The 57,671-nt window shown below is 38.3% G+C and carries 59 protein-coding genes (1 of these 59 running past the window's edge); 24 read left to right on the top strand and 35 right to left on the bottom strand.

Annotation, left to right across the window (positions count from 1 at the left end; translation table 11 throughout):
- Window positions 1-1,002: the 3' portion of a xanthine dehydrogenase family protein molybdopterin-binding subunit gene (locus OQ268_RS11125; RefSeq protein WP_265856206.1), read on the top strand. Its footprint begins 1,236 nt before the window's first position; only the last 1,002 of its 2,238 coding nucleotides appear in the window; the start codon falls outside the window, past its left edge; it ends in the stop codon at window positions 1,000-1,002.
- Window positions 1,003-1,198: 196 nt separating this feature from the next.
- Here OQ268_RS11125 and OQ268_RS11120 read toward each other — a convergent pair whose 3' ends face one another.
- The 3 genes from OQ268_RS11120 to OQ268_RS11110 form a co-directional block, all read right to left on the bottom strand.
- The gene (locus tag OQ268_RS11120; RefSeq protein ID WP_265856205.1) at window positions 1,199-1,687 is read right to left on the bottom strand and encodes a DUF4385 domain-containing protein; all 489 of its coding nucleotides are present in this window, start codon (window positions 1,685-1,687) and stop codon (window positions 1,199-1,201) included.
- A gap of 144 nt (window positions 1,688-1,831) precedes the next feature.
- The gene (locus OQ268_RS11115) at window positions 1,832-2,086 is read right to left on the bottom strand and encodes a hypothetical protein (protein WP_265856204.1); all 255 of its coding nucleotides are present in this window, start codon (window positions 2,084-2,086) and stop codon (window positions 1,832-1,834) included.
- Window positions 2,087-2,134: 48 nt separating this feature from the next.
- Window positions 2,135-2,770: an alpha-ketoglutarate-dependent dioxygenase AlkB gene (locus OQ268_RS11110; protein ID WP_265856203.1), complete on the bottom strand. Its 636-nt coding sequence runs from the start codon at window positions 2,768-2,770 to the stop codon at window positions 2,135-2,137.
- 335 nt (window positions 2,771-3,105) lie between these two features.
- Between OQ268_RS11110 and OQ268_RS11105 the strand changes: the two genes are divergently transcribed.
- Window positions 3,106-4,662, top strand: coding sequence for a DUF4070 domain-containing protein (locus OQ268_RS11105; protein WP_265856202.1), 1,557 nt, complete (start codon window positions 3,106-3,108; stop codon window positions 4,660-4,662).
- 448 nt (window positions 4,663-5,110) lie between these two features.
- On the opposite strand, the gene OQ268_RS11100 is transcribed toward OQ268_RS11105, so the two are convergent.
- From OQ268_RS11100 to OQ268_RS11090, 3 genes are read right to left on the bottom strand one after another with little or no spacing between them, the layout of a single operon-like run.
- A complete protein-coding gene (locus OQ268_RS11100; protein WP_265856201.1) occupies window positions 5,111-6,037 on the bottom strand; it encodes a HipA domain-containing protein in 927 nt (308 codons plus the stop codon).
- The gene (locus OQ268_RS11095) at window positions 6,030-6,365 is read right to left on the bottom strand and encodes a HipA N-terminal domain-containing protein (RefSeq protein WP_265856200.1); all 336 of its coding nucleotides are present in this window, start codon (window positions 6,363-6,365) and stop codon (window positions 6,030-6,032) included. The genes OQ268_RS11100 and OQ268_RS11095 overlap by 8 nt, the downstream gene beginning before the upstream one ends.
- Complete coding sequence (locus tag OQ268_RS11090) at window positions 6,365-6,568, bottom strand: helix-turn-helix transcriptional regulator (protein ID WP_265856199.1); 204 nt, start codon at window positions 6,566-6,568, stop codon at window positions 6,365-6,367. Before OQ268_RS11090 ends, OQ268_RS11095 begins: the two co-directional genes overlap by 1 nt.
- A gap of 229 nt (window positions 6,569-6,797) precedes the next feature.
- On the opposite strand from OQ268_RS11090, the gene OQ268_RS11085 reads away from it, so the two are divergent.
- Window positions 6,798-7,025, top strand: coding sequence for a hypothetical protein (locus OQ268_RS11085; RefSeq protein ID WP_265856198.1), 228 nt, complete (start codon window positions 6,798-6,800; stop codon window positions 7,023-7,025).
- Between the two features lie 188 nt (window positions 7,026-7,213).
- On the opposite strand, the gene OQ268_RS11080 is transcribed toward OQ268_RS11085, so the two are convergent.
- Window positions 7,214-8,314: a Fic family protein gene (locus tag OQ268_RS11080; protein WP_265856197.1), complete on the bottom strand. Its 1,101-nt coding sequence runs from the start codon at window positions 8,312-8,314 to the stop codon at window positions 7,214-7,216.
- A gap of 151 nt (window positions 8,315-8,465) precedes the next feature.
- On the opposite strand from OQ268_RS11080, the gene OQ268_RS11075 reads away from it, so the two are divergent.
- Entirely contained in the window at window positions 8,466-8,693 is a 228-nt protein-coding gene (locus OQ268_RS11075) for a hypothetical protein (protein WP_265856196.1), read from the top strand.
- Between the two features lie 271 nt (window positions 8,694-8,964).
- Here the strand turns inward: OQ268_RS11075 and OQ268_RS11070 are convergent, their stop codons facing one another.
- The 10 genes from OQ268_RS11070 to OQ268_RS11025 all read right to left on the bottom strand — a co-directional run bounded on the left by OQ268_RS11070 (window position 8,965) and on the right by OQ268_RS11025 (window position 17,461).
- On the bottom strand, window positions 8,965-9,258 hold the full coding sequence (locus OQ268_RS11070; protein WP_265856195.1) for a putative quinol monooxygenase: 294 nt from the start codon (window positions 9,256-9,258) through the stop codon (window positions 8,965-8,967).
- A gap of 540 nt (window positions 9,259-9,798) precedes the next feature.
- Complete coding sequence (locus OQ268_RS11065; protein ID WP_265856194.1) at window positions 9,799-10,749, bottom strand: hypothetical protein; 951 nt, start codon at window positions 10,747-10,749, stop codon at window positions 9,799-9,801.
- A 68-nt stretch (window positions 10,750-10,817) separates the two neighbouring features.
- Window positions 10,818-11,579, bottom strand: coding sequence for an NARF domain-containing protein (locus OQ268_RS11060; protein WP_265856193.1), 762 nt, complete (start codon window positions 11,577-11,579; stop codon window positions 10,818-10,820).
- Window positions 11,569-12,033 (bottom strand): Mov34/MPN/PAD-1 family protein, encoded by a 465-nt coding sequence (locus OQ268_RS11055; protein ID WP_265856192.1) that lies wholly within the window; start codon window positions 12,031-12,033, stop codon window positions 11,569-11,571. Before OQ268_RS11055 ends, OQ268_RS11060 begins: the two co-directional genes overlap by 11 nt.
- Window positions 12,030-13,700 carry a ThiF family adenylyltransferase gene (locus tag OQ268_RS11050; RefSeq protein ID WP_265856191.1) on the bottom strand — a complete coding sequence of 557 codons (1,671 nt, stop codon included), beginning with the start codon at window positions 13,698-13,700 and terminating at the stop codon, window positions 12,030-12,032. Before OQ268_RS11050 ends, OQ268_RS11055 begins: the two co-directional genes overlap by 4 nt.
- Window positions 13,701-13,703: 3 nt before the next feature.
- Window positions 13,704-14,678, bottom strand: coding sequence for a nucleotidyltransferase family protein (locus tag OQ268_RS11045; RefSeq protein WP_265856189.1), 975 nt, complete (start codon window positions 14,676-14,678; stop codon window positions 13,704-13,706).
- A gap of 4 nt (window positions 14,679-14,682) precedes the next feature.
- Window positions 14,683-15,000 carry a DUF3892 domain-containing protein gene (locus OQ268_RS11040; RefSeq protein ID WP_265856188.1) on the bottom strand — a complete coding sequence of 106 codons (318 nt, stop codon included), beginning with the start codon at window positions 14,998-15,000 and terminating at the stop codon, window positions 14,683-14,685.
- 303 nt (window positions 15,001-15,303) lie between these two features.
- On the bottom strand, window positions 15,304-15,699 hold the full coding sequence (locus OQ268_RS11035; RefSeq protein ID WP_265856187.1) for a hypothetical protein: 396 nt from the start codon (window positions 15,697-15,699) through the stop codon (window positions 15,304-15,306).
- Between the two features lie 438 nt (window positions 15,700-16,137).
- A complete protein-coding gene (locus OQ268_RS11030) occupies window positions 16,138-17,148 on the bottom strand; it encodes an FRG domain-containing protein (protein ID WP_265856186.1) in 1,011 nt (336 codons plus the stop codon).
- 70 nt (window positions 17,149-17,218) lie between these two features.
- Window positions 17,219-17,461: a hypothetical protein gene (locus OQ268_RS11025; protein ID WP_265856185.1), complete on the bottom strand. Its 243-nt coding sequence runs from the start codon at window positions 17,459-17,461 to the stop codon at window positions 17,219-17,221.
- Window positions 17,462-17,700: 239 nt separating this feature from the next.
- On the opposite strand from OQ268_RS11025, the gene OQ268_RS11020 reads away from it, so the two are divergent.
- Both OQ268_RS11020 and OQ268_RS11015 read left to right on the top strand, forming a co-directional pair.
- Complete coding sequence (locus OQ268_RS11020) at window positions 17,701-18,447, top strand: hypothetical protein (RefSeq protein WP_265856183.1); 747 nt, start codon at window positions 17,701-17,703, stop codon at window positions 18,445-18,447.
- A 688-nt stretch (window positions 18,448-19,135) separates the two neighbouring features.
- A complete protein-coding gene (locus OQ268_RS11015; RefSeq protein ID WP_265856182.1) occupies window positions 19,136-19,726 on the top strand; it encodes an SH3 domain-containing protein in 591 nt (196 codons plus the stop codon).
- A 577-nt stretch (window positions 19,727-20,303) separates the two neighbouring features.
- Here OQ268_RS11015 and mnmE read toward each other — a convergent pair.
- Window positions 20,304-21,662 (bottom strand): tRNA uridine-5-carboxymethylaminomethyl(34) synthesis GTPase MnmE, encoded by a 1,359-nt coding sequence (gene mnmE / locus OQ268_RS11010; RefSeq protein WP_265856181.1) that lies wholly within the window; start codon window positions 21,660-21,662, stop codon window positions 20,304-20,306.
- Window positions 21,663-21,851: 189 nt separating this feature from the next.
- Between mnmE and OQ268_RS11005 the strand changes: the two genes are divergently transcribed.
- A complete protein-coding gene (locus tag OQ268_RS11005; RefSeq protein WP_265856180.1) occupies window positions 21,852-22,976 on the top strand; it encodes an AI-2E family transporter in 1,125 nt (374 codons plus the stop codon).
- 160 nt (window positions 22,977-23,136) lie between these two features.
- Here the strand turns inward: OQ268_RS11005 and OQ268_RS11000 are convergent, their stop codons facing one another.
- Window positions 23,137-23,907, bottom strand: a complete 771-nt coding sequence (locus OQ268_RS11000) for a sulfite exporter TauE/SafE family protein (protein ID WP_265856179.1) — start codon at window positions 23,905-23,907, stop codon at window positions 23,137-23,139.
- Window positions 23,908-23,957: 50 nt separating this feature from the next.
- Complete coding sequence (argS, locus tag OQ268_RS10995) at window positions 23,958-25,730, bottom strand: arginine--tRNA ligase (RefSeq protein ID WP_265856178.1); 1,773 nt, start codon at window positions 25,728-25,730, stop codon at window positions 23,958-23,960.
- Window positions 25,731-26,055: 325 nt separating this feature from the next.
- Here argS and OQ268_RS10990 point away from each other — a divergent pair, with 325 nt between their 5' ends.
- The 3 genes from OQ268_RS10990 (at window position 26,056) to OQ268_RS10980 (ending at window position 29,153) form a co-directional block, all read left to right on the top strand.
- Window positions 26,056-27,504 carry an arginine deiminase family protein gene (locus OQ268_RS10990; RefSeq protein ID WP_265856177.1) on the top strand — a complete coding sequence of 483 codons (1,449 nt, stop codon included), beginning with the start codon at window positions 26,056-26,058 and terminating at the stop codon, window positions 27,502-27,504.
- A gap of 63 nt (window positions 27,505-27,567) precedes the next feature.
- Window positions 27,568-28,479, top strand: coding sequence for a citrulline utilization hydrolase CtlX (gene ctlX, locus OQ268_RS10985; RefSeq protein WP_265856176.1), 912 nt, complete (start codon window positions 27,568-27,570; stop codon window positions 28,477-28,479).
- A 95-nt stretch (window positions 28,480-28,574) separates the two neighbouring features.
- A complete protein-coding gene (locus tag OQ268_RS10980) occupies window positions 28,575-29,153 on the top strand; it encodes a PhnA domain-containing protein (protein WP_265856175.1) in 579 nt (192 codons plus the stop codon).
- Window positions 29,154-29,232: 79 nt separating this feature from the next.
- Here OQ268_RS10980 and OQ268_RS10975 read toward each other — a convergent pair whose 3' ends face one another.
- Window positions 29,233-29,466 (bottom strand): hypothetical protein, encoded by a 234-nt coding sequence (locus tag OQ268_RS10975; RefSeq protein ID WP_265856174.1) that lies wholly within the window; start codon window positions 29,464-29,466, stop codon window positions 29,233-29,235.
- A 481-nt stretch (window positions 29,467-29,947) separates the two neighbouring features.
- On the opposite strand from OQ268_RS10975, the gene OQ268_RS10970 reads away from it, so the two are divergent.
- From OQ268_RS10970 to OQ268_RS10955, 4 genes are all read left to right on the top strand, one after another.
- Window positions 29,948-31,336: an arginine decarboxylase gene (locus OQ268_RS10970; protein ID WP_265856173.1), complete on the top strand. Its 1,389-nt coding sequence runs from the start codon at window positions 29,948-29,950 to the stop codon at window positions 31,334-31,336.
- Window positions 31,337-31,444: 108 nt separating this feature from the next.
- On the top strand, window positions 31,445-31,681 hold the full coding sequence (locus tag OQ268_RS10965; protein WP_265856171.1) for a DUF433 domain-containing protein: 237 nt from the start codon (window positions 31,445-31,447) through the stop codon (window positions 31,679-31,681).
- A complete protein-coding gene (locus OQ268_RS10960; RefSeq protein ID WP_265856170.1) occupies window positions 31,674-32,027 on the top strand; it encodes a DUF5615 family PIN-like protein in 354 nt (117 codons plus the stop codon). The genes OQ268_RS10965 and OQ268_RS10960 overlap by 8 nt, the downstream gene beginning before the upstream one ends.
- Before the next feature lie 9 nt (window positions 32,028-32,036).
- Window positions 32,037-32,936 (top strand): DUF72 domain-containing protein, encoded by a 900-nt coding sequence (locus OQ268_RS10955; protein WP_265856169.1) that lies wholly within the window; start codon window positions 32,037-32,039, stop codon window positions 32,934-32,936.
- Window positions 32,937-32,953: 17 nt separating this feature from the next.
- Here OQ268_RS10955 and OQ268_RS10950 read toward each other — a convergent pair whose 3' ends face one another.
- Complete coding sequence (locus OQ268_RS10950; protein ID WP_265856168.1) at window positions 32,954-33,451, bottom strand: DUF1579 domain-containing protein; 498 nt, start codon at window positions 33,449-33,451, stop codon at window positions 32,954-32,956.
- A 74-nt stretch (window positions 33,452-33,525) separates the two neighbouring features.
- Between OQ268_RS10950 and OQ268_RS10945 the strand changes: the two genes are divergently transcribed.
- From OQ268_RS10945 to OQ268_RS10930, 4 genes are all read left to right on the top strand, one after another.
- Window positions 33,526-34,239, top strand: coding sequence for a 3'-5' exonuclease (locus OQ268_RS10945; RefSeq protein ID WP_265856167.1), 714 nt, complete (start codon window positions 33,526-33,528; stop codon window positions 34,237-34,239).
- The gene (locus OQ268_RS10940) at window positions 34,239-35,945 is read left to right on the top strand and encodes an ABC transporter ATP-binding protein (protein ID WP_265856166.1); all 1,707 of its coding nucleotides are present in this window, start codon (window positions 34,239-34,241) and stop codon (window positions 35,943-35,945) included. Before OQ268_RS10945 ends, OQ268_RS10940 begins: the two co-directional genes overlap by 1 nt.
- A gap of 163 nt (window positions 35,946-36,108) precedes the next feature.
- Window positions 36,109-38,241 carry a ribonuclease R gene (gene rnr, locus OQ268_RS10935; RefSeq protein WP_265856165.1) on the top strand — a complete coding sequence of 711 codons (2,133 nt, stop codon included), beginning with the start codon at window positions 36,109-36,111 and terminating at the stop codon, window positions 38,239-38,241.
- Between the two features lie 43 nt (window positions 38,242-38,284).
- Window positions 38,285-39,259, top strand: a complete 975-nt coding sequence (locus OQ268_RS10930) for a polyprenyl synthetase family protein (protein WP_265856164.1) — start codon at window positions 38,285-38,287, stop codon at window positions 39,257-39,259.
- Between the two features lie 139 nt (window positions 39,260-39,398).
- Here the strand turns inward: OQ268_RS10930 and rpmA are convergent, their stop codons facing one another.
- From rpmA to OQ268_RS10910, 4 genes are all read right to left on the bottom strand, one after another.
- Window positions 39,399-39,791, bottom strand: a complete 393-nt coding sequence (gene rpmA, locus OQ268_RS10925; RefSeq protein ID WP_265856163.1) for a 50S ribosomal protein L27 — start codon at window positions 39,789-39,791, stop codon at window positions 39,399-39,401.
- A gap of 51 nt (window positions 39,792-39,842) precedes the next feature.
- Window positions 39,843-40,154: a 50S ribosomal protein L21 gene (rplU, locus tag OQ268_RS10920; protein ID WP_265856162.1), complete on the bottom strand. Its 312-nt coding sequence runs from the start codon at window positions 40,152-40,154 to the stop codon at window positions 39,843-39,845.
- Window positions 40,155-40,708: 554 nt separating this feature from the next.
- Window positions 40,709-41,209 (bottom strand): hypothetical protein, encoded by a 501-nt coding sequence (locus OQ268_RS10915; RefSeq protein WP_265856161.1) that lies wholly within the window; start codon window positions 41,207-41,209, stop codon window positions 40,709-40,711.
- A gap of 115 nt (window positions 41,210-41,324) precedes the next feature.
- On the bottom strand, window positions 41,325-42,701 hold the full coding sequence (locus tag OQ268_RS10910) for a dicarboxylate/amino acid:cation symporter (RefSeq protein ID WP_265856160.1): 1,377 nt from the start codon (window positions 42,699-42,701) through the stop codon (window positions 41,325-41,327).
- A gap of 160 nt (window positions 42,702-42,861) precedes the next feature.
- On the opposite strand from OQ268_RS10910, the gene OQ268_RS10905 reads away from it, so the two are divergent.
- From OQ268_RS10905 to OQ268_RS10895, 3 genes are read left to right on the top strand one after another with little or no spacing between them, the layout of a single operon-like run.
- Entirely contained in the window at window positions 42,862-43,359 is a 498-nt protein-coding gene (locus tag OQ268_RS10905; RefSeq protein WP_265856159.1) for an RNA polymerase sigma factor, read from the top strand.
- Window positions 43,346-43,945: a hypothetical protein gene (locus tag OQ268_RS10900; protein ID WP_265856158.1), complete on the top strand. Its 600-nt coding sequence runs from the start codon at window positions 43,346-43,348 to the stop codon at window positions 43,943-43,945. Before OQ268_RS10905 ends, OQ268_RS10900 begins: the two co-directional genes overlap by 14 nt.
- Window positions 43,946-43,980: 35 nt before the next feature.
- The gene (locus tag OQ268_RS10895) at window positions 43,981-44,550 is read left to right on the top strand and encodes a DUF922 domain-containing protein (protein ID WP_265856157.1); all 570 of its coding nucleotides are present in this window, start codon (window positions 43,981-43,983) and stop codon (window positions 44,548-44,550) included.
- Here the strand turns inward: OQ268_RS10895 and OQ268_RS10890 are convergent.
- The 5 genes from OQ268_RS10890 to OQ268_RS10870 form a co-directional block, all read right to left on the bottom strand.
- Window positions 44,530-44,913, bottom strand: coding sequence for a diacylglycerol kinase family protein (locus tag OQ268_RS10890; protein WP_265856156.1), 384 nt, complete (start codon window positions 44,911-44,913; stop codon window positions 44,530-44,532). The two genes, OQ268_RS10895 and OQ268_RS10890, sit on opposite strands and share 21 nt — an antisense overlap.
- A 64-nt stretch (window positions 44,914-44,977) precedes the next feature.
- Window positions 44,978-45,574, bottom strand: coding sequence for a hypothetical protein (locus OQ268_RS10885; protein WP_265856155.1), 597 nt, complete (start codon window positions 45,572-45,574; stop codon window positions 44,978-44,980).
- Window positions 45,575-45,638: 64 nt separating this feature from the next.
- Complete coding sequence (locus tag OQ268_RS10880) at window positions 45,639-47,549, bottom strand: beta-N-acetylhexosaminidase (protein WP_265856154.1); 1,911 nt, start codon at window positions 47,547-47,549, stop codon at window positions 45,639-45,641.
- A 214-nt stretch (window positions 47,550-47,763) separates the two neighbouring features.
- Window positions 47,764-48,720, bottom strand: coding sequence for a thioredoxin-disulfide reductase (gene trxB, locus OQ268_RS10875; protein WP_265856153.1), 957 nt, complete (start codon window positions 48,718-48,720; stop codon window positions 47,764-47,766).
- 175 nt (window positions 48,721-48,895) lie between these two features.
- Window positions 48,896-50,524: an acyl-CoA carboxylase subunit beta gene (locus OQ268_RS10870; protein ID WP_265856152.1), complete on the bottom strand. Its 1,629-nt coding sequence runs from the start codon at window positions 50,522-50,524 to the stop codon at window positions 48,896-48,898.
- A gap of 296 nt (window positions 50,525-50,820) precedes the next feature.
- Between OQ268_RS10870 and OQ268_RS10865 the strand changes: the two genes are divergently transcribed.
- Window positions 50,821-51,264, top strand: coding sequence for a DUF2721 domain-containing protein (locus OQ268_RS10865; RefSeq protein WP_265856151.1), 444 nt, complete (start codon window positions 50,821-50,823; stop codon window positions 51,262-51,264).
- 18 nt (window positions 51,265-51,282) lie between these two features.
- Here the strand turns inward: OQ268_RS10865 and OQ268_RS10860 are convergent, their stop codons facing one another.
- Window positions 51,283-51,747, bottom strand: coding sequence for a MaoC family dehydratase (locus OQ268_RS10860; protein WP_265856150.1), 465 nt, complete (start codon window positions 51,745-51,747; stop codon window positions 51,283-51,285).
- Window positions 51,748-51,813: 66 nt separating this feature from the next.
- On the bottom strand, window positions 51,814-52,407 hold the full coding sequence (locus tag OQ268_RS10855; RefSeq protein WP_265856149.1) for an LOG family protein: 594 nt from the start codon (window positions 52,405-52,407) through the stop codon (window positions 51,814-51,816).
- Window positions 52,408-52,648: 241 nt separating this feature from the next.
- On the opposite strand from OQ268_RS10855, the gene OQ268_RS10850 reads away from it, so the two are divergent.
- Window positions 52,649-52,789, top strand: coding sequence for a hypothetical protein (locus tag OQ268_RS10850; protein ID WP_265856148.1), 141 nt, complete (start codon window positions 52,649-52,651; stop codon window positions 52,787-52,789).
- Window positions 52,790-52,813: 24 nt separating this feature from the next.
- Here the strand turns inward: OQ268_RS10850 and OQ268_RS10845 are convergent, their stop codons facing one another.
- Complete coding sequence (locus OQ268_RS10845) at window positions 52,814-55,393, bottom strand: TonB-dependent receptor (RefSeq protein ID WP_265856147.1); 2,580 nt, start codon at window positions 55,391-55,393, stop codon at window positions 52,814-52,816.
- A gap of 274 nt (window positions 55,394-55,667) precedes the next feature.
- Here OQ268_RS10845 and OQ268_RS10840 point away from each other — a divergent pair, with 274 nt between their 5' ends.
- Entirely contained in the window at window positions 55,668-55,994 is a 327-nt protein-coding gene (locus OQ268_RS10840; protein ID WP_265856146.1) for a hypothetical protein, read from the top strand.
- 59 nt (window positions 55,995-56,053) lie between these two features.
- On the opposite strand, the gene guaB is transcribed toward OQ268_RS10840, so the two are convergent.
- Window positions 56,054-57,523, bottom strand: coding sequence for an IMP dehydrogenase (guaB, locus tag OQ268_RS10835; RefSeq protein ID WP_265856145.1), 1,470 nt, complete (start codon window positions 57,521-57,523; stop codon window positions 56,054-56,056).
- Window positions 57,524-57,671: the final 148 nt, after the last annotated feature.

Raw genomic sequence — 57,671 nt, 5'->3', positions numbered from 1 at the left:
GCTGAGAAATTCGGCTGGTACGAGCGCTCCCCGGAACCGAGAAGCATGAAACGCGGCAATAAACTTATTGGTTATGGCATGGCCACCGGCATATGGGATGCTTTCCAGTTTCCAGCAAGGGCGAAGGTATTGATCGACGCAACAGGAAAAATGGTGGTAGAAAATGCCACAACAGATATCGGCACAGGAACCCTGACGGTGATGACGCAGATTGCAGCAGACGAACTTGGTTTATCCATAGATGATGTGGACTTTCGATACGGCGATAGCAAAAAGCCATTTTCAATGTTCCAGGGAGGCTCGGCCATCACTTCATCAACTGGTGTAGCCATCGTAGTTGCCGCAAAAGCGCTTCGTAAAAAACTTCTTAAAAAAGCGGGTCAGATGGAAGGTTCTCCGTTTAAAAAAGCCGAGGAACAAGATGTGCTTTTTATGCAAGGCAAACTCATCCTTAAAGAAGACCCGAGCAAAATGGTATCGCTAAAAGACATCATTGCATTTAATAAGGGTGTTGCCATCCAAACCACGCAGATGGGGAAACCACACATGCTGAAACTTAGAAAGTACAGCCTGGCAACCCACAGTGCATCTTTCGTAGAAGTTGAGGTAGATCGTGACCTTGGCACCGTAAAGGTTACGAGGGCGGTAACGGCAGTTGCAGCAGGGAAGATCATTAATCCAAAAACCGCAAAAAGCCAAATTCTGGGATCGATGGTTTGGGGAATCAGCAAGGCACTTCACGAGGAAACACTGATGGATACGGCGCTTGGCAAATACATGAATGCAAACCTCGGAGAATACCACATACCAGCACATGCAGATATCGGAGAACTTGATGTAATCTTTGCCGATGAAAAAGATACACTCATCAATGAACTTGGTACCAAAGGTGTAGGCGAGATTGGTCTCGTGGGTATGCCCGCAGCAATTTCAAATGCAATCTTTCATGCCACTGGCAAACGGATCTATAAACTACCCATCCATTTTGATGAGCTGATATAAACAAATTTACCTTGAAAATTCATGGTGAATAAAGTACAAAATAGTGGCGACATCTTCCTTTCAAAAATCGGAACGGATGTCGCCTCAAGCATTAACCTTTGGGCAGAACTGCTGTGCACCTACTCATAGGTTGATAGTAAATTCCTGGCTTGGGAAATATTTTCCTTACTAGCCGAAATAAATTTCAGATCAGAAATTAACCGAAATGGCTTTTCCATTCCTTCTTCTGTTGGGCATACGCAGTAATGCCTTCCGCCTTTTTCCAGTAACCATAAAAAATTTCTGCTGATTTTGCCTTTTCCTCCTCTCCCGTTCCCCGCTCCAGCAATGCATAATCTTGTGCTTTGTCGAATTTTTTCCCGCCTTTATAATTAGCATATCGCCGTGAACGGGTATAACCCATTTGCAGGTATTTACGGGCGAGGTCGGCGCCTACAAACTCGCCGTTTTGCAGGTACATCAAAAATAATTGATAGATCTTTTCCGCACTTTTTGCTGCAATAGCTGGTGTTTTAAATCGCCAGTAGGGACCAATCTCAGCTTTATATGGCTGACAAATGAGCACTCCCTGTTCACCTTTACCAACACGGTAAAATTCAGGATGCTTCCGGTAATCTACTCCGGGTTTCCAGGCGTAGGCCTTACTGTCGAAGTCAAGGTAAGATGGCTTGGCGGTAGCTTTCATAATGCAGAAGGGGAATAATCCTTTTTTTCTCTTTTGTATTCCTATTTCAATAGTCGATTTAAATCAAATCTTTCAGACACATGCCAACACCCTCAACCGGAGACTTTAGCCCCAATCAGGTTAATTCACCATTGATACTTTGGTTCAATCACGGTCTGCATCAGATTCCGGGGTTTGGTCCTGATGGTGCTGATCCATAAAAGCGCCCAATGCTGCAATCGTATCTTGATCAACATTGTTATTGTCGATTTGAATCCACGAATCATTTCTTTTTTCCGCCCAATGATCCAGGTCGCCATTCTTCATGAAATCAAATTGTTGCGGATTAGCATATTCAACAATGGTATAGGTTTCTTTTGTGTTTTCGGCTGTAGTGTGGATGTAAGCTAGCTCTTGCATGGCTATTTAATTTATGTTAAAATATTTAATTCTTGTCGAGACTTTCGATTATCCTTCTGTTAGGTTGAGCTGGAATTTTTCCCTGAGGATGCTTGCCACCCGCCCATCGGGATTCATTTGATGAACCTTATCTGGCTTTACTTTTCGGTAAGTAATGGATACCCGGCGGTCGCGATGATGAATCTCGCCTGAAATCACATCTTTCTTTCTTGGTGGAATGCCATGATCCCATTTTTTTCGGGCATCATCCTGCATAACATAAAGCGAACGTCTAGGGATTTCAATGTCGATAATTTCCAGTTTCTTACCTCTGATGAAGCGCATGATACAGCCGCTTCCTAAATTTACACCGCAAATTTGATTCTCGTAATAATTCCGATCCTTGTGCGGACGGATGCCTTCCCCGGGAAGGTATTCATTGATGATCACCTGATCAGGCTGAATAGCTAATAATTGGCCCTCCACAATTTCTGTTGAAAGTGCTAAAATTTGTTTCGGAATTTGGAGGGGTATGCCGATAAGCTGGTAAGGTTCTTCCAGTTCATTACGAAAACCGTAATACTGAAGGCGCCTGGCATAGTCAACCATCCAAACCTGCCTATCGATTTCAGAAAGCAACTGTGTTTCCCGCTCCGGCGAAATAAAATCAGGATAAATGAATAATCCGGGTACTGCTGTTTCCATAAGTTTATAACAACGAAAACTTGCAGGTGGTTTGGTGGCCTGTGTTTACTAACGTCTAATTAGTGCTTTTAAGTTGCCGAAGGTATCTGGTTTAAAGCTCAAACCAATCGTGAAGTGCATAACCAATTTGACAAGTATCGAGTTACTCAAGCATCGCCTAATCCGCCGAACTCTTCGCCTTATCTTAGCTGTTATCCAGCTTTTTAAATTGATTTTTGTCTCCTTTAAATTTTGGCTACCGCTATGATATATCATGCCAAAATAATAACTTCGAAACGACATGTATTAGCTGAACTGATTATCCCCATCAGAAAAAGAATTTAAATCGCTCAAATATGAAAATCCTTTTGGTATATCCCGAAATGTATGATTCGTTTTATGCTTTGAAGCACCTTGCTTCGTTAACCGGCAAAAAAGCGGCATTCCCTCCCCTTGGTTTATTAACGGTAGCCGCTATGCTGCCACAAGATTGGGAACGAAAACTCGTAGATCTGAATGTTAAACCATTAATTGATAGTGATATCGAATGGGCTGATATGATATTTCTTTCAGCCATGAATGTACAGGAAGAGTCGGTAAGGAAAATTATAGCGCAGTGCAAAAGAAAAAATGCCACGATCGTAGCCGGAGGACCGCTGTTTACACATGAACATGAGCGGTTTGATGGCATTGCCCATTTCGTGTTAAATGAAGCCGAAATTACACTTCCCCTATTTCTTGCCGACCTGAAATTTGGTCAGGCCAAGCCAATATATAGTACGTCCGAATTTGCCGATGTAAGTACCACCCCATTGCCGCAAATGAATCTTATCAACATGAAGGACTACATGTATGCGATAATTCAATTTTCACGCGGCTGCCCCTACCTGTGCGACTTTTGTGATGTAACTACCTTATACGGGCGTAAACCACGTACCAAGTCTGTAGAACAAATTCTTACTGAACTGGAGCTAATTCGTAAAGCAGGCGAAACCCAAACGGTATTGTTTGCCGATGATAACCTCATTGGAAATAGAAAAGTATTAAAGTCTGAGTTGCTCCCGGCTTTGATCGACTGGCATGAAAAGACCAAACCTGGATTATATTTCATGACCCAACTAACCGTCAACTTAGCAGACGACGATGAAATGATGGATTTGATGCTCCAGGCGAAATTCAGAAATATATTTATCGGGATTGAAACCCCGGAGGCAGACAGCTTAAAGGCTTCGCTAAAAAACCAGAACCTAAAACGAGACCTGGTAACCAATATCCGTAAGCTCCATCAATCTGGCTTTGTGGTGTTAGGAGGATTTATCGTAGGTTTTGATACAGATAAAGAAGGGGTCTTTAAAAACATGATTGATTTTATACAGGAAACCGCTATCCCTGTGCCAATTGTCAATGTATTAAAAGCACCTCCAGGAACAGCATTGTTTGATAGAATGAAACGGGAAAACAGGCTTTCGAGCCATTTTACCTTTTCTGAAGGTGAAACAAACATTATCCCAAAGATGGGAGCAGAAAAATTAAAGAAGGGTTTTTTAGAAGTGATTTCTAATGTTTACCCTCCCGAACATTCGTTTCAAAGAATAAAGAAGTTTATAAACGACTATGAATTTCCAAAAAATGGCGGGGCCAAAGTAAAAGACAAATTTACCTTGAGGCAATCATACTATATTATCCATGCGATTATAAAGTTAACCCTGTTCGATACAGACAGTAAATATTTTCGTGATTTGATAAGTTGGACCTATAAAAACAAAAGAAAGCATATGGTCTTAGCCATTATGTATGGTATGATGATGTACCAACTGAGAGAGAACCATAATCAAATTGTAAACACCTTATCTAAATCCACAGTGGCATTGAAAGATGAATTTACAGATACATTCCTAGCTGAAGCAATATAGGTTTGTACGCCCGAAGTTAAAGTGGTCTCGGCAGTCTTAATCATAAAGCTTAATCTTAGTTGATTAGGCTTTTTTTTTGCGGAAAGTTCAAACATTAAACTATTATCCGCATGAATTCGAATAAAGGCTTTAGCGTTATTTTGTTGAAAGCTTTATTTATCTAACAGGACATATAACCCTCATAGCGAAATTGTTAAGAATAAAAATCCTTTCCCCATCATTCAGCAGCATAAATGAAATACATGGCAATGGAAGCTAAAAAATCCTTCAAACATTAAAAGCTGTTATTAAAAGACGTCCAAGAGATCAAAAGCGCTTCATCTAGATTAGGCTAGCTAAAGCTAAAAAATGGCTGTTTATATTGGGCGTATATTTATCCCAACCAGAAAGTAAAGAGATATTGATTAACAGTTTGTTGAAAGGCCACAGCTACAAATTCGGTACAAAATCAATTAAATAGTTGTAACTGTTTCTGTTTAATCAGTTTTTTGTATTCTTTTTTATAATTAACATTTAAAAAACTTTGTTCAATCATTTTATCACAGCTTTCTATGTTATTTATAAATTCATTGTAAATGTTATCCCTAACTTTTTCTGCAATATTTAAACTAGTTGCGAACTGGTCGAAATCAGATTTTTTAACCTTTCTTTTTCTTCCCCCTAAAGTTAACGCCAAATCTTCTACATCTTCGGGGAAAACCAAATTAACGTTTAACAAATCGTAAGCAGGGGAAAGTAAAATACCTTTTTCGGTATGCATCAATGAAAAATTCTTCAAGTGCATATCGTTATTCCCTGTTAAAAAAGAAAACAAGACCAATCTAAAATATTTAATGGCATCTAAGCCTGAATTGGTAGCGTATTGTTTAATTACCTTTCCAACCCGCTCGTAAGAACTTTTATATTTTTGTTCAGTCTGTAATTCAGAAAGCTGGCAAAGATCCTCTACATGAATTTTCTTGCCATTAACCCGATCAAAACGTTTCGTGATATAAGCCAATTCTCCAGTCGAAGTCCTAATTAAGGTATGTTGCGCCGTTGTTATCTTAAATAGTTTTGCCAAATGCATGGTTAAATCCTCTACTTCGGGCATAAATAAAAAATCTGTAGACTGCGGTTTTAGAATGTAATCTCCCCAAAGCCCCACTAATGTTAGTCGCTTATTTCCCTTCTCTCCTTCTAAACTTAGCGATAATTTTGGTTGAACACCGGTAACTGCTAGCCTTTCGTTTACCGTAAATTGAGCCATTTGGGCTAACTTTTCTTGATCCAACTCTAATTTCGGCATCACAGTGGTTCCGAAAAACTTTTTAGAACAAGCTGTATGGTATTCCCCTATTTCTACAGGTTGATAGCAAAATAAACAATTAGTCATTTTTTACCTCCTCTTCTGGATAAACTGAAACAGCACCGATGGTATCTCTGCATAAATTGATTAACAATTCAAACCGATCCCTTGGATTGAGTTTCCAATGCTTCTCTCCTATATCCAACAACCAACCTTCAGGAATTAATCCATCAAAAAAAGGAAACAAAACCTTACTGTAATACCGTTTACTATTTAATGGTAAGGTTAAACTAATCGGTTTTCGATTTTGTGTTTCCAAATAGTTAGCATCATATTGAAAAGTATAGCCATCATCTGTTTCTGATAGATAGCCCGCCAATACATCTCGAAAATATATTTTTGCCTGTCTTGCCATTATTTGGTTAGTTTATCTATAACACCAACTTCTTTACCAAACAAAGCCAAAACATCATTAACTTTATCTAAACGAAGTGTTTTTTTACCTTGCTCTAAATCACGAACAAAGTTTAAACCAACACCAGCATTCAAAGCCATATCTTCTTGTGTTAAGCCCAACTCCTTACGTTTAGCTTTTACGAAATCACGTATATTATCCATTTTATATCCTTTCGGATATAAATATATTAAAGTTATTTAAATTATATGCTATCGGATATAAAATTATAAAAAGCTAAAAATCTATATGAGTTGGGATATAGCGAAGCTAGTGTACAAACAGGTAATTATATGCGGAGAATAAAGAATTAATCTCCGCATCACTTCGAATAAATGTTGAGATCTATTTATTTTAAAAACTTTATCCATTGATCACAAACATCCAACCCTCATGGCCAGATCATTACGAAAAACTAAAATCTTTCCGATTACCACAGCAGCATCAGAGAAACTGGATAAAAGAAGATGGAATAAAACCTTTAGGAAAGTCTCCAAAAGCTTAATAGGTGAAGAAAAAGAAGTACCTGATAAAATCCAAAGTGTTTCTAGTGTGTGGGATGGCGCAAAAGATGGCAAACGATACCGCAAAAATGCAACCGTGAGGGAGATGAGGAAGTAGCCTGAAAGACGAAAACTTCTTGATTTGATTGGTTAAGCTTTCTTAATTCAGTTTATAATATCAGGTATTAAAAAATCAGCATTAAATCCTCATCAATGTTATAGATTAACGCATTCTTTCTGATCAATAGATAGTTATACCAATAAAGACATAAATTTGATGCAAATTTTTAATATAAACTGATTGAACTAATGCACAAGCAGATAGTTTGTACTCCGTCCTCCAGCCAAATCTTTCACTAATATACCCTTATTTACAAGATCTTGAATATCTCTTGTAGCCGTATCTTGAGAACATTTGGTAATTTTTGCCCATTTCGACGAGGTTAATTTTCCCTCAAAACCATCTAAAAATTTACTAAGCATTAATTTTTGCCTTTGATTAAATGTATCCGCTTCTACTTTTCCTAAAATCTTCGACTTTAGTATTACTGAATTTAGTGTGATAGCAGTTGCATCAATTGCGCTATTTAAGCAGCTAAGAAACCAGCTCAACCAAAGTGTAATATCTAAATTACCTGATTGGGTTTTCTCTAGTATATCATAATATTTTTTTCGTTCTAACCTAATCTGAGCGGACATGCTATAAAATCTTCTCGCTGTCTGATCTGCCCTAGCAAGTTGCATATCGGCTATTGCCCTAGATATCCTTCCATTTCCATCATCAAAAGGGTGAATTGTTAAAAACCAAAGGTGTGAAATGCCGGCTTTAATAATTGGATCTAAATTCATTTCATTATTAAACCAATCTATAAATTGCTGCATTTCATTTGCTAACAATACCGAATCAGGCGCTTGATAATGGACTTTTTCTTTCCCCATAGCGCCAGAAACAACTTGCATTGGGTCATTCTTTTCATTTTCTCTCCACCTACCAACTACAATTTTAATCATGCCACTTCTACCTCCTGGAAACAAGCATGCATGCCAACCAAACAATCTATCAGCTGTTAGTTCCGCATCATAGTTTTGTGTAGCATCAAGCATCATCTCTACAATACCATCAACATCTCTATCAGATTGTACTAAGCCACCTATCTCAATCCCCAACCTTCTAGCAATAGAAGATCTCACTTGGCCATTATCTAGCTTTTCCCCTTCAATCTCACTTGTTTTGATTACATCGTTGGTTAATGTTTGCAATAACGCTTCATTTTGAAGATCGAAACCTAACTTTTCCATTTGACCCAACAGCTTACCTTGTTTAAGGTGTACTTCGCTAAGCAAAACTGCTAAAGTTGAAGCATCCCATATAAAGTTAGGCCACTGTTTAAGTTGATGTATGTACATAAATCAAACTTAAGCTATTCTCCGCAAAAATCAAATTATTCTCCGCAAAATATGCGGAGAATAGAAAATTAATCTCCGCATTAATTCGAATAAACTTTATTACTATTCATTTGAACAATATTACTTCGTTGCTCACAAACATCCAACACTCATGACCAGATCATTACGAAAAACTAAAATCTTTCAGATTACCACAGCAGCATCAGAGAAACTGGATAAAAGAAGATGGAATAAAACTTTTAGGAAAGTATCCAAAAGCTTATTAGGTGAAGGAAAAGAAGCACCTTATAAAATCCAAGGTGTTTCTGGTGTGTGGGATGGCGCAAAAGATGGTAAACGCTACCGTAAAAATACGACAATGAGGGATATGAGGAAGTAGATTTTTCTGATTTAATCAATAAGCTAAAACACAAGAACATTTAAATAGCAATCTAGCGTCTACCCCTCCTGGTTTAAGTGTTCGGGCAGATCAATTAAATCTCCTCCGAAAAGCAATGTATTCATACCGAAATGCGTAAGGCAAAAACCTTTATCATAACAAAAAATCATGCTCCTTTGCGCATCGGTTTAATTGTAACTCTGCTCATCTGGCGAGCCTAAATCAGGTGTAATCCCCGGCAACAATTACCGGGGACTTTAAATTTGTAATTTTATTTCACAGCCAACAAGTCCACTTTTTCGATCACCGGCGGCACAGCCAGTAAATCATCCGCATGAGCCATTAAAGCTTTCGGGATCTCGCCACCTAAATGCGCCTCACGATCGCTTTCCTCGGCAAATGTATCAAATATACCAAAAGTAGACGGGCCAAGCTGTAATGCATACCAACGAACAGTGCCGGTTTCAGCTTCCGCTAACGACAAAGCACTCTTAAGCAACTCAGCGAGTTGCTGTTCTTTACCAGGTTTGGCCTCCAGGCGGGCCAGTAATGCTAATTTTTCCATTTTATTAATTTTTATTAGGAATATATCGACGGCAATATACCGCCGCGATAAATCCCACATGAATAGTGCCAAGAAACGATCAAATTCCGCTGTTTGTTGAGCTAATATTGTGAGAGCGCACAAATTAAATACAAAATCTACAACCTGAAGCGCTGCCGACTGAATGACGCTCGGTGAGCATCGGTAGTTCGAACAACTTTGTATACTAGGGTATTGAGACTGTTCGTGCTCTAAAATTTTTCTCGATAAAACTAGAAATCAGCATATTGTCTTAATGACCCATATAGTCAGATTTTACGACAGCTGGCATTTTAGAGCTTCCTACTTATTAAGCCAATCTGGCTATGTATTTAGTTGGCGCTAGCTTGGGTTTAAGGGCGCTTGCCTCGAGGAGTGCCCGCATGGAAAGTTGAGGTAGAAAGTGTTATTTGCCGATACAAAAAGTAACCTACGCATGATTATCAATAAGTTACAGTAAAAATTAGGAAAAACTTACTAAAAATCAGAAAAGCATAGGCAAATAAAAGCAATTAAATGAAATTAATTATAAGCCATTTTAGAAAAATTAAATACAAATTCTTCTATTTCATTTATAACATCACTAGAGTAAATACTATCAAAAATCATTTTCACTTTATCCTCTTCTTCTGATATACTTTGCATAACACGTTCATACAATATTATTTCTTCAGGGTTAGGAGACACTATATGAATTCTTTCCCCCACCCCCACTATTACAGCCACTATTCCATTTTCTATAAATTCAATATTACTAAGTGCTAAAAACACGTATGGTTCCTTTATATGTTCTTTACGCCTTTTATCTGTTTCTGTCCCTATAAGCATTCCCCAGCATAACGAATACAAATCATTATCTATCTTTAGGCAAACACCCATCCCAATACCATCAATTAAAACTCTGTCATTCCCATATTCAATTACCAATGGTATATCTGAAAATTTAGAAAACTTTGCAGATAGCTCTTCTGAATAACTATTCCATAAAAACCTTAGTTTTTCATCCATAAAGAGATAATTAATCATATTAAGTATCGCTATCATGGGTTGTCTACCTAAACTACCAATAAATCCATTTTCTTTTGGATGAGCATGGTAATTTCTTATTTGTCTAATATTATGTAATTGCGTTTCAAATCCCTTTACACCAAAACTCTTTGATAAATAACTTATCTTGTCTACTAGATTTTTTGGCATTTTGACTTCAAGAGCATTTTCTGACATAACTTGCTTTAGTTTGAGTTCAATAGCCATTTCGAAAATCCATACAATCTTTTTATATGCTTCATCATACATTTCATAGTGATAATATGAAAGTGCCATTAAATACCTTACGGTCTCATATGCAGATAAAATATCTTTTGGAACGCTAGAAACAAAAGGATTATTTAAAACATATAGATTTTCAAATTCTTCAAAATTTTCACAACCAAAAAACTTCCATCTTTCATCAGGAATTAAATATTTGTGCATCTAAATAATTTTAAAAGATTTTCAATCAAGTTGCTGTTTTATAATTGAACTTAATACACCATGGTTTCTTATTCGACAAAATCTCTAATTGAGGAAGTAAATGCAAGTGTTGTTAAAATTGAATGATACAATGTAAATTTCGAATTAGCAAAATTCATTCTCGGATGTCTATCGATTTGTTTAGAAGTATAGGCAACAAAAAATGTATCCTCATCGCTATTTTCGTCAATAATTCCACTGATTTTTTCTTGGGAAAATTCTCCATCAATATTATTTATTATAATCAAATCGTTCTCTGGTAAATCTGTTGTAGACTCGGTAAGTCTAAATATTAAATTTTTAAAACCCATATTAGCGGTGGTATTTTTAATATCTTCCTGAGCCTCTTCAGTCACACTTAGAATTAAAATTTTCTTACTCGCTTTAATCTGTCTATCGTAGGCTTGATTATTGATAAGCTTTATTATATCCTCTCTCTTCAATTCAACAATTTTCTCTATCTTTTCCTCAATTGCTTTTTTTATTTTTTTCTTAGTTCCCCAAAACATTTCATACAATCCATATAACGTAGTGGGAACACCTATAAGTAGAATTAAAGCAAAAAGATTTCTGACATTTTCATAATCCTTATCAATATCTGCTTTAAGATCTGCTTTATGTTTTTCTAATTCAATTTTTGCGTATTGATCAATGTTTGATCTATAATCTTCAATTAACTCAACCTTTTTTTCTAATGTTTTTAATCTGACACTATCTGACTGGCTAAATGTATTAGTAGATAGGAATAAAAGAATTACAAAGAATTTAGCTTTAAGTAGCTTATTTTTCATATTTATATAATGTATTTTCAAACCAAACGTAAAATCCAAAATCTACCGTTCTCTTGGAATATCCTATTATCAATAAAACAGGATTTGCAATGGAATTTTTGTTATTTATAATTGTATTTATTGCAGAAATATCTGTCAAACTTGGTATAGGGCTATTATCTGGATGAGTATGCCACTCCCCGATGTAAATCTTTTTCTGGTTCTCTGCGGAAAATTTTACAAGTTCACTTTCTATTCCTTTTGTACTTCGTGTAAAAGAATATTTTGATGCTTGATACTTCTTCGGAAGTATTGTATTTGTAATATGCAAATGCTTACTATTTTCAGAATAGTACCCAATTAAAAAGCCACCAAATTCATTTGGGTAATGGCTTCGACCTATCTTAACCAGTTCATGAAGTAAGTCATAGTCAATTTCAAGGCTTAGTCCTATATTTTCTACTATTAAATTCAAAACTCTTTCAAGTTAATGGCCAGACAATCACTATCTTCAGTTTCAATTACAAAGTTTCTTAATGTTCTGCCTTGCTCTAATCTCAGATTAATATGTTTCATAGCAAACTGTAAAAGCACGCTTATATCATTATAAGAAGCCTTAAAGGTTGGACTCCAACATCCTGTAGGGTTATGTAAATCATCAACATTAAATTTTAATAAATCTCCATTGAATTGTGCGGTAATGAAATCATACCTATTATATTCAGCACCACATACAAATTGCTTTGCATGATTAGATATCGAAAAGTTTAAGAGAGATGATTTTATATTTAGTTGGCTTAAAACGTAAAGTAAATCGTTATCAGCTGAACAATCAAATATTATATCATACTCATTTAAATTCTGTTCGAGACTAAATTTCGTTTCTGAATCAGTAAAATGAGATTTCATAAAAAAATCGAATGTTTCTGAATAATCATAGCCACCATTAACTGGTTCAAAAAATGGAGACACAGCAAATAGTTCATTTAATAAATCATTAGTTTTATTATTAATCCCTGAGACAAAAGAATACTCCGATCTACATACATTTTCCGGTTCCTTTACGTCATAATCTATAAAATCAACTCTAGTACATCCACATCTTACCAACGTCTTAGCTAAAACACTACCAATAGCACCAATGCCAATAATTAAAATTTTACTACTTGTAATTTTATTACACAATCTTCCTCTTCCAAAAAAGTACTTATATGAACAATTTCTTGTCATTGCCCAATCAATTACACTTTCTTCTTTCAACCTACTCAACCATTGTTTATTAACTTTTTCTCCGTAAACAGGAAATTTGCCGATTTCCAACATGATTACTTGCCAATGAATTTCAGTAGCAGAAATATCGTAACCTATAAATAACGGCAAGTGTTTCCCTATGTCTTTAGGAACTCTTTTTTCAATTGAATAGAGAAATTTCAAAAAATCGTCTGATAGAAATGGTTCAAAATCTTTCCATCTGCTAAAAACCCAACGTTGATTTTTTGATGGAGCTTCTTTTAAAAAAATAAACAATCCGATGCTAGTAGTTAGAGATTTAAGTTGAAGGTTCCACTTCACATCAATAAGCTCTTTTCTATTTTTGTCGTAAAATTTTTGAATGATATTACTATTAATATTTTTAGTGTAAAAGCTCCCATGACTAATTGTTGAATAATCTGTATATCCATATTGTCCTTTGGAAAAATGGTAATCAACTTCATTAAAAAAATAGGCAAAACAACTATCCTTAAAGGTTTTTTGGGGGATAATTAAGTGTTCGTAGTGAATATCATTATCTTTGTTAAGATAGTACTTTTTTATCCAAGATTTAACTGACTCAATATCATACTTTAATTTCTGTGACAGTATAGGGGTATGTGCAGTATGAATGCATATTGATCCATCACCCATCACATGCTTGTACTCCAATAACTTCTCATTAGAAAATTTTATAGTTTCTGTATCGTGGCTTCTAAATGGATATTGCGGAAAGATAGAAACATCAAACTCCAAGGGGCATTCAAGACCCTCAATGAAAATGGAAATACACCCTTCTATATTTAACTTACTTACTTCAAATTTTTTAATAAGCTTAACATTTGGGATGCATTCCATTGCTGTATTAATATCAGCTATTTTGTTATTCATTACTTATCCAAAATTTAATTTTGGTGGCGGAATAGGAATAATGATATTAGCTCCATACCCATTTTTACTAGAATCGTCTTTTTTAAATTTTGAGTTTTCTGGAAAATAAGTTTTCAAATTTTCTTCATTTTCTTCAATTCTATCTAGCATATTCTTCATATCATTTGATAATTGCTGTTTCTCTGCAGAAGTTAACGTATCGGCCAAATCATTTGAACTATTCCCAGGATCTTTCAAAGAAAATCCATCGTTGCATACATTGTCCCTAATAAATTTTAAAACTACCTCTAATTTATCCCACAAACTGCCACTTACGCCTCCATTATCAAAAGCTTTAATAGTAATTAGTTCTAAGAAAAACGATTTTGTTGGGTAATCAAATTTTGTTAGCTTCCATACCTTTAATAACCTAATGATTTTTCTAATTGAATTAAGTTCATGCGTTGCTCTATCTTTTACATTAGATATCTGTGCTTGAACATTAGTTTTAATTCTTTCACTACCAGCTTCTATATTGCCATACTTATAATAGACATAAAGATTTAGGTTTTCATCCTCGACATATTGTTCTTGATTTAGTTCTCTGCCGGGTACAACATCAATTTTAACAACATAACCATCTTCATCAGCATAAAATTCTATCCCAATAGATACTTTTTGCTTTTTAACTTCTGCTACGTCGTTGTATTTCTCATACAAAAAATCGAATACATCCTCATACATCTGTTTTAGTGTGCCGTTAGAGCCAAAAGCGTTTCTTTTAAATGGAGAAACTAAGTCAAAATCAAATTTGGTATTAATCGCAGTATTTTTAGCAAATGAACCAGAATTAAATGAATTATAAATATTATTACTATAATGTTCTATTAATGCATTTTTAATTTCTTTATTCTTATCCTTAAACTTATTGAGAAGTACTTCTTCTTTAGTAATTTGATGAGTAGTAATTACCGATTCTAAATATTCACTTTTATTCATGGTGTTAAACGTTAAATGGGGTCATACTAATTAAATTATCTAAATTATCTTTGGAAGTACTATCTGCGTTTGATCGAAGATATTTTATAGAATTTCGTGATATTACCTCAACTTTCGCTCCTAATTTCCAAGTTGGATATCCCCATGTGATTGTATAAAAAATGTAACCTTTTTCTATAAGAGCTATAACATCATATTTGCTTTTTTTTACGCCAATATCAAAGCTATCACCTTCATTGACATTATGAATATATAGGTTAGTAATGTTTCCAGCCGTATCTTTCCATACGCCAGTAATAAAATAATGTGCTGTCTTTGCCATATAATATATTTTTTATTAAATAAAATAACTGAGTCTTGATTTTTTCAAGACCATAGAAATAAAATCCCCATACAATTAAACGGTTAGGGAAAGCTTTTGCCGGAATGTTCTAGGATTTTTTTTATTTATTATTTTTATAGAATAAAAAATAATATACTTTTGCAATCGTTATTAAACAAAGTGGGCTTGCCACGAGTAAAATTACTCGTGCCTAGTACATACAACTTGCATCCCCATTAAATGAATGCTTCCGAAGCTGGAACCTTCGAGAAGCATTTTTTTTTTACAGACTGGACTCTCTATCTAAGATTTTAAATCACTTTTCTTTCTTTTTAACCTCCTCATTTTTAGTACATACATTTCTTTATTTTCGTAATAATCTTTCTTTATATCAAAAATCACAGTAAAGTTTTTAAAATCAATACCGAGATCGTCAAACAAATTGCCAACATTTAAATAATAATATTCACCTGATTTGGCAACTTTAGCACTCGACTTATATTCACCATCATCAATGAGATAAATATTCTTTAGCTCTTCTCCTTCCTCACCTGTCACTGCAACTCGAAAGTTGTTCTTATTTGCTAAATCCATAAAATTAATAGCGTCTATATTAAACCCTAATCTTCCACTTGCATGAACTGTTGCTTTAGGCTTGATTGGATCTGTATCTATTTCTATAAATTTTAGATTTATCATCGTATACAAACTATTTACACAAATATAAAAAACGAAATCTTTAAGCGATAGAAATAATTATTAACAAATACCCGCTTTTAAACATTTTGAGTCAAAGTTATTAACACCAATGAGGGGTTATCAACATGATATATGCAAATAATAAATATACAGAAGAAATGAATTCCTTAAAAAAGCTGCCTGTTATGTGAATAGGCTATCTTTTGAGTGAATTCATGTTTGATAATTCGATCGTTAACAAAAAGCCGAAATCCGTAGTATTAAGACCACAAATTATATAAAATTGAATTTTATGACATTCAATTAACTTTTGGATTGGATTTAATATGTCATATTGTGAATTAATGGATAAGCAACTAGTTAATTAATCAATGGTTATCCATTTTATTTGATAGGGATTAGGACATAAATCTCTTGAAATAACTACAAATATCTACACTATTTCATTAATTCATCAAGAACAAAGTTCCTTACAAATTTAGCATAGTCATCTAGTTCTGGATAGATGTATTGCTTCTCAATGTTTGAAATTTTAATCTTTCTTCTCACATAGTCAGAAATATCCTTATGGATATTAACACATAGCATTTGCTTTAAATTCATATTAGAATCTTCTAAAGACATATTAAAGCAATCCTCTAATGGTATACTTGGAGATGCATTGAAAACAAAAAGTCCTTCTTGAGGAATTATTCTTTGATTAAATAATATTGTCAAAGGACGTTGATCTTGGAATCCTCTAAAATTTCTTCTCGAGTATTGATTTTCGAAATCTGTAACATAGAAAATAGAATTTTGATTAAACTGGAAATCATAAAAAGATTCTAGTGTTGGAAACCCTCCTCCATTAAACTGAAAAAGATTTAAAAACTCACTCTTGGCTTGTATTTCTCTATCTATTATATTGATCGAGAAATAATGATCTAAATCGTTCGAGCTTGTACTAGGTTGACAAAATTCAACAGCAAAATATAAGGCAACATCCAAATTGTATGTAAAATCAATTAAAGGTGTAGGTGCTTTATAATGTTGTAATATACTAAGTGTTGGAAAATCAGTTTGCCTGTAATGCAACTTGTAATAATTGAATACTTTCGCCAGCAATGGTAATCCACTTGCTTTTTTTACAAGATCATTAACAAACTCTAAATATGTTTTTTTTGCCCATTGAGACATGTTGTTAACAGTCCATTCTCTTTGTGCAGAAGAAAAGATTTTATACTTAGCCTCACCGATACCTCTAAAAATAAATGGATAATGATTGTAAATAGTATCATCAAATTCTGTGTTGGAATTCTTATTAACCAATTTTGAAGCATTTTTTTGTTTACTGGAGATTTCCGAATACCAATTATCAAACTCTTTTACAGTATTGATAATAAAATGTGGAGATGATTTAAATACTCGCTCTTTCTCTTGAAAGGTAGAGTATATTGGAAGTTGAGACATTTAAAGAGAGTTAACTTTATTTTTCTAAACTAGCAAAAAAATCCAATTAAAACAAGAATCGCATCTACTTCTATAATTTATAAAGAGTGACTTCTAAATGGTCAATTAGTGCAACTATCATCTTAATTCTGTTATCTTCTAAACTTTCGAACAACTCCCTAGTAAAGAAAAAATGCTCCCCCACATCAATAGTATCAGACCATTCTTTTAATTCCCCAGTGATTGCCAAATCAAAAACCTTTTGGATAAGCTTGTGTTTTGTCTCATTTAAAATCTCAACCGTTTCAAAAATATTGGTTTGGTAATCATTCATATATTAAAGAGTGGGACTATCATATTTTCCATCCTATAAATAAGAATAAGTTTTCTATTCTATTGTAATAACCGAAGAGGTTAAATTCCTTCGACATAAAATATTGCATGACTTGAAGTTATGACGTATTTTGATTAGCTAAGAATCACCAAAAAATTCCCCTCACCCCTATAAGTTGTATCTGTTAAATCCTTATCTTGTTGGTAATTAAACAGTATTAACCATTTAAATTAAATTTTATGCCAACAGTTTATGAAACCGGCCATGCAAAGAATTTGGCCAACTTTGAAACGCTCATTACCTATGTTAAAGGCTATGGGGCAAACTACAATCCCAGTAATGTAGCCATTCAGCTGGTCAGCTTACAGAACCAGGCCAATGAAGCGAGGACAGCCCTAGACCAGGTAAACAATTTACAAGCCGCTTACAGCAATGCAGTAGCCGATCGGACGGTAGCCTTTGATCCCTTAAAAAAATTAAGTACCCGCTTGGTGAATGCGCTAAAAGCCACCGGCGCCACAAAGGCCATTATTGAAAGTGCCGAAACCAACAACCGTAAATTACAGGGCAGCAGGGCATCGGCTAAGCTTTCAGAAGAAGAAAAACAAAGTTTACTGGCAGCTGGAAAAACGGTGAACCAGATTTCAACATCACAAATGAGTTTTGATAGTAAGCTCGACAGTTTCGATAAGCAAATTAAATTGCTTCAAAGCATCCCAGCTTATTCCCCTAATGAAACGGAATTGCAAATTTCCACGCTAATTGGTTTATATGACGAATTGCTCAAAAAAAACAGGGCGGTAACCGAAGCAGAATCGGCCATTAGTACTGGGAGAATTGCCCGTGATAAAATATTTTATAACAATGAAACGGGCATGGGCGCCATAGCTACCGATGTTAAAAATTATGTCAAATCGGTATATGGCGCAGGCGCTGCAGCGTTTAAGCAAATTTCTGGCTTACAGTTTAGAACCATAAAACGATAGCCATGAAAAAAATCATCCCTAACCTATCCCTCATATAAAGCAGCAGTCGATTAAAAATTCACTGCTGCTTTTGTTTATAGCCCCTACCAGTTTCTTGGTCACTGGAAAGAATCCTAAGCGAATCAATTGCAACTTGCAAATTCCTAAAACCATGAACGTAATAGCCCGCTATCCTTTCTCACTGGCTCTCTTTAATAAGTTAAACACCACAAGAAACGACCTTTGCTAAGAATATTAAACGCCTAATTGAGCATTTCCCGAACTGAACTAAGAAAATTTGCAAGATACATTTAAACTGCACATGCCACGTCCAATTACATGCTATGGTTTGCTATCGAAGTTTGAATTTGCTTCATTAACACTAAATTTCTATTTAAAGATCTTCCGCATAATGCTATCTACATTGTTTTCATTGCTCTTTTGGAATTACCTGCTATTTCAGCAATCAAAGGACTATTTGTTTTTGATAGTCTTGCATCTTAAATCCACGTATTATGCTTTAATGTGCTCAAAGTTCTATAAATAAAAAGTGTCAATTTTTAACTAGATTTATAACCAAACTTAACCGCTTAAGCCATGTGTAGGATGCTGTGTTTTTTTTTTGCCTTAGAATATATCAATACTTTGTTGTTATTCAAGAAATCAGTTCTATGCTATTCTTTTATTTGAACCAACTGAATACCACCATATGAGAAAATTTTTAATGCTAATTCTATTTGTTCCTTTTGTTTCAACTGCCCAAGTTATTAAAACATATGTCATAGGAACTACAATTAAAGAAAGTCGATATAAATTATTTACGGATGCTGCTTACATTGGAACTTTTAAGTCTGGTGAAAAAATATGGATTACCGAAATTAAAAATGAGTACTTTCGATCACGTGACAAAAATGGAACAACTGTCTATACCTTACAGAGCAACTTAAATAATCCTGACAGCCTTAAAGTTGCTTTTGCGAAAGACTTAAATTTCATGGATAGTTTACAAAATGAAATTAAAAGAAAAACGAGAGAGGAAGAAGTATTACAAGAACAAAAAATTAATGAGTACGTTAAAAAGTATGGTTCAAACATTGATAAATATTGTCTTATGAGAGGCGAAATAATGATAGGAATGAGTAAATTAGTATTCGGATGGGTTAAAAAGGAAAAACCTGTTACAATTAATATAACAAAAACTAAATACGGATCCTCAGAGCAATATGTTTTTCCTGAATACAAATACTATTATTTCACGAATGATAAGTTGACAGCAATACAAGATCAAAAAAATTATTAAAAATCATCCCTAACCTATCCCTCATATAAAGCAGCAGTCGATCGAAAATTCACTGCTGCTTTTGTTTACAGCCCCTACCAGTTTCTTGGTCACTGGAAAGAACGCCGAACCAGCCTACTGCAACCATCAACTTGCCTACTGCAACCATCAACTAGCTTACTGCAACCATCAACTAGCTTACTGCAACCATCAACTAGCCTACTGCAACCATCAACTAGCCTACTGCAACCATCAACTAGCCTACTGCAACCATCAACTTGCCTACTGCAACCATCAACTTGCCTACTGCAACCATCAACTAGCCTACTGCAACCATCAACTAGCCTACTGCAACCATCAACTAGCGTACTGCAACCATCAACTAGCCTACTGCAACCATCAACTAGCCTACTGCAACCATCAACTAGCCTACTGCAACCATCAACTAGCTTACTGCAACCATCAACTAGCCTACTGCAACCGTCAACTAGCCTACTGCAACCATCAACTAGCCTACTGCAACCATCAACTAGCCTACTGCTTATGCGATAGCTTTTTGTAAAAGTTTTAGTTTAAAAGCTGATTTTGCCAATGAACGTTACTTCCCAATACAAAACTTCGTAAAAATATTCTCCAACAAATCATCGGTTGTTACCGTACCCGTAATCTCGCCGAGGTAATGGAGCGCCTGTTTAATATCCATAGAAAGGAAATCTGAAGTAACAGGATGATCTACCTGGTCGAGCACCCGTTGCAAGGCATTTTCAGTTTGCTTTAAAGCTTCCACATGCCTGATGTTGGTCACCACAGTTTCACCCGTATTGATGTGATGCAGGTTAACCTGCTCCAGCAGCGTAGTTTTCAACTCATCAATCCCTACCTTGTCTTTCGCAGAGATAAAAACTACATCCAGCGCTTCCAAAGCCTTACGATGGCCAGGTTCAAGCAGTTCTTGCTTGTTCACTAGAGTGAGATAAGGAATGTCCAACTGCGCCAGGCCCCTCACCTGTTCCTCTATTTCGGCAATGCCTTGTGCCGCATCGGCCATGTATATAATCAATTTGGCCTGCTTCATTTTTTCAAGGGTACGCTCCACACCAAGCGCCTCAATAATATCGGCCGTATCCCTGATGCCTGCTGTATCGATAAAACGGAACACTACCCCGCCAATGGTAAGCTCGTCTTCGATGGTATCACGGGTGGTTCCGGCAATATCAGAAACTATAGCCCTTTCCTCATTCAATAAGGCATTCAGTAAGGTCGATTTACCTACATTGGGCTTGCCGGCAATCACCACCGGAACCCCATTCTTAATTACATTACCCAATTCAAAAGAAGAAATCAGCCGACCAATAACCCGGTTAATCCTTCGCACCAAAATGGTAAGCTGATCACGATTGGCAAATTCTACATCTTCTTCAGCAAAATCAAGCTCGAGCTCTATCATGGCGGCAAAATGAATCAGCTGTTCGCGGAGGTCTTTCAGCTCGTTGGCAAAACCACCACGCATCTGCTGCAAGGCCACATCATGCGAAGCTTTTGAGTTAGAAGCAATCAAATCGGCCACAGCCTCGGCCTGACTTAAATCAAAAGCACCGTTTAAAAATGCCCTTAAGGTAAATTCCCCTGGCTTTGCTGCCCTTGCTCCCTTGCGAATAAGCAAACTGATAATCTGTTGGATGATGTAATTGGAACCATGACATGAAATTTCGACTACATGCTCTTTGGTATACGATTTCGGGGCCACGAACAACCCTGCTACTACTTCATCAACCAGTTGCTCGCCATCTTTAATTAAACCGAAATGTAGGGTGTGCGAAGCTTGCTGACTTAAGTCTTTACCCGAAAAAACCTGGTTAGTGAGGGAAATGGCATCTGGCCCGGATAGGCGGATTACGCCAATGGCACCTGCACCAGAGGGTGTAGATAAGGCAATGATGGTATCGTGGTTGTTCATCCTTTGTGTGTAAAACACAAAAATAAAGCTTATCTACCGCTTTATCGTTTAAGGATGGTAATTTTTTATCGACCAGGCCTTCAGAAAATGCGCAATCTTCCCTGATGATTTTTTAGATTTACGGTAAATGGATAAATGAAAACATTTTACAGGCGATAGTGTTTAACTCTCAATCAGAATAAACCATATATGTATAACAATATACCTTTAACCGTAAAACGATCAATCGAATTACTGGGCCTAATGGCGGTTGCAGCCGTCATGGTCATTGGAAAAGACATCATCATGCCAATTTTAATGGCCTTTTTCATCAGCATTATGCTGCTGCCAACTTATCGTTTCCTTAAAAGGAAAAAAGTTCCGGAAACCCTGGCCATCATTTTACCGATTTTACTGGTAGCACTCTTCGTAGCCCTGATTGTCTGGTTTTTTTCCAACCAAATTGGTATTCTGGTGAAAGATTTTCCGCAGATAAAAGAAAACGTTTCACAACATATTAGCTCGCTGAGCGATTGGATTAGCCGAATTACGCACTACGATGATAAGCAGCAAAAAGCTTTCATCCAGGATAAAAGTGATGACCTGATGAATATGGGTACTTCACTGGCTGGCGGTGCAGCGGTTACCCTGAGCGGCATCTTTGTGTTCATCGGCCTCTTGCCGATCTACATTTACCTGATGCTGTTTTATAAAGACATCCTCCTTCGTTTTATCTTCATGTGGTTTAAAGCCGATGACCATCCGAAAGTGAAAGAAGCGATCTACGAAACAGAAAGTATTATCAAAAGCTATCTAGTGGGCCTGCTGATCCAGGTTACCTACATGACCGTTTTACTTGGAGGAATTTTGATGCTCATTGGCATAAAACACGCCCTCTTAATCGGCGTAGTCTTCGCCATCCTTAACCTCATCCCTTATGTCGGAGCATTAATTGGCAACTTGATTGGCGTGCTCTTAACCTTGGCTTCTTCGCAAGAATTGTGGCCGGTAATTACCGTGTTAGGTGTAATCGCTTTCGTTCAGTTTCTAGATAACAATATCTTAATGCCAAGAATCGTAGGTTCGAAAGTAAAAATCAATGCTTTATTTGCCATTCTGGGGGTCTTCATCGGCGGAAGTATTGCCGGGGTCTCGGGCATGTTCCTCGCCCTGCCTATTGTAGCGGTTATGAAAATCATTTTCGATCGTACCGATTCGTTTAAACAATGGGGTGTATTATTGGGCGATGAGCGTCCGGCAAAAAGCCCTATGACGTTCCCCGCATTTAGAAAGAAGAAAACAGTAACGGTAAAATCTGGAACAGAAAACGATTAAGAGCGATTTCGCTATTCTACAGGCTGTATAATCTATTGAGGAGTTTTTTGCCAGGAACAAATGCGTCTTTGGCCATCGCAAGGCGATGAAAAAACATCTATAGGTTATACAGCTTTTTTATGAAGTCCAATATTTAATGCTGATGATTCCCTCCTCATGGCTAGAAATAAGCTTTGATAATATCGAACGCGAAACGTAAAATGGTACCGAAAACAACTATCAGGAAAAAGACCCTGATAAATTGATTGCCTTTAAGCAGGGCTAACCGGGTACCGAAATAAGCACCTGTTAAATTAAATATGGCCATGGGAATGGCATACTGAAAAAGGATGTGTCCCGATAGGCTAAAATAGATAATGGCAGCCAGGTTGGTGGCCACGTTAACAATTTTTGCATGTGCACTGGCACCAAGAAAATCGAAACCTAAAATACCAATGAAGGCCAGCATTAAAAATGACCCGGTTCCGGGGCCAATCAGCCCATCGTAAAAGCCAATTAGCAACCCGAACAAGCCCGCTAAACCAACCTGCTTCTTCACGGCGTGATTTTTCTCCTGGTGAATACCAAATTGTTTATTGAAATAGGTATAGATGGCAACCGCAACCAGCACCACTAAAATAATGGGCTTAATAATCGAATTATCTATCTTGCTAACCAAAAATGCACCCGCAAGTGCTGCAAAGAAAGCCGCAATTGCACAGGCAACCAGCACTTTGTAATTAAACTTTACTTTTTTCGCATAGCGATAAGCGGCTAAGCTGGTCCCTGCAATGGATGGAATCTTCGTTGTTCCGAGTAAAGTGGCAACCGGATAGTGTGGCAAAATGAGTAAAGTGGCCGGAGTCTGTAAAAGTCCGCCACCACCTACAATAGCGTCTATAAATCCTGCAGAAAAAGCTGCAAGGCATAACAGCAGTAAATCGTTAAGCATAAATACTACGCCAGAAGTTTACAAGCATAATTTCTACTAATGGCATTTCCTTACATCCGCTCTGGCGACGTAATCCCCAAAATAAGCATACCTGCGTTGATCACATCTGCTGTTTTTTTGCATAAATTTAAGCGAAGCTGCTTGCTGTCCCCTTCATCGGTTTTAACAATTGGTGGCACCTCGTGGTAAAACTTATTAAACAGTTTTGCCAATTCGTATAGGTAATTAGCCAGACTCGCCGGACTATATGCTTTAGCAGCTATTTCAATCTCCGCAGGATATTTCGCCAATTGCAAAATCATTTCCAGTTCGACCGGCATCAAGTCCTCTGCGTCCACACCAGTAGTCTTTTGGGTATAGTTAGCTTTTGCCAACAACGATTTAATCCTGGCATGGGTGTACTGAATGAAAGGACCTGTATTGCCTTGAAAATCGATACTTTCTGCCGGATTGAAAAGCAGGCGTTTCTTCGGTTCTACCTTCAATAAGAAATACTTCAGGGCGCCTAAACCTATGTTTTTATACAGCTCCGCCTTATCTTCTTCGCTAAAATCGTTGGTTTTACCTAATTCTTCCGTTTTTTCACGGGCGGTAGTTACCATGCTTTCAATCAGTTCGTCTGCATCAACAACCGTTCCTTCCCTGCTTTTCATTTTACCGTTCGGTAAATCAACCATTCCGTACGATAGGTGGTATAAACCTTTCGCCCAGCTTTTACCCAGTTTCTCCAAAATCAGGAATAACACCTTAAAATGGTAATCCTGCTCGTTTCCCACCACATATATTGATTCATCCATGTTGAAATCGTCGTGTTTCATTTCGGCGGTACCCAAATCTTGTGTAATGTAAACCGAGGTTCCATCTGCACGTAAAACCAATTTCTGGTCTAAACCATCAGCCGTCAAATCAATCCACACCGAGCCATCTTCTTTTTTAAAGAAAACGCCTTTGGCCAAACCTTCTTCAACCGTACCTTTTCCCAACAAATAGGTATTGCTTTCGTAGTAAAATTTATCAAAGTCTACACCCAAATTGGCGTAGGTAACATTAAAACCGGCATAAACCCACTCGTTCATGGTTTTCCAAAGGGATACAACCGCTTCATCTCCCTGTTCCCAGGCAAGCAACATTTGTTGTGCTTCCTTAATCAGTGGTGCATTTTTCTTGGCTTCGTCTTCAGTTTGTCCCTCAGCTTTTAACGCGTCTACTTCTTTTTTATATTCTTTATCAAAAATCACATAGTATTTTCCAACCAGGTGATCGCCTTTTAAGCCTGTGCTTTCTGGTGTTTCGCCATTGCCCCACTTTTGCCAGGCCAGCATCGATTTACAGATGTGGATACCACGATCATTAACCAGGTTTACCTTCACTACATCGTAACCATAAGCTTTTAACAGCTCCGAAACCGAATAACCCAATAAATTATTACGTACATGGCCCAAATGGAGTGGTTTATTGGTATTTGGCGAAGAATATTCTACCATTACCTTTTTACCATTCGGCGCATAAATCCCAAAATCGGGTTTTAAAATTTCTTCATTAAATTGTTTTAAGAAATAACTTTCAGCAATACTTAAGTTCAAAAAGCCTTTAACAACATTAAATTTGGTTACATCGGCAACATTGGCAACCAGGTATTCTCCAATTTCATTTGCAGTCTGCTCTGGCGATTTCTTTGAAATTTTAGTAATGGGAAAAACGACTATGGTAGCCTGACCTTCAAATTCCTTACGGGTTTCTTGTATGTTGATCACACTTTCGGCAACTTCTTCCTGATAAAGTTCGAGAATGGCTTTCTGTGTTGCGGTAATAATAAAATTCATAGGGCGAAAATAAGGATTAAAGATGAAAGACTAAAGTGGAAAGCATAAGGCGGAAGGCTGAAGGCGGAAAGCATTATTTGAGAAAACATTTTTAAAGAATTGGAAAGGTACTGTTGCACTTATAGGTCACTTCAGCCCTCCTTTTCGCTGTAGTCCCGATTGATTTCGATGAAGAATCGAAAATCGGGAGCTGCCGCTTCAATGAGGTTTAATTTGCAACTTTATTACAAGAAACAAACTTGCTTGTGCAGGTCAACCTCAAATCAATCATCTCAATTCTAATATCTGAATTTTTCTAATAGCTTTGCAATAACTAACTTAATTTATGAGCGAGCAGCATTCAAACTTTAAAGTGGGCGTAAACACCGAGATTGGTAGGTTGCGCAAATTGTTGATTCACAGTCCGGATAGCGGATTGGGCAAGGTAGTACCCTCAAAGGCACAAGACTGGCTTTTCGAAGATATTGTTCATTTAGATACCATCCGCAAAGGCGAATACGATTATTATCTTAAACTCCTGATGTATTTCCTCGATCCGCAAAAGATTAAAGGCAAGCTTGCCCAAATCGATTCGGAAGAAGGTAATAGAAACTTCTTTAAACCGAACCACCCAGATTTTCATAACTCCGACTGCGTAATCGAAATTCAGAATTTATTGAGTGAGATGCTGCAAGATGAATCAATCAGGAAGAAATTAGTTGCCGCTGTTTGTGCCATAGAAGGTTGCACCTACAAGGTTCAAATTGCGTTAACCAATACAGACCATAAAGAATTGGCAGAAATTTTCATTTCGGGCACCCTGGCAAACGATACCATGATCTTTGCACCAATCCCCAACCTCATTTTTACCCGTGATGTTGGAACAACTATCAATAACCATATCCTATTAAACAAACCTGCAAAGAAGGCCCGCGTTCGCGAAACGCTGCTGATGCGGTATATCTTTTTTAACCATCCATTGTTTGCCAGCTACCGTGATAAGGTGCTCGAAATTCCGGATGTGACCATGCACTTTCTACGCCCGGGCGATGAGCCTGCATTTAGCACTACATTAGAAGGCGGAGACGTGATGATGGTAAGTCCAAATCACATACTCATTGGCTGCAGTGAAAGAACGTCTGAGCATGGCGCTAATGAAGCAATTAAGTTGTTGTTCGAGCATGATGTGGTAGAGAAAGTTACGGTGGTTAAAATCCCAAGCAAAAGAGATTACATGCACCTCGATACGGTATTTACCCAGGTAAAACGCAATACATGGGTAATCTTGAATTCGATAGCACATTCACCCAAATACAATCCTTACGAGCCAATTAATTTTTTAAAGGAACCCGAGAAATTGGAAGCTACTACCGCGATTCAGTTTACGAAAGCCAATCCGCAATCGCCTAAACATTTCGAACATGTAGAAGCTTTGCTAAACGACATCAGTAAGAACGACTTGAAAAGCAACGAGCCTACTAAAATTATTTACAGTGGTAATAACACCTTCCCTTACGATTCTAGAGAGCAATGGACGGATTCCTGCAATTTGTTGGCTATAAAAGAGGGTGTGGTATTGGGCTACGACAGAAACGATAAAACCGTAGAGGCTTTTAAAACGGCAGGATTTAGTGTGGTAGATGTAAAAGATTTAATCCAGGACTTAGAAAGTGGCAAAGCAGATGTTGAAAGCATAACAGATACATTAATTTTAATGCCATCAGCAGAATTATCTCGTGCCCGCGGCGGTTTTCATTGTATGAGCTTACCAATTTTAAGAGACAGCTTAAGTTGAAAAACTTAAAGTAACATTTGTCCGGCAAAACCCTTAATTTTTAAATCTTTACCTTCAAGTCTTATGCAAACTACCAACCACATTTTGATGATTCGCCCCGTTGATTTTAAATTCAACGAACAAACTGCTGGTAACAACAAGTTTCAGGTTGCCTCTACAGCACATGATGTACAGGCACAAGCGCTAAAAGAATTCGATGACTTTGTAAAGCTATTGAAGCAGAACGATATCGATGTAACCGTTGTTGACGATACCCTGACACCTGAAACACCGGACTCAATTTTCCCTAACAATTGGGTTTCTTTCCATGAAGATGGTTCGGTTTATCTATACCCGATGTTTTCAGAAAACCGTAGACAGGAACGCAGAAAAGAAATTATAGATGGCCTGAAAAATAAGTTTGAGGTAAATCATGTCAGCGATTTAAGCTTTTACGAAATGCAGCATGCATTTTTGGAAGGCACTGGTAGCATGGTTTTAGATCGGGTGAATAAAGTGGCTTATGCCTGTTTAAGCGTCCGTACCGATCAAGAAGTCCTGGATAACTTTTGTATGCTCACAGGTTACGAGGCGCTGTCTTTCCAGGCAGTAGATGATCAGAACTTTCCCATCTACCATACAAACGTGATGATGTGCGTAGGTGATCAATTCGCCGTCGTTTGCCTGGAGTCTATACGCTACGAAGAAGAGCGGATGGCGGTAACGATGCGCCTGAATAGCACCGGGAAGGAAATTATCGACATCAGCTTAGATCAAATGAACCATTTCGCTGGCAATATGTTGCAGGTTACCAACCTAAGCGGAGAGGATTTATTGATCATGTCAGAACAGGCCTATCTTTCCCTCCATGATAATCAAATCAGCAATTTAGAGCAATATTGCAGAATTGTGCAGGCACCACTTTATACCATCGAAAAAAATGGCGGTGGCAGTGCCAGGTGCATGCTTGCCGAGATTCATTTACCTGAAAAATAGTTGTGTCGATATAGGCAAAACTTAGGTATTGTAAAAAGGATCATAATTGTATTCCAATTAGTTTTACTACTTTCGCCAAAAATCGAAAAAAGGCCATGTCTTTACTACAAGAATTAGAAACTCGTGCGGATAAAATGTGCGAATTATGCAATGCCAAGGATCATTTAGGTATTTATGAAGTACCTCCTGCAAGCAATGCGCAATTATACAACAGTGTGCTTGTTTGTAAAACCTGCCAAGATCAAATTGAAAAAACCGAGCAGCTAGATGCCAATCATTGGAAAGTGCTAACAGATACCATGTGGTCTGCGCATGCACCAGTGCAGGTAGTAGCCTGGCGAATGCTAAGTAGGCTGAGGAATGAAGGTTGGGCTGCCGATAGTTTAGATATCTTATATTTGGACGATGAAACGCTAGAATGGGCAAAGAAAACCGGCGACCATGAACAAGATGGTACCGTTGAATTTCACCAGGAGAGTAATGGTGCCCGTTTGTACGAAGGCGATACGGTAGTGTTGATAAAAACGCTCGATGTGAAGGGTAGTACTTTGAACGCCAAGCTTGGTACCGTTGTAAAAAACATCAGATTAGTGCATAACAATACCGAACAAATTGAGGGTAAAGTAGAAGGGCAAACCATCGTTATCTTAACCAAATATTTAAGAAAAGGCTAAAACTTTAACTTCCACCACGTGGTGGGATGATTGCCACTTTTTTCTTAGTTGAACTCAGTTCCTTGACTCGGCGGGTACACTACCATACCGGTGGTGCATTAAAATTCTGAAGATTTTCGCAGTCGTAGCCAAATTTGGTTAACAAAGAAACGGCATCGCCAATTTTATCTACACTGGAATCTATCCGTAAAATTTTATCTGTGTCGGCTAAATCTACACTCCAGGATGCGTTAGAAAGCAGATTGTTTAGATGGTTTGCAATCTTACTTAGTTGCATTCCTGTTTCAATGTTGGTTTTGAAGATCGAGATCATATCGTCTGGTAGTTAAAGTATTTTTTAAGGTAGACGGATCAGTCAATTAATTACTTTAACAAAATAATAAATTTTTATTTTTTTTCGAGACGGTACAAGAAGCATACGTGTGTAGGAACAAATCCCTTTATAAAACTTGCTGTCCAGGCCCTCTAAACCCGATCGCAGTGAACACGAAAACCGATTTTTCTTCGGTTGAGTAAAACGGAGAGCGGGACTACCGCTTAAAATGAAATGCAGGCTGTGCTTTCCAAATCCCTTATCTAATTTAATCAATAAACGTAGCTGAGCAACCAGTTTAAAGGCTCTGGCATTAGCCACAATCTAATCGGCTAATCTTTAGACAGTGCTTTGCTCTCTTGTAAGCTGCACTTGCGATGCTACACTTGGAATTATTGCGTATCTATACGGTAAAAATATTTTGAATAAGGATTAATTCTCGATTTAAAATTACATTTTTGCAAAAATTATTACTACGTAAATGCAGAGTTATTCAGAATTTCTTGATCTAAGCGTTGGTTTTCCGCAAGAAGGATTCGATGTTATAGATGATGAATTATATTTTCAGGATTTAAACCTGATGGAAATGATTGAAACGTATGGTACGCCGCTACGTTTTACCTATTTACCGTTGGTAAGCAAGAAAATTCAGCAAGCTAAAATTCTTTTCCAAACTGCCATTTTAAAAAACAATTACCGTGGCGATTATAAGTATTGCTATTGTACTAAAAGTTCGCACTTTAGACATATTGTAGAAGAGGCTTTAAAAAACAATATCCACTTAGAAACTTCATCGGCGTTTGATATGCCTATGGTTGATGCGTTGGAGAAAAAAGGCATTTTAACAAAAGATACGACCATTATCTGCAACGGTTTTAAAACTTACCAATACAAGCAATATATTATTGATATGTTGCACGATGGCTATACCAACATTATCCCAGTGTTAGACAACAAAGAAGAGTTTAACCTCTTTGATGATGAAGTTGATATTGATACGCCTTGTAACCTGGGGATTAGAATTGCAGCTGAGGAACAGCCAGATTCGCAATTTTATACTTCTCGTTTAGGGGTACGGATGGAAGATATTATTGATTTTTACAACAATAAAATTGTGCACAATCCTAATTTTAGGGTTAAGTTGCTTCACTTCTTTATCAACTCGGGCATTACCGATTCGCCTTATTATTGGAACGAGCTAGAGAAGTACGTAACGCTGTATTGCAAATTCAAAAAAATTAATCCCGATTTGGATACCTTAGATATTGGCGGTGGAATGCCGTTTAAGGATTCTTTAGTTTTCGATTTTGATTACGAGTACATGGTAAACGAAATTGTTAAACGAATTAAAGAAATTTGTGCCATCCACGAGGTAATGGAGCCGGATATTATTACTGAATTTGGGAAATATACGGTGGCAGAGGCTTCGGGTATTTTATACAAGGTGTTAGGCCGCAAGCAGCAAAACGACCGCGAGCGTTGGTTGATGCTGGATGGTTCATTTATTACCAACTTACCAGATGTTTGGGCTTTAAACCAAAAATACATCTTGTTGCCTATTAATAATTGGGATGCAGAATATGAGCGGGTAAACCTTGGCGGTATTACTTGCGATGGGCAGGATTATTACAACCAGGAAGCACACATGAACAGTGTATTTATGCCAAAAACCCGTAAAGTACAATACCTTGGGTTTTTCCATACGGGTGCTTACCAAGAGGTATTAAGCGGTTATGGAGGCATACACCATTGTTTGTTGCCTAGTCCGAAACATGTGTTGATCCGGAGAAATCGTGATGAGAGTTTCAACTTTGAAGTTTTCGGAGAGGAACAAAACAGTAAGCAGGTTTTGAAGATTTTGGGTTATTAGATTAGCCGCGAAGAACATATTTTAGAAAGAGCGCTGAGTATTTACCTGGCGCTTTTTTTATGATGATATATAACAATCAGATTATATTGTTTTTTGTTATATTTGATTATGGGACAAGAGCAAGTAAAATTATTCGATCGCATTACGGCCACTGATGGTTTAATGGGAGGAAGGCCAACTATCCGAGGGTTGCGTTTTCCCGTATCTGATATACTTGAACTATTAGCTAGCGGTATGAGTGCTACACAAATCTTCGAGGAGCATCCCATTCTTGAAAAGGATGATATCAAAGCTGCCTTGCTATTTAGTGCATTAAAGGTTGACGAGGATATAGTGCATGAATAATTGGGAAATTTGGACAGATACCAATATCTCCCCTATTATTGCAAAATGGATTACAGAATTTACCGACTTAAAGACAAAATCCTCATTCACCTTAAATCTTCACTATGCGGATGATTTGACCATATTTAAGATGGCTCAAATTTATGGTAACGTAATTATATTATCAAAAGAACGCGACTTTGAGGAACTCATCAAATGGTATGGAGCAACACCAAAACTTATCTTACTTAAAATTGGAAATTGCACCAATCATGCTTTATGGGAAAAGTTAAAACTCGAAATTAATTCCAGTATAGACATACTTTTGGATACCAATAAAGAAATTAATATTGCAACTATTTATTAAAAACTAAACATGCAATTCGGTAAAGTAGACGACCCATCGATTATAGATTTTAAACTTCCTGCTGATGCTGCAGAAACCCAGGCAATCCTGGCTGCGAATAAGCCAAAACGGAAATTCGAGGCTTATGTTGGTTGTGCCAAATGGAATAAGGCAGATTTAAAAGGCTTTTATCCCAAAGGGACAAAAGATGAGTTGACCTATTATTCAACTCAGTTTAATTCAATAGAGTTGAATGCAACATTTTATGGAATGCCAAGCAGCGAGCAGGTTATTACATGGACACAAAAAACACCAGCAAACTTTAAATTCTTCCCAAAACTTACCAATTCGATAAGCCATTTTAAGCGATTAATTAATGTGAAGGAACCGGTAGAGGCATATTGTGATGCGATAAGCAATTTTGAAGACAAGCTGGGAATGGCTTTTCTTCAGCTACATGATAATTTTAAACCAAAGGATTTCGAACGTTTAAAAACTGTAATTGAAGAGTTTCCGAAGGTAATACCTCTGGCGGTTGAGGTTAGAAACGGGGAATGGTTCTCTAATCCTGATATCGCAGCGCAGTTCTCATCGTTATTTGAAGAACACGGGATGACCAATATTATTGTAGATACTGCTGGCCGTAGAGATATGCTGCATATGCGACTGACTACGCCAACAGCATTTGTGCGTTATGTGGGTGCAAATCACGAGAGCGATTATACACGCCTGGACGAATGGGTAGAAAGAATTGCAATGTGGAAGAAACAGGGGCTCCAAAAACTGTATTTTTTTATTCACCAGAATATAGAACTAGCATCTCCACTCCTGTCTGCTTACTTCATACAAAAACTAAACGACACAATTGGCACTGAACTTACAGTGCCTGTAATGGCGAATGGTAGTACGCCGCATCCATCAATCCATTAGGCTTTTGGATTGGCTTACTATGCCCGTTTGTAGACCGTTTCAGTAGCTTTTGCTTCCTCTTCGCCAGGCATCACGTTGTAAGCGGTTAAAACAAATTCATTCCCACTAACAATTTTTAGCTCGGTACGCCAACCAAAAAGCTGATCGCCCCATTCTGGGTTGCCATAAGAACCCATGATAGAAAAGCCATTTGCGGTGGCATCTCCTTTGGCCTGCATTATTTGGGTGCCCATGTGGAAACTATCCATCCAGGTAAAGGTATATTGCTGATAAGGGATATCATAACCGATTATCATTTTACCTTCGAAAGGCTTTCCTTCCAATGATCCTGAATAATCGCATGAAATGAATCGATTACCTAAAATAGCGGTAATTGTTGCTTGCATCGGTGCCTCATCTACCAATACATCTTTCTCAAACCAGGTTTTGGTGATACCTTTCCAGCTGCCTTGAAGTGCCATTAATTTGCTGTGTTCGCCATCAGCTAGAGATTGCTCAAATTTAGTTATTCCCATCCCCTAAGTTAACAAATGTATAGCCATTTGCAAGGCCATCTTGCGTACAGAATATAATTTTATTATCTTGTTTGATGTTAAAGTCGCTCGATCTTAGTCAGGTAGTAGTACTGGATATTGAAACAGTACCGCAATATCCGTCATTTGCTGATCTTCCACCACACTTGCAGCAACTTTGGGATGAAAAAACCCAGCACCAGAGAAATCAAGATCAAACGCCAGATGTTTTTTACGAACGGGCCGGAATTTTGGCTGAATTCGGAAAGATCATCTGCATTAGCCTGGGTATCTTCACCTACCAGAAAAAGGCTTGGTCGCTCCGATTAAAATCATTTTCAGGACACGATGAGCGAACCATTCTAACCCAGTTCTCCAACTTAATAAAAAAACAATTACCGTCTTTAAAGTTTTGTGCCCACAACGGTAAAGAATTCGATTATCCATATATCTGTAGAAGACTACTGGTTAATGGCTTGGAGATTCCGCAACAGCTAGATGTGTCTGGCAAAAAGCCTTGGGAAATTAACCATCTCGATACCATGGAAATGTGGAAATTCGGCGATTATAAGCATTATACTTCCTTAAATTTACTTGCAACAATTTTAAATATCCCTACCCCGAAAGACGATATAGACGGAAGTCAGGTACGACAGGTATACTATGAAGCCAATAATTTAGAAAGGATTGTTACTTACTGCCAGAAAGATGTAGTTACCACTGCCCAGGTTTTATTAAAATTAAAAGGAATGGAAATAATTTCCCCAGAAAATGTTACCATTGTAACCTGATGCTAAACGTAGAGAATTTAAATATCGATTTTTATAATCAAGAAGATAAGACCTGGTTTAAAGCTGTAAAATCTATTAGTTTTGCGGTTAAAAAGGGAACAGTTTTGGGTATTGTCGGAGAATCGGGATCGGGAAAATCGGTGACCTCATTTTCCATCATGCGTCTGCACGATGAGCGATCGACAAAAATTGGCGGTCGTGTTGATTTTAACGAGGTAAGCCTTTTAAATCTCTCCACGCAGGAAGTGCGTCAAATTAGGGGAAATCAGATTGCCATGATTTTTCAGGAACCGATGACCTCCTTAAATCCGGTTTTTACCTGTGGCGAACAGGTTGCCGAGGCCATCATACTGCATCAAAAGGTTGATAAAACTACTGCTAAGGCACGAACAATTTCGCTTTTTGAGGAGGTACAGCTCCCACGACCTGAAAAAATTTTTGATAGCTATCCTCATCAAATATCTGGGGGACAAAAACAGAGGGTAATGATTGCCATGGCGCTCAGTTGCAATCCAGAGCTTTTAATTGCAGACGAACCAACTACAGCACTCGATGTTACCGTTCAAAAAACAATATTGGAATTGCTCTTAAAGCTTAAGACAGAACGAAACATGGCTATGATTTTCATCTCTCATGACTTGGCTGTGGTAAATGAGATTGCCGATGAAGTTGCTGTAATGTATCAGGGAGAAATTGTAGAGCAAGGCCCTGCAAGTATGATCTTTACAGATCCGCAACATCCTTACACCAAAGGCCTTCTCGCCTGTAGGCCTTCACCAAAGTTGCAGCTTAAAAAGCTTCCGGTAGTGGCCGATTTCTTAACTGGCGAAAGTGATGATGCGCAGGCACATTTAGCAGCAAATAACCAGATTACCACGCAGGAAATAAATATGCGTAGGGCAAGACTTTACCAACAGCAGCCACTGTTGCAGGTAGAAGATTTATGCACCTGGTACCCGATAAAGACCGGGTTGTTCGGCAAAGCAACTGATTATGTAAAAGCTGTTGATCACATCAATTTTAAAGTTTACCCAGGTGAGACTTTAGGTTTGGTTGGCGAATCGGGATGTGGTAAAACCACTTTGGGCAGAACCATCTTAAGACTCATACAGCCTACCTCTGGCCGCATAATTTTTCGGGGGAAAGACATTACCAATATGCCCAAGGGCGATTTGCGAAAGCTGAGAAAAGATATGCAGATCATTTTTCAAGATCCCTATGCTTCATTAAATCCCAAATTAAGCATCGGGCAGTCCATTTTGGAGCCGCTGTACGTGCATCAACTTCACGAAAGTGACCAAATCAGGAGGCAGAAAGTGCTAGAACTATTGGTTAAAGTGGGTTTAAAAGCCGAACATTTTAATCGTTATCCACATGAGTTCAGCGGCGGACAACGCCAACGTGTTGTTATAGCCAGGGCTTTGGCTTTAGAACCAAAATTTATCATTTGTGATGAATCTGTTTCTGCATTGGATGTGTCTGTACAGGCTCAGGTATTAAATCTGATTAGGGATTTACAAATTGAATTTGGATTAACCTACATCTTTATTTCACACGATCTAGCAGTTGTTAAACATATATCAGATCGGATATTGGTTATGAATAAAGGTAAGATAGAAGAAGAAGGTTATCCCGACCAGATTTTCGACCAACCTCAGGCATCATACACCCGAAAATTAATCGACGCTATTCCTGGGAACAGATAAAAACTTGCTCTTCCTTTAGCAATAATCACTAAATCCGGCTGCATTTAATTAAGGTTTAGTATCAGTTCCTACGTGCAGGTGTCTCATCTAAATGTACATTTAAACTTGCTTGCTTCCATCCTTTACATCTTTTCTGTATCTTCGGTAAATTCAGTTTTAGCGTATGGCAAAGAAGAAATCGACAAATATAAAATTGGTTCTAAATCAGTTGGTTAGTGATATTTTTGAGAAAAACAATAATCAGGTACTAAATTATAAGCAAGTTTCTGCAAAACTAAACTTAAACGATCAGGAATCCCGGGAAACCATTTTGGAGATTTTAAAAGAAGGAAAGGGCACCGGGATTTTTGTGGAACCTGAGAAGGGAAAGTTCCGACTGAAAGAACTTCAAAACTTTATTATTGGTACCGTAGATATGACCGCTGATGGCTCTGCCTACATCGTACCTGAAGATGAGTTTGAAAAAGATGTATTTGTTGCACCACGTAAACTAAAAAATGCACTGCACGGAGATACGGTAAAGGCTTATGTATTTGCAAAAAAAAGTGGCCGTAAAAACGATGGAGAAGTAGTAGAAATTATCAAGCGTGCAAAATCTGACTTTACAGGCGTTATTAAAATTTCAGATCGCTTTGCGTTTGTAATTGCAGACGATAAAAAGATGATGCACGATATTTTTGTGCCTCTGGCAGATACCCACGATGCCAAAAATGGGCAACGGGTGTTAGTTACCCTGTCTGATTGGCCCGAAAGCGCAAAAAACCCAATTGGCGTGGTAAAACATGTGCTCGGAAACCAGGGTGAGAATAATACAGAAATGAATGCTATCCTGGCACAGTATGGCTTTCCATTAGAATTTCCATCACAGGTGGAGAAAGAAGCCAATGCTATTCCTGAAGAAATTCCGGCGGCAGAAATAGCCAAACGTAAGGACTTTAGAAAAGTGCTTACGTTTACCATCGACCCGGCGGATGCCAAAGATTTTGACGATGCCATTTCTTACCAAGAATTACCCAACGGTAATTACGAAATTGGCGTACACATTGCCGATGTTTCACATTACGTAATCCAGGGAACAGAATTAGACAAAGAAGCATACAGCCGGGCAACATCGGTTTATCTCGTAGATCGGGTAATCCCTATGCTGCCTGAACGTCTAAGTAATGGCGTCTGCTCTTTACGAGCTCATGAAGACAAACTTTGTTTCGCTGCTGTGTTTGAACTCGATGCGCAGGCAAATATCCAGGCAGAGTGGTACGGACGTACCGTAATACATTCAGACCGACGATTCAGCTATGAAGAAGCGCAGGAAGTACTCGAAGCAAAAGCTGGCGATTATGCCACCGAACTGCTAAAACTTAATGAGCTGGCTTACATTCTGCGAGATCGGAAATTTAAAAATGGCGCAATTAGTTTCGAAAGCACAGAGGTTAAATTTAAACTTGATGAATCTGGCAAACCCATTGGCGTTTATGTTAAAGAACGCAAGGATGCACATAAACTGATCGAAGATTACATGCTATTAGCCAACCGTAAAGTAGCAGAGTTTATCGCTAAGAAAACAAAAGGCAAAGACAAACTTACTTTTGTTTACCGGGTACATGATTCGCCAAATATGGAAACATTAAACACTTTCGCCACCTTCGCATCTCGATTCGGGTATAAAATCAATACTAAATCAGATAAGGAAATAGCAAAATCCTTAAATCATTTAATGGCCGATGTAGAAGGTAAGAAAGAGCAAAATATTTTAACTTCATTGGCAATAAGATCGATGGCAAAAGCCATTTATTCGACTAAAAAGACAAGCCATTATGGCCTGGCCTTTGAATATTATACACACTTTACCTCTCCTATCCGTCGTTACCCCGATGTAATGGCACACCGACTTCTGCAAACCTATTTAGATGGTGGTAAATCGGCAGATTTAGAATTTTATGAAGTGGCTTGCGTACATTCTTCGGCCATGGAGAAACGTGCTGCCGATGCAGAACGGGCTTCCATAAAATATAAACAAGCAGAATATCTGGAAGACAATATCGGTACAGCATATAAAGGGGTTATATCTGGCGTTACTGAATGGGGAATGTATGTAGAGATTGAAGAAAACAAATGCGAAGGAATGATTCGCTTGCGTGATATAGCTGATGATTTCTATGTACTTGATGAAAAAAATTACTGTATTGTTGGTCAAAGAAAGAAGAAGAAATATCAACTGGGTGATGAAGTAATGATTCGAGTTAAAAAAGTAGATCTTTCTAAACGTCAAATCGATTTCACACTCATTCCTGAATAATTAAGAACTTGGTACTCTTAGTGGGCACCACCTTACGCAACACATGCATACAACAGAACAACTACAACAACTTTTAGATACAGCAATTCAGAACTTAAAGTTTCCAACTCACCCACAGCAATTATACGATCCCATTACATACATTATTAACCTTGGCGGTAAGCGGATTAGACCCCTCCTGGTGCTGATGGCTACCGAATTATTTGGCGAAGATGCTGGTGAGTCGGTACATGCTGCAATGGCGATAGAGGTTTTCCATAACTTTACGCTGGTGCATGATGATATTATGGATAATGCGCCGCTTAGAAGAGGAAAAGCTACCGTACACGAAAAATGGAGTACCAATATAGCCATTTTAAGCGGTGATGTAATGATGGTGGAAGCAAACAAGAACCTGGCACAGGTAAACCCATCATTCCTTAAAGCCGTTTTAGATACTTTTAATGCTACGGCTCAGGGAGTTTGCGAAGGCCAGCAGTTGGATATGGAGTTTGAAAGCCGAGATGATGTAAGTATTGAGGAATACATTAACATGATCAGGCTAAAAACGGCGGTATTGCTGGGTGGTGCCTTAAAGTTAGGTGCCATTATTGCCAATGCAACCGAGGCAGATGCAGACCTGATTTATAAATTTGGGGTAAATATTGGTATTGCTTTTCAGCTTCAAGACGATATCCTGGATGTGTACGCAGACCCGGAGAAGTTCGGTAAACAAGTTGGCGGAGACATTATTGCAAATAAGAAAACCTTTTTGCTTCTCAAAGCATTGGAAGTGGCAAAAAATGGGCAGAAAGAGCAGTTAATAAATTGGATAGAAAGCAAAAGCTTCGACAGTAGCGAGAAGGTAAACGGTGTAAGATCTATTTACGATAACTTGAATATTAAAGCATTGGCTCAAGATGCCATGTACAGTTTTAGGGATCAGGCCCTTAAGGAGTTTGCCCAGATTAGTGTTAGCGAAGAACGCAAAGCGGATCTTTTAACGCTCACCACGCAGCTCATGGGAAGGGAATATTAAAATTCTTATACAAACTAAAAACAGCTTTCTCAAAGGCTCCAACCGATTAATCAATCGGTTTTTTAATTTTATAAGAAAATAAAAGGCAAAAAAAAATCCTGATTTCATCAGGATTTTTTCAAATATCGATTAATACTGATTATTCTGCAACTGCAGCCTCTTCAGTAGCTTCGTCTTTTTTAGCTTTTTTAGCAGGTGCTTTTTTTACAGGAACCTCTGCTACAGCTTCTGCTTCAGCAACTGGTTTCTTCGCTACCGCAGCTTCGATTTCAGCATCGGTAATAGGAAGAATAGACACATAAGATTTGTTATCTTGTTTCTTCTTAAAAACCACTGTTCCATCTACTAAAGCAAATAAAGTATGATCTTTACCAATACCAACACCTTTATCTGGGTGGTGTTTTGTACCACGTTGGCGTACCAAAATGTTACCAGCGATAGCTAATTGACCACCGAAAATTTTAATACCTAAACGCTTACTATGCGATTCACGTCCGTTTTTCGAACTACCGGCTCCTTTTTTGTGTGCCATGATTTTATATTTTGTAACTCGCTAAAAGCGAATTATTGGGTTAACAATTAATTATAACGTGATATCAGAGATCTGAATCTTAGTGAAAAACTGGCGGTGACCATTTTTCTTTTTATAACCTTTTCTACGTTTCTTGTGGAAAACGATTACTTTATCACCTTTTAAATGAGATACGATCTTAGCCGAAACTTTAGCACCACTAACCGCAGGAGCACCTACAGTAATTGCACCACCATTATCAACCAACAATACATTATCAAATTCAATACTAGCGCCTTCATCTCCTTGCAATCTGTGTACAAAAAGGTGCTGGTCTTTAGCAACTTTAAATTGCTGCCCTGCTATATTTACTATTGCGTACATTGTTTAAATATTAGTTTTTTAATTTTTATTTAACGAGGTGCAAATATAGAACAAATTCAATTAACACACAAACACATAACAAAAATATTTTTCCAAATTTAATATGCCGACTTGATCCTGAAACACTATGGATAGAAATAGCTAAACCTCAATTATAATTTTTTGGAAAGCAAGGCCTGTAAGCCTTGGCTAAGTGCTGCCCTGCTGTCAATTGCAAGTCCGCTCCCGTTGAAAAAAATTGGGATGCGGGCTTTCCATTTCCATCAGGTTTAACTACGCGGGCTGCTATATCAAACATTCAGGCAACAGCGAAATAGATACTACGTTTTAAAGCAAACCCTTGTACCTAAACCCGATTGCAGTGAAAGCCTCCGCTTTTCAGCGGTGCTTATAACGAAAAGCGGGGCTACAGCCCGCCAAGCAACAGCGGTGTTACTTTCCAAATCAAAAAATAGTCTCTGATTTTGCAAATTTCCTAAACAATAAAAGACTTAAACATCGTATGGTTTTTTGCGATGTTTAAGTCTTTTAGAACATAAGCAATATAGGGCCGGTTATTTATCCGCTCGTCGTTCTGCTTGCGTTAATGTTTCCTGTATTACTTTGCGCATTTGTACGGCAGCGTCCAATAATTTGGGGTTCCCATCAAAATCGCCATATATTACCACGTGCTTAGATTTTTCCTTATAGTTAAATTTGATATCATATCGCGGTACCATTCTAGATTTATCGCTTTTCCTGCCAATGGTATCAGGAAAGTTCCACAAACCAATTTCGTTGGCTTTTCTATGCATGTAAAGCACCTCATCGCTTTTAAGAAAAAATTTCTTGCTTACCTCTTCATCTTTATTGTTAATATACTGGTATACACCTGTTTTGGAATCGTAGTGATTTTCTAACGAGTCTTTTAGCCCGTAGCTAAATTGCATTGACACAAAATCATCTTTACGAAATGGCGCATTCTGGATAATGGGCTTGTAATAGATGTAACAATAAATAATCATCGGCACGATGATGGTAATGGCTAAAAATATTTTCTTTCCTCTGCTAGACACTGTTCCTTAAATTATAATTGAATGATGGCTGATGTACTTTTTAATGCTGCAAAGCTGATAAATTTTACCGACGATACCAACACACTAAAATCATTTAATTGAATTTGCACACGGCCTAACCCTCTTTTAATTCGCCTTCCCACTTGCTTACCACGGCAGTAGCAATGCTATTGCCCACTACATTGGTAGCCGAGCGGCCCATATCTAACAATGGATCGATACCGATAAGCAAAGCCAAACCCGCTTCCGGGATATTAAAGCTAGCAATAGTGCCTGCAATAACAACCAGCGATGCTCTTGGCACACCGGCAATTCCTTTACTGGTTAGCATTAAAATTAACAACATGGAAATCTGTTGCTCAAAACCAAGGTGAATGCCATAGGCCTGGGCAATAAAAAGCGAGGCAAAGGTCATATACATCATCGAACCATCGAGGTTAAAAGAGTAACCCAGAGGCAACACGAAACTTACAATTTTATCTTTACAACCAAAACGCTCTAAAAGCATCATAGTTTTCGGATAGGCAGCTTCGCTACTTGCGGTACTAAAGGCTAAAATAGCAGGTTCCTTCATATCGTTAACGAGTTTGAAAACCCGTTTCTTTAGGATTAAGAAACCCAGGAAAATTAAAATGGCCCATAGGATGGCTAAACCAAAATAAAATTCTCCAATAAAAATGGCATAAGTGCTAAGCACATTGAGGCCTTGTTTGGCTACAATAGCTGTCATCGCCCCAAAAACAGCCAAAGGAGCAAAATTCATCACATAACCTGTCATCTTCAAAATCACATGCGCAATGGCATCAAAAGCTTTAATTACAACCTGACCGAGATCGCCAATGGCTGCTGTGGCTACACCAAAAAATAGTGAAAACACCACAATTTGTAGAATTTCGTTAGTTGCCATAGACTCGGCAATACTTTTCGGGAAAACGTGGGCAATAAAATCCTTAACACTCATAGCCGTTTTTTGAATCCCAGTATTCATTAATTGATCGGGCAAGGTTAGTTGCATGTGCTTACCTGGCTCAAATAAGTTAACTAAAATAGCACCTAACACAAGCGACATTAACGACATGGCCACAAACCAGCCAAGCGTTTTGCCCCCTATTCGGCCTACTGCTTTAATATCGCCAACTTTGGCTACCCCTACAACCAGGGTTGTAAACACCAGTGGTGCTACAATCATCTTAATTAAACGCAAGAAAATATCGCTTAAAAGCGTAAAATATTCCAGCTTTTGCTCGCGTACGTCTTCATTTTCCTTTTTGATTTTTGCCGTAGCTTTCTTATCTGCTTTTAGCTGGGTAAAAGCTGCAGTAGTGGTATCGGTACTTTTTGCAATACTTACTTCCAGGTTTTTTACTTTTGCATCGGCATTTAAAATATTTTGATTGTATACATTGATCGTGTTAACGTTCAAAATGTAACCCAATACAATACCAGCGATAAGTGCAATGAAAATGAAAAGTGTGAGTTTGTTTTTCTTCATGAATAAAAAAGTTGGTGGCTTTATTAATTTGGTAAAACTACGATATTTACTTCGTGTAACAAATTTTGATTTTTACACCCCTCTGAAATTGATTTAATTTATAATTTCGCTGTAACAAAACCTGGTGGTACCAATCTAAAATGTAACTACAGCCTCATAAATGGAACAAAAAGACAAGCTATTTAAAGAAATCTTCGATTCGAATTCCAAAAAAATATTCCATTTATGCTATGGTTATACTGGCGATACTGATTCGGCGAACGACCTTCTCCAAGAGACCTTTTTAAAGGTTTGGCAGAACTTAGATAAGTTTAGAAACAAATCGCTCATCTCTACTTGGATTTATCGTATTGCTGTAAACACCTGCCTAACTTATTTACGGTCTGAAAAGAGGCAAGCCAAAGATGAACTAACAGAAAATATAATTGAAAATAAGATAGAAGAGTTTTCTGAAAAAAATGAGCAGGTTGCATTGCTTTACAAGTGCATTTCTAAACTTGAGGAAAACGATCGTTTGATTATTACTATGGTACTTGATGAGTTGCCATACCATGAAATTGCAGATATATCGGGCATTAGCGAGGGAAATTTAAGGGTAAAAATTCATCGCATTAAACAAAAATTAACAGAATTATATAACCAGTATGCAAGCATTTGATCAAATACAGGAGTTGTGGCAAAAGCACGATGTAGAACTTAAATTTTCTGCTGATGATATGCTACAACAGGCTAAGAAAGAGGTAAATGGATTAAAGCTTAAATCTGCTTTGAACATTCTGGGTATGCTTGCATCATTTATTGCCATTGCTATGGTATGGGTGTTCCTGCATTTCGATTCATGGACAACCCATGTTGGGATTAGCATCACCATGATGGCTATAGGTGTGTACACAGTAATTTTATATCGAGATCATAAACTCATCTCGAAGAATGATTACACGATCCATCCTAAAGAGTACCTGAACAATTTGAAGATCTACCAACTAAACAGATATAAACTCTACCATTCGTTATACTGGTTTTACACCATTGCGCTATCGTTGGGGATCATTTTCTATTTCATAGAAATCCTATCTTACTTTAGCCTTCCAGGGCAAATTATTGCCGTAGGCTTCACTTTTTTATGGATTTTGTTTTGCTCAACCATTTTACGGAAAGCTGTGATCAGAAGAGAAAAAGAGCGTATTTCTTTATTAATTGAGAAATTTGAGCGCATCAGTATTCAAATTTCTAACCCAGCATAATTTTAGGCACGGTTTTTTCATTAGAAAAATAACACATGAAGAAATCAATTTTAGCCATATTGCTGGTCATCATTTTGCCTTTAACTTTTAGCTTTAAGCAAGAGGTAGCTGCCCCTATACAACTGAATTGGGAAGCAGATTTTAAAGGTAAACCAAATAATGCATCACCATTTTTTGCACTAACGGCTCTTACCTGGAAATACAGCTATTCATCTTCTCTTTATCGAAACCGAATTACCATTAAGCTTAAGAATGAAACTAGCGTAGACAGAAATCGCTCTTGGGTAAAGTGGGATAAAATTAAAGATCCGCAGGTGAATGCAGACTTACTGCACCATGAGCAGGGCCACGTTAACATTCACCACATTTTACTTTTAGAAGCGGAAAGGGTATTGAAAAATAGAACCTATTCGGTGCGGGATTACAAAGCGCAAATATCGCAGTTGGCGAATGAAATAAGTGATTACTTTGATACTATGCAACGAAATTACGATGAAGAAACGGAGCATGGCAGTAACCACAAAATGCAGGCACGCTGGGATCAGATAATTATTGATAAAACTGCTGAATCGAAAGCGGCGAGTTTAGCCAAATCGGCTGAGTAATTTAGGCAGGAAAATAATTGCCGCTACGCAAACCGAAAATAACGCCGCCAAAAGTACAGCTGCAGCAGCTAAGTCTTTTACAATTTTAATTTTCGGGTGATAAACGGGAGATACTACATCGGCAAGTTTCTCAATGGCTGTGTTCAATATTTCCGAAACCAATACCAACGCAATGGCAAAAAGAACTGCCAACCATTCCATTTTAGACAATTGAAAGTACCATGCCATACCTATTGCAGATAACGCTGCAAATGCATGGACGCGGGCACTATGTTCATGCTTAAAAAAAAGGTTTAATCCGTTGAAAGCATACACAAAAGCCCTGATACGTTTTGCTAATGAAAATTTGTGGTGATCTTGCATGTATGGTTTAGGGTATTTGGGTCAAAGCACGTGGGGATCGGATATCTTATTCCTAATTAAATTATTATTTTTCTACCTCGCTGGATGAAAAACTATTTCCCGCTAACTTATACTGGTAAACTTTAGTTGTTTGTTTAGTAGAATCGGCTTTTTCCTGCGCATTAAACGACCTGAACAGATCTCCATTCTTAAGATAGAACCGGTCGTTGCCCTTAAATAATTTCTTTTGTTGAGGACTTAATGACGGAAAATTAATTTTGTTGAAACCATTACCCACGTATTCGAAAACATTCAAGTCTAACATGCTATTCGTTTCAAGTTGAACATAAATTTCGGGATTACCATCATTATCGAGATCCATGTTCCAGGCATCACCAATTACACCATTCCGGGCAACTGCGTTTGATTTGTAACTCTTTCTGCTAGAATCAGACATTAAAATCTGGTAGGCACCAATAGAATCTACACCCTTCCCCCAACTTAATACTTCGAAGTTTAGCCCGGGTCTTACTTCTAAATCTTTATAAAATTTAAAGGGGCTTTTGGCTACCTGCGGAATGGTTTCTTTAACTGCTTGTGTTTGCTCTTCGGTACAGGCTAAACAAAACAGCATCCCTGCCAAAAGCAAAAGATGCTGAATGTTAATTTTCTTTGGTTTCATCTTTAATTGAGGAATTTTTGGTTGCCCCAAATTAACGATTTCAAGGATTTAAAAAAAGTATTTTTTACTTCTTAGTATTTGAATTTATTTCTGGTGCTCCATTATTTAGGATGGTTTCGGTAGTAACACTCCTTCTGCCACTGGGTGCAATGACAATGGTTTTTAATAATCGTTTCTCTCCTTGTGGAACTGTCACTTCGATAGGCGAAGTGTATAAAAAAGCATTCTCCGATGGACGTGAACCATCTAATGAATAGTAAATGCGCCCATTTTTTACAGGCACTTTCATTTCAAGTTTAAATGACCCACCAGTCAAGGGCTTATCACTTTGGCCAATTGGTGTGGGTACCCAAAAGTTAATATTCATTCGATCTAACCGGGCGAGATGCACGGGTAGCCGCACTTCGGTAAAATTTTGCAAATTCTTACGGTCTACCGGCGACCATGCAATTTCCGATAGTGCCAACAGCCTTGGAAAGGCATGGTTCTCTGCTTTTTCTGGCGTTTTGATATACTCAGTCCATAAGTTTGCCTGTACCCCCTTAATGTACTTCTGTTGCGAAGGCGTTAGCACTTTCGGAACCGGGTCGTAAGCATATATTTTCTGATAAGGCGCTAGTCCACCAATTGTTACGGGCTCATCTGGTGAGGTAGATTGTTTGTGGTCGATGTATAATCCCATTGAGCCAGGAGTCATGATCACATCATGGTTTTGCTGTGCAGCAGCAATTCCACCGTCTTCTCCACGCCAACTCATAACTGTTGCGTTTGGCGCCAAACCCCCTTCTAAAATTTCATCCCAGCCAATAATAGAACGGCCCTTGCTATTTACATGTTTCTCTATAGTTTGAATAAAATAACTTTGTAGCTCATGTTCATCTTTTAAGCCTTTTTCTTTCATTAATGCCTGGCAAAATGGAGATTCCTTCCAATAGGTTTTTGGCGCTTCATCACCGCCGATATGGATATATTTAGAAGGAAAAATAGCTATCACTTCATCCAGAATATTGTTCAACATGGTAAAAGTTTCTGCAGAAGGAACAAAGATGTCATCAAAAACACCCCAGGTTTGCTGTACCTGCTTGCCTTTTCGGCTGCCAGACCATGCTGTTTTATCACTGATAAAGGTATCTCTATCTGGAAAACAACTCAGCTTTGGGTAAGCTGCAATAGCTGCCGATGCATGTCCAGGGAGTTCAATCTCGGGGATGACGGTAATAAACCGCTCGGCCGCATAGCGCACAATATCCTTAGCTTCTTCCTGAGTGTAAAACCCTTTCACTTCGCTAAGGTAATTACCATCTCCAGGGTAGTGACCAATGATAGTGCCGTTTCGCTTCGAGCCCACAGCAGTTAAATTAGGATATTGCTTAATGGCTAATCTCCAGCCTTGATCGTCAGTTAAATGCCAATGAAAGGTATTAATCTTATAGTAAGCCAGTTGATCGAGATATTTCTTAATGAATGAAACTGGAAAGAAATGGCGGGAAACATCCAACATTGTTCCGCGATAAGAAAACCGTGGATAGTCATTTATAACAACAGCAGGAATGGTAATTTTATTCCCAACCTGGTCTGGAGTCATTTGCATGAACGACTGCAACGCGTAAAATAAACCAGCACCTTTGCCTGTAATTAAAATCTGGTTAGGCGATACCTTGATAGTATAACCTTCGCTTGGCAATCGATCTGCGCCTGCCGATGTAAGCAAAATACTTTTTTGGTTGGGCTGTACAACTTTACTTTCACGCAATGCGAAACCTGCCTTAGTTACAATAAAAGCATTTAATAAGTCTGCTGTTTTCGTTCCATCTATACTTTGGTTAATTAATGTAGTGGTTTTATCCAGAAGAAAACTGCCATTGGCTTTGGTGATGGAAACAGGTGCAGGAATAATTCCAAGATTAGGATCGCTTTGGGCAAATGCACCTGTACTGATTAGTACGCCAATAAAAATCGATAATGCCTTGTTCATGAATAGTTTTAATTAGGATAATTAATATTTTAAATATCATCCAAGATAGAGATTAGCTCATAAATGTCCATCTCTTTTTTTTGTTACAGTATCCAAATGGCCATCTGCTACAGATTTCTTCCAGCGAGCCACTTACAAAGGGGAAATAAAATCTTCAGGCACAAAAAAAGAGAAACCGAATCTAGGTTTCTCTTTTTAAAATGCATTAAATCTGCTAAGCCTCTACAGGATGTTCTTTGGCGGCCAGGTAACGTTCTGCATCTAAGGCAGCCATACAGCCAGAACCTGCTGCGGTCACCGCCTGGCGATAGTACATATCCTGAACATCGCCACAAGCGAAAACACCTTCGATATTGGTTAAGGTAGAACCTGGCTTAGTTAATAAATATCCAGTATCGTCCATATCTAACTGTCCTTGAAAAATATCTGTGTTAGGTTTATGGCCAATGGCAACGAAAAATCCTTCTACTGCAATGTCAGAAACCACGTTGGTTTTATTATTCACAACTTTAACCGCTGTTACATTTTTACCGTTACCTAAAATTTCCTGGGTTTCGGTATTGTAATGCACCACTATATTTGGTGTAGCCAAAACCCTGCTTACCATAGCTTTAGAGGCTCTGAACTCATCTCGACGGACCAATACGTGAACTGTTTTACATAACTTGGCAAGGTAGGTAGCCTCCTCTGCCGCGGTATCTCCAGCACCTACAATGGCTACATCTTGTCCTTTAAAGAAAAATCCGTCGCACACGGCACATGCAGAAACTCCAAAACCATTGTATTGTTGCTCGCTGGGCAAGCCTAACCATTTGGCAGTTGCGCCTGTAGCAATGATCACAGTATCTGCAGTAATTGTTTTAACTTCATCAACAACAATTTTATGAGGAGCAGATGAGAAATCTACTGTGCTTACGTAACCGAAACGAATGTCGGTACCAAAACGCTCTGCTTGTTTACGGAAATCTTCCATCATTTCAGGGCCCATAATTCCTTGTGGGTAACCAGGAAAATTCTCTACGTCGGTGGTTTGAGTAAGCTGTCCACCAGCTTGCATGCCGGTGTACATTACCGGTTTTAAATCGGCCCTAGCCGCATAAATGGCCGCAGTATAGCCGGCGGGGCCAGAACCTATGATTAAACACTGAACGTGTTCGTTTTCTTGTGACATTTTTATCGTGTGTTTTGAAATTCGTTATTTGCTTGGCAAATTTAAGCCTTTAAACGTTTGTGGGCAAGTAAACATTGTCAACATAGTTTACTTATTAACAGCCGACGATATCATTGAAAATTGAGCGCAATGGCAGTTAATACATCGCTTAGAAATAATTCTGTACTGACAAATACTATGTTTGAATTACACCAACGTTAAACTTTCTGGTAATTGGCGATTGGTTTGCAGCCGCTATTCCCATCGAAATTACTTTTCTTGTCTCCAGGGGATCTATAATTCCATCTACCCACAACCTGGAAGCCGCGTAATATGGTGTAGTCTGACTATCATAGCGGTCGGTGATTTCTTTTAGTAACTCGGCTTCTTTTTCAGGTGTAATTACTTCGCCTTTGGCTTTAAGCGAAGCTTCTTGAATTTGAAGTAATGTTTTCGCAGCCTGAGCGCCTCCCATGACCGCGATTTTAGCAGTCGGCCAGGCATAGATCAATCTCGGATCATAAGCCTTACCACACATAGCATAATTGCCTGCACCATAAGAGTTGCCCAATACAATCGTAAATTTGGGCACCACAGAATTAGCAACGGCATTAACCATTTTTGCACCGTCTTTAATAATGCCACCATGTTCTGATCTGCTACCAACCATAAAACCAGTTACATCTTGCAGAAAAACCAACGGAATTTTCTTTTGATTGCAGTTCATAATAAAACGGGTCGCTTTATCGGCACTATCGGAATATATGACGCCCCCAAACTGCATCTCCCCTTTTTTAGATTTAACCACTTTTCGTTGGTTGGCCACAATGCCCACGGCCCATCCATCTATTCTACCTAAACCGCAAACAATGCTTTGGCCATAACCTTGCTTATACTCTTCAAAAGCAGAATCGTCTACCAAACGATGAATGATATCGAGAACTTCATAGGGTTTATCCCGATTTTCGGGAAGAATACCATAGAGTTCTTGCGGGTCTAACTTGGGTACAGCAGGTTTTATGCGATCGAAGCCTGCGTTTTCAGGGGCACCCAACATGCTCATAATATTGCGAATACTATCTAAACAAGCCTCATCATTTGGGTGCTTGTAATCGGTAACGCCAGAAATTTCACAATGGGTTGTGGCACCACCTAAAGTTTCGTTATCTACCTCTTCGCCAATGGCCGATTTTACAAGATAAGAACCGGCCAGAAACACCGATCCGGTTTTATCTACAATCATGGCTTCATCGCTCATAATCGGCAAATAAGCACCACCAGCAACACAGGCGCCCATAATAGCCGAGATCTGTACAATCCCTTCTGAAGACATCAAAGCATTATTTCGAAACATCCGTCCAAAATGCTCCTTATCTGGAAAAATTTCATCCTGCATGGGAAGATAAACGCCTGCACTATCTACCAGGTAAATTACAGGCAATCGATTTTCCATGGCTATTTCTTGTGCCCTAAGGTTTTTTTTGGCGGTCATGGGAAACCATGCACCTGCTTTTACAGTAGCATCGTTGGCAATAATCATGCATTGCCTACCACTTACATAACCAATACCACATACAACGCCTGCCGATGGACAGCCGCCTTGTTCGGCATACATCCCATCAGCAGTAAAAGCACCTACCTCCAAAAAATCGCTATTTTTATCTATGAGATATTTGATGCGTTCACGAGCTAATAACTTGCCTTTCTCTCTCTGTTTAGCAGCATTTCTCTCACCACCACCCTGGTATATTTTTTTTAGTTTTGTTCTTAATTCGTAAACTAATTGCTTGTTTACATCCTCATTTTTATTGAATTCGATATTCATGAAGGCAATTTAAATTTATTTTTATAAAAAGCGTGGAGACTAATTTGGTTTCTGGTCTACAGCGAGAGGCACGCAACAATAGAAGCAACAGTGAAAGAACATCTTTTGAATCATCTATCGCTCCAAATCGGGTCTATCTATTATTTCAATAGGCGTTTTCTTCCGCTCGGAAACTAAATGAGATACGATGCATTAAACACGTTAACCATAAACATGGGCCCGTATTAAAAGTTAATCTACCTATTAAATTACCTTCAAATCCATTTAAATTAATAATTTTGCTCAAATCTTAATCGATGGAACTTACCGTAAATATTCCTGCCTTATTATTTCCTGCTATTAGTTTAATTATGCTGGCCTATACCAATCGCTTTTTAGCCTTGGCCACTTTGGTTAGGAGCTTAAAAGCTAAATACGAAGAAAGCGAGCAGAATATTGGTTTGCAAAACCAAATTAGAAATTTACGCTATCGTTTAAAGCTCATTAAAAACATGCAGGCCTTTGGGGTATTAAGTTTTGCCAGCTGTTTATTTTGTATGTTTTTTATTTATTTAGAGTGGAATCTTGCAGGGGAAATCTTATTCGCTACGAGTCTAATCTTCTTTATGATTTCGCTAATTATCTCGCTAATAGAAATTCAGATCAGTACCAAAGCACTCGAGTTGGAATTAAGCACTTTGGTAGATTTAGAAGGCGAACCCTTAGGCCAGCTTATTAAAAAGAAGTTTAGGAAAGACTAAAACAAGCGCACCGACAAGTTAAGCGGTAATAAAGTGGTATAAAAAAACTACCTCACCTGTAAAAGCAGGTTTCTTTTGGTCTTCAATCTCCATTTCTATGCCCATATGAACTTTAGTTACACCACGCAGGTTTACAATGGAAGCTAATTTAGCCCTTAACCTAATTTTACTATTCACTGTAACAGGCTGTGCAAACTTTAAGCTTTCTATGCCATAGTTAATTTCCATTTTTAAATTTTGAATATCCACAATCTCTTTCCATAAAAATGGAATAAGTGATAAAGTAAGGTAGCCGTGAGCGATTGTAGTGCCAAAAGGACCTTCATTTTTAGCCTTTTCTTCATCGGTATGTATCCACTGAAAATCTAGCGTTGCAGCGGCAAATTTATTTATCTGATCTTGAGTAACAGTATGCCATGATGAAACACCCAGTTCTTTACCCAGGTATTCTTCAAAAGCTGCATGTGAGGTAATGATTTGCATGGTAATATGATTTTGCTCCTGTAGTTATTTGATGTTATATTGAAGTATAATTTGTACGCTAACCGGTTATGCCAAGTTCCTTTCTTTAAACCAAACATCATCTGGTGTAGCAGAAAATTGGTCCATTTTCTCGATTAAAACAGCGGCATCAGTTTCATTAAATACCAAATCGCGATTGGCCTGTTTCAGGAACCTGCTTTGCACCATCATGTCCATCTGCGCAAAAAGCGAATCATAAAATCCGTTTACATTTAACACGCCTATTGGTTTATGGTGTAAGCCTAACTGTAGCCAGGTAAGCACTTCAAAAAATTCTTCTAAAGTTCCAAAGCCGCCTGGTAAAATGATAAACCCATCACATAAATCGGCCATTTTCTGCTTCCGCTGGTGCATATTCTCCGTTACAATCATTTCTGTAATACCGTTGTGCCCCACCTCTTTATCCATCAAAAACTGCGGTATTACACCAGTTACCGTACCATTATTTGCCAGAACATTGTTAGCCAGAACACCCATTACACCCACACTTCCCCCTCCATACACCAGGTTAATGTTTTCGCTGCATAAGGTATCGGCAAGCTGTTTAATTACTTTTCTTAGCTGCTCATCGCCATTAAAATTAGAGCCACAATACACGCAAACTGCCTTCAGCTTATTCATTTCAGTTTTAAAAATTTATCGAAGGTAATATTTTATCGTCTTTTTGTAAATTTTAATTCTGCACAAATTGGTTACAGACGTTTTTTGGAAAGCAGTTGAAGTAATCCATTTTATTGTTCGTCCTTCTATTGCTGCAAGTCCTCGCCCAAAGAAGAATTGGGCTGTGGGCTTTCCGCGCTATAAGGTTTAGCTACCTGGGCCGGCAAAAGGAACACAGCACTATCTTTCTAGACCCGATGGGATGGAAATCCTTTTTGTTGCAGCAGCAAAAATCGCCGCTTTCCCATCACAAAAAGATTGGAAGGACAGCGGGACTGCCGCAGCCGATACGCACCAGCACTTGCGCTACAAAAAAAAGCGCCGAATAAATCGACGCATTTAAACCAAATATTATAAACAGGAGAATTTAAAAGGTAAAACGGAGCGTTGCACCGTATGTACGCGGATCGCCAAGTACGCCGGCATACAAGCCAGAGTTACCTGCGGCTGCTTGTAATTGCTCGAAATAATTCCTGTTACCAATGTTGCGGCTCCATACAAAGGCAGAGAACTTTTCTGATCTGAAACCCAACCGGGCATTAACCAGGCCATAGCCATTAACGTTTAGTACCGTAGATGGTGTTGCATTTGATGAATAGGTAGACCGGTAGCTTGCATCTGCTGCAATAAAATACCGACCTATACGGGTAACAAGGCTTCCTGGCGTGCTAAATTCTGCACCACCAGACGTATTCCATTTAGAAATGCCTGGCAAGCTACCGCCTGATGCATCTTTAAAGGCAACTTGGGTAACTGCACCATTAATTGTTTGCGTGTTGCCTGTTTCTTCCAGCGGTAAGGGTGCGTTTGTAAACTTTACATATTTACCATCTAGGTATGCAAGTGCAGCATTAATTGACAGAAACGGAGCGGGTTGGTAGGTTCCATCAATCTCTACACCCTTTACATTAACCCTTTCTGCATTTGCTAAATACCCTCTGTTTACACCAAGTTGTGGCGATTGTACGTTGGTTTGATAATCTTTAATATTGGTATTGAATGTTGTGATATTTAAAATTGCCCCTTTAAATGGTTTAGTTTTTACACCCAACTCATAATGTTCTACATATTCTGGTTTAACCACCGCCAGGGATAGGTCTGCCGCACCCGAAGATGTGGTTGGCAAGCCGCCTACGTTTACGCCAACGGGTTTATACCCCGTAGAAAAAGTGGCAAATGCATTTAGCTTTGAAGTGGGCCGGTAAGAAACGGTAATATTACCAGAAAGATTATGGTTGCTGGTGCTGGTGTTAAATTGCTGATTGCTATATACGGCAGCTTTTAGCGCCAATAGGTTGGCATCAGTTGTTTGCAAACCACCGTAAGTGTTTCTGTTATAGTCTACATCCTTTTTATCGTACGTAAGCCTAAGCCCGGGTAGTACATGAAGATGTTCTATAACTTCCCAGTCTAGTTGACCGAAAACAGCTGCACTTAATGATTTGATGGTTGAGTTGGTTTTAATACCAAAACCATCTAGCAAACCAGGTGTAGCGTATAGGGCTTGCAGACCGGTATTGCTGGTTTGAACAAATCTCCACTGATCTTTCCCAACTTCTTCGGTTTGATCTAAGCCCTGAAGGTTTTGACCAAGCACAAATACACCTATTACACCACTTATTTTTTCGGAAAGGTTTCCTGCATAGCGGATTTCTTGCGAATATTGATCGTGACGAGAATTCCCTTGCGATTTTGTTAAGGCAGAAAGCGCTGAAAAATCACGATCGTTTGTGGGATCCCAATTCCAGAAACGCCATGCAGTTGTAGATGTTAGTGTTCCATTGCCAATGGTGTAGTCTACATTTAATGAAATTCCACCAATAGATTGATTGTGCCTCCATGGCGTATTTGTATCAATTTCCCGTGAAAAAGGATCTATTTTCGGTTGTTGATAACCTAAATCGGAAATGATCCTGGCATATTGGCGATAAGCACTCCTTTTGGTTTCTGTTACGCCAGCAATAACCAATGGATACCCGGCCGGATGCTGAACGCTTACATCGCCACTCAACATTATCTTCAATTTATCTGAAGGGGTATAATACAATTGACTCTTGAAACCTATATTATTCTGGCCGCTATACTTTCGTTCTTCGCTCGTGTTCCAGATAGTGCCATCTCTCTGGGTACCCGACAATGAAATTTTTGCCGCCAAATTTTTGGCTAAACCGCCAGAAACAGATGCTTTTGCTTGTAAAAAGCTGTAATTTCCAACACTGATTTCTGCTTTAGCAGTTGGCGTTTGTGTAGGTTTAGTTGATGTAATATTAAAAGCTCCTGCAGTGGTATTTTTACCGAACAGCGTTCCCTGGGGTCCTCGCACTACTTCAATTTGTTCGATATCCAAAAAATCTGTAGATGTAGCAGCAGGGCGAGCATGGTAAACGCCATCTACATAAAAGCCTACGCCTGGGTCTATACCATCATTGGTTAAACCAAAGGTAGAGCCTAGCCCACGGATATTTAAGGTTGTATTCCGGGCATTTGATGCGTATAACTGTACCGACGGAACCAATTCCTTTAAGCGGTTAACGTTAAAAGCGCCAGCATTTTCCGCTGCTTGCCCGCCAATAACAGTTATTGGGATCGGAACATCCTGCAAGACCTCCGAGCGTCTTCTGGAGGTAACCACGATTTCATCGAGCTGGGTATCGGCTACCAGCGTGAGTTCTATTGGGGTTGAAGGTAAATTAAGAATTTGGAAATCCTGAGGTTTATACCCTACATAACTGATTCGAATGTAGAATGGTGGCTGCTGCTTTGCATCAACACTGAAAACCCCATTTCCATCGCTAACGGCACTAATCTTTGTACCTCTAACCGTTATGGTTGCACCAGGAATAGTAATATTATTTTCGCCCTTCACCACGCCCGTTACAGTGGTTTGAGCATATATTGTAGTGATCGACGAAATAATGAAGAATAGAGCGAGTAAACTTTTTTTCATGGTAATGTTGATAATATAAATGGTTTTGAAAACTTGATTTGGTAGATAATTGTGCGCATAGTTGTTCGTGGATATAAGCGTTAACATCGATTCGGTTTAAATAAATTTTTAAGATATTTCATAATATATATAATGTCTATAGATTTAGTAGGCAAATATATTAAAATAACACTATTACCAAATTTTATTTTGCAGAAAATAATGAGTTATATTTGAGGGATCAATCCCCTTGACACATCCTTGGATAAAAGCAACATTATCTTATGCTATTATTATGGGGAAATTTTTTCTTTTTTGTTTTACACTATGTGCGTTTAATCTTCTTAGTTACGGGCAGGTTGGATGCCGTGATAACACTACTGGCAGGGTCTATACTAACCAAAACGGAGGCAGTTCAAATTGGGCAAAAAATCCATCACTTGATCCGGCTCCTGCTGGATGCTCTTACCCCCAAACAGGTGGAACATGTAACATTTCTGGTGTAGGTTCGGGTATCCTTGTTTCCACAACCTTAGAATGCCCACTAGATGCCAGTTATTTTTTTCTAGGATTCGGTGTACTTTTAACCTTGTTTTCTGCCAGAAAAATTTCAATTAGATAGGCGTAAAAAAAGCGAGGCAGTAATTTAACCGCCTCGCTTTTTTATTGACTTAAATAAGATTATCTCGTATAATTAGGTGCCTCTTTGGTAATGGTAATATCATGTGGATGACTCTCACGCATACCCGCTGCAGTAATTTGAACGAATTGCGCTTCTTGTAGTGCTTCAATACTAGCTGCACCGCAATACCCCATACTTGCACGTAACCCCCCAATGTATTGGTACATTACTTCTGCCAGGGTACCCTTATATGGTACGCGACCAACAATTCCCTCCGGCACGAGTTTCTTGATGTCATCTTCAACATCCTGAAAATAACGGTCTTTCGAACCCTGCTCCATTGCCTCTATTGATCCCATACCGCGGTAAGATTTGAATTTACGCCCTTCATATATAATAGTTTCACCTGGCGACTCCTCTACTCCGGCAAATAACGAACCTGCCATCACGGTACTTGCACCTGAAGCAATGGCTTTAGCTATATCGCCAGTATGCTTAATACCACCATCGGCAATAACTGGTACGCCAGTTCCTTTCAATGCTTTTGCACACTCATAAACTGCATACAATTGCGGCACACCTACACCTGCAATAATTCTCGTGGTACAAATAGAACCTGGTCCGATCCCCACTTTTACGGCATCTGCACCAGCATCAGCTAGAAATTTTGCTGCAGCACCAGTAGCGATGTTACCCACAATAACCTGCAGATCAGGATATTTTGCTTTTACTTCTTTTAATTTATCTACCACTCCCTTAGAATGTCCATGAGCGGTATCAATGGTAATAACATCTACCCCGGCGTTCACAAGTGCATCAACACGTAAAAGGGTATCGGCAGTAACGCCTACCGCTGCACCCACACGTAAGCGACCGCGTTCATCTTTACAGGCAACAGGGTAGTTTTTAACTTTAGAAATATCTTTAAAAGTAATGAGCCCGCTTAAATAGCCATCCTTACTTACAACAGGTAATTTTTCAATTTTATGGTTTTGCAAAATTTCCTCTGCCTGAATCAAATTGGTTCCTTCCGGCGCTGTAATTAAGTTGTCTTTGGTCATTACCTCTGCAATTGGCCTGGCCATGTCCTTTTGAAAACGTAAATCGCGGTTAGTGATAATGCCGACTAACATATTATCGCTGCTTACCACTGGAATACCGCCAATTTTATGTTCCTTCATAATCTTGAAGGCATCAGCTACAACCGCAGTTTCCAATAACGTTACCGGATCTTGAATCATGCCACTTTCAGAACGCTTAACTTTCCGAACCTCCTCAGCCTGCCTGTCGATCGTCATGTTTTTATGTAACATTCCAATACCACCATTTTGTGCAATGGCAATTGCTAACGCAGCCTCTGTTACCGTATCCATGGCAGCAGAAATTAGGGGCACGTTAAGTTTTATTTTTTTGGTTAAATAAGTGGCAGTTTTTACATCACGCGGCAGAATTTCTGAATATGCAGGTACCAGAAGTACATCATCATATGTTAAACCTGTAGCAATAAATTTTGTGGAGTCGAGTTGCATAGCAAATAAATTACGATTTATTATTTGCCAGGCAAAGATACAAAAAAACAAGGAAAATAAAAGTTACCGAGCTATTTCGAACAAATATTGAGCTTAACTGACAAATCACATTTGGCCACATGCGCTCAAATTCTATAGTTTTTCCACC

Origin of the sequence: Pedobacter sandarakinus (assembly GCF_026240095.1) — a bacterium.
Lineage (GTDB): Bacteria > Bacteroidota > Bacteroidia > Sphingobacteriales > Sphingobacteriaceae > Pedobacter > Pedobacter sandarakinus.
Note: the sequence above shows the minus strand (reverse complement) of the source record. Positions and strands in the feature narration are given on the sequence as shown.

Excerpts from the sequence above, each read along its gene's own strand:
- OQ268_RS11100 (WP_265856201.1), bottom strand. The coding sequence starts at position 6,037 with ATGACTAATTGTTTATTTTGCTATCAACCTGTAGAAATAGGGGAATAC.
- mnmE (WP_265856181.1), bottom strand. The coding sequence starts at position 21,662 with ATGAACAACCACGATACCATCATTGCCTTATCTACACCCTCTGGTGCA.
- OQ268_RS10885 (WP_265856155.1), bottom strand. The coding sequence starts at position 45,574 with ATGAAACCAAAGAAAATTAACATTCAGCATCTTTTGCTTTTGGCAGGG.
- OQ268_RS10975 (WP_265856174.1), bottom strand. The coding sequence starts at position 29,466 with ATGATCTCGATCTTCAAAACCAACATTGAAACAGGAATGCAACTAAGT.
- OQ268_RS10980 (WP_265856175.1), top strand. The coding sequence starts at position 28,575 with ATGTCTTTACTACAAGAATTAGAAACTCGTGCGGATAAAATGTGCGAA.
- OQ268_RS10880 (WP_265856154.1), bottom strand. The coding sequence starts at position 47,549 with ATGAACAAGGCATTATCGATTTTTATTGGCGTACTAATCAGTACAGGT.
- OQ268_RS10870 (WP_265856152.1), bottom strand. The coding sequence starts at position 50,524 with ATGAATATCGAATTCAATAAAAATGAGGATGTAAACAAGCAATTAGTT.
- OQ268_RS11060 (WP_265856193.1), bottom strand. The coding sequence starts at position 11,579 with ATGAAAAATAAGCTACTTAAAGCTAAATTCTTTGTAATTCTTTTATTC.
- OQ268_RS10860 (WP_265856150.1), bottom strand. The coding sequence starts at position 51,747 with ATGCAAATCATTACCTCACATGCAGCTTTTGAAGAATACCTGGGTAAA.
- OQ268_RS11040 (WP_265856188.1), bottom strand. The coding sequence starts at position 15,000 with ATGGCAAAGACAGCACATTATTTTATTACTGGCGTATGGAAAGATACG.
- OQ268_RS11050 (WP_265856191.1), bottom strand. The coding sequence starts at position 13,700 with ATGAATAACAAAATAGCTGATATTAATACAGCAATGGAATGCATCCCA.
- rpmA (WP_265856163.1), bottom strand. The coding sequence starts at position 39,791 with ATGGCACACAAAAAAGGAGCCGGTAGTTCGAAAAACGGACGTGAATCG.
- OQ268_RS10865 (WP_265856151.1), top strand. The coding sequence starts at position 50,821 with ATGGAACTTACCGTAAATATTCCTGCCTTATTATTTCCTGCTATTAGT.
- OQ268_RS10905 (WP_265856159.1), top strand. The coding sequence starts at position 42,862 with ATGGAACAAAAAGACAAGCTATTTAAAGAAATCTTCGATTCGAATTCC.
- argS (WP_265856178.1), bottom strand. The coding sequence starts at position 25,730 with ATGAATTTTATTATTACCGCAACACAGAAAGCCATTCTCGAACTTTAT.
- OQ268_RS10855 (WP_265856149.1), bottom strand. The coding sequence starts at position 52,407 with ATGAATAAGCTGAAGGCAGTTTGCGTGTATTGTGGCTCTAATTTTAAT.
- OQ268_RS11025 (WP_265856185.1), bottom strand. The coding sequence starts at position 17,461 with ATGAATGATTACCAAACCAATATTTTTGAAACGGTTGAGATTTTAAAT.
- OQ268_RS10845 (WP_265856147.1), bottom strand. The coding sequence starts at position 55,393 with ATGAAAAAAAGTTTACTCGCTCTATTCTTCATTATTTCGTCGATCACT.
- OQ268_RS11085 (WP_265856198.1), top strand. The coding sequence starts at position 6,798 with ATGGCCAGATCATTACGAAAAACTAAAATCTTTCCGATTACCACAGCA.
- OQ268_RS11115 (WP_265856204.1), bottom strand. The coding sequence starts at position 2,086 with ATGCAAGAGCTAGCTTACATCCACACTACAGCCGAAAACACAAAAGAA.
- OQ268_RS11030 (WP_265856186.1), bottom strand. The coding sequence starts at position 17,148 with ATGTCTCAACTTCCAATATACTCTACCTTTCAAGAGAAAGAGCGAGTA.
- OQ268_RS11035 (WP_265856187.1), bottom strand. The coding sequence starts at position 15,699 with ATGATAAATCTAAAATTTATAGAAATAGATACAGATCCAATCAAGCCT.
- rnr (WP_265856165.1), top strand. The coding sequence starts at position 36,109 with ATGGCAAAGAAGAAATCGACAAATATAAAATTGGTTCTAAATCAGTTG.
- OQ268_RS10955 (WP_265856169.1), top strand. The coding sequence starts at position 32,037 with ATGCAATTCGGTAAAGTAGACGACCCATCGATTATAGATTTTAAACTT.
- OQ268_RS10890 (WP_265856156.1), bottom strand. The coding sequence starts at position 44,913 with ATGCAAGATCACCACAAATTTTCATTAGCAAAACGTATCAGGGCTTTT.
- guaB (WP_265856145.1), bottom strand. The coding sequence starts at position 57,523 with ATGCAACTCGACTCCACAAAATTTATTGCTACAGGTTTAACATATGAT.
- OQ268_RS11105 (WP_265856202.1), top strand. The coding sequence starts at position 3,106 with ATGAAAATCCTTTTGGTATATCCCGAAATGTATGATTCGTTTTATGCT.
- OQ268_RS10945 (WP_265856167.1), top strand. The coding sequence starts at position 33,526 with ATGTTAAAGTCGCTCGATCTTAGTCAGGTAGTAGTACTGGATATTGAA.
- OQ268_RS11070 (WP_265856195.1), bottom strand. The coding sequence starts at position 9,258 with ATGGAAAAATTAGCATTACTGGCCCGCCTGGAGGCCAAACCTGGTAAA.
- OQ268_RS11080 (WP_265856197.1), bottom strand. The coding sequence starts at position 8,314 with ATGTACATACATCAACTTAAACAGTGGCCTAACTTTATATGGGATGCT.
- OQ268_RS10960 (WP_265856170.1), top strand. The coding sequence starts at position 31,674 with ATGAATAATTGGGAAATTTGGACAGATACCAATATCTCCCCTATTATT.
- ctlX (WP_265856176.1), top strand. The coding sequence starts at position 27,568 with ATGCAAACTACCAACCACATTTTGATGATTCGCCCCGTTGATTTTAAA.
- OQ268_RS11120 (WP_265856205.1), bottom strand. The coding sequence starts at position 1,687 with ATGAAAGCTACCGCCAAGCCATCTTACCTTGACTTCGACAGTAAGGCC.
- OQ268_RS10965 (WP_265856171.1), top strand. The coding sequence starts at position 31,445 with ATGGGACAAGAGCAAGTAAAATTATTCGATCGCATTACGGCCACTGAT.
- OQ268_RS10910 (WP_265856160.1), bottom strand. The coding sequence starts at position 42,701 with ATGAAGAAAAACAAACTCACACTTTTCATTTTCATTGCACTTATCGCT.
- OQ268_RS11020 (WP_265856183.1), top strand. The coding sequence starts at position 17,701 with ATGCCAACAGTTTATGAAACCGGCCATGCAAAGAATTTGGCCAACTTT.
- OQ268_RS10950 (WP_265856168.1), bottom strand. The coding sequence starts at position 33,451 with ATGGGAATAACTAAATTTGAGCAATCTCTAGCTGATGGCGAACACAGC.
- OQ268_RS10990 (WP_265856177.1), top strand. The coding sequence starts at position 26,056 with ATGAGCGAGCAGCATTCAAACTTTAAAGTGGGCGTAAACACCGAGATT.
- OQ268_RS11005 (WP_265856180.1), top strand. The coding sequence starts at position 21,852 with ATGTATAACAATATACCTTTAACCGTAAAACGATCAATCGAATTACTG.
- OQ268_RS10970 (WP_265856173.1), top strand. The coding sequence starts at position 29,948 with ATGCAGAGTTATTCAGAATTTCTTGATCTAAGCGTTGGTTTTCCGCAA.
- OQ268_RS11065 (WP_265856194.1), bottom strand. The coding sequence starts at position 10,749 with ATGCACAAATATTTAATTCCTGATGAAAGATGGAAGTTTTTTGGTTGT.
- OQ268_RS11015 (WP_265856182.1), top strand. The coding sequence starts at position 19,136 with ATGAGAAAATTTTTAATGCTAATTCTATTTGTTCCTTTTGTTTCAACT.
- OQ268_RS11045 (WP_265856189.1), bottom strand. The coding sequence starts at position 14,678 with ATGAATAAAAGTGAATATTTAGAATCGGTAATTACTACTCATCAAATT.
- trxB (WP_265856153.1), bottom strand. The coding sequence starts at position 48,720 with ATGTCACAAGAAAACGAACACGTTCAGTGTTTAATCATAGGTTCTGGC.
- OQ268_RS11000 (WP_265856179.1), bottom strand. The coding sequence starts at position 23,907 with ATGCTTAACGATTTACTGCTGTTATGCCTTGCAGCTTTTTCTGCAGGA.
- OQ268_RS10850 (WP_265856148.1), top strand. The coding sequence starts at position 52,649 with ATGGAAATCCTTTTTGTTGCAGCAGCAAAAATCGCCGCTTTCCCATCA.
- OQ268_RS10900 (WP_265856158.1), top strand. The coding sequence starts at position 43,346 with ATGCAAGCATTTGATCAAATACAGGAGTTGTGGCAAAAGCACGATGTA.
- OQ268_RS11075 (WP_265856196.1), top strand. The coding sequence starts at position 8,466 with ATGACCAGATCATTACGAAAAACTAAAATCTTTCAGATTACCACAGCA.
- OQ268_RS11110 (WP_265856203.1), bottom strand. The coding sequence starts at position 2,770 with ATGGAAACAGCAGTACCCGGATTATTCATTTATCCTGATTTTATTTCG.
- OQ268_RS11090 (WP_265856199.1), bottom strand. The coding sequence starts at position 6,568 with ATGGATAATATACGTGATTTCGTAAAAGCTAAACGTAAGGAGTTGGGC.
- OQ268_RS10895 (WP_265856157.1), top strand. The coding sequence starts at position 43,981 with ATGAAGAAATCAATTTTAGCCATATTGCTGGTCATCATTTTGCCTTTA.
- OQ268_RS11095 (WP_265856200.1), bottom strand. The coding sequence starts at position 6,365 with ATGGCAAGACAGGCAAAAATATATTTTCGAGATGTATTGGCGGGCTAT.
- rplU (WP_265856162.1), bottom strand. The coding sequence starts at position 40,154 with ATGTACGCAATAGTAAATATAGCAGGGCAGCAATTTAAAGTTGCTAAA.
- OQ268_RS10840 (WP_265856146.1), top strand. The coding sequence starts at position 55,668 with ATGGGGAAATTTTTTCTTTTTTGTTTTACACTATGTGCGTTTAATCTT.
- OQ268_RS10930 (WP_265856164.1), top strand. The coding sequence starts at position 38,285 with ATGCATACAACAGAACAACTACAACAACTTTTAGATACAGCAATTCAG.
- OQ268_RS10940 (WP_265856166.1), top strand. The coding sequence starts at position 34,239 with ATGCTAAACGTAGAGAATTTAAATATCGATTTTTATAATCAAGAAGAT.